Here is a 55,943-nt window from a genome sequence, read left to right as displayed (position 1 = left end):
CATCGCGGCCTTGGCCCGGTGGGAGCTGGCGACCTCGTGATACTTCGCGTCTCCCGAAATGCACGAGAGGATGCGGATGCCCAATTCGTCGAGCAGCGGCTTCACCTGCCAGAGCTCGCCCGCGAGGTTGTATTCGCCGATAATGTTGATGTCGTACGGGGTGGTGTATTCGGGCTCTTCCGTGCCGATCACGTGATCGAGCAAGGCTTCGCCGGCGAGCTTGTTGCCGAGGTTCTTCGGCCCCACGAAGCCCGGCGAGATCACAGGCACAATCGGCTTGCCGAACTTCTCCGTCGCCGCCTTGCACACGGCGCCGATGTCGTCCCCGATCATGGCGGGCACGCAGGTCTGGTACACGAACACGGCCGGCGGGTCGTACTTGTCGAGAATTTCCTTGATGGACTTGAAGAGATGCTTCTCGCCGCCGAAGACCACGTCGGTCTCGTTGATGTCGGTCGTGAAGCTGGTGCGGTAGAGGCGCGAACCGGACGATTTCGCGCCTCTATTGTCCCATGAGTTGCCTTCGCAAGCGATGGGCCCATGCACCAAATGCGCGACATCGGTGATGGGCTGGAGCGCAATTTTGGCGCCGTCGAAGGCGCAGCCGCCGGCTGCGCCTCCAGGCTGGAGCTGCTTGGTGCAGCCCTTTTTGCGTTCCTTATCCGACTTGCCCTGATTCTTGGCACAGCCAGGTTCGTTGAAGACGTCCTGCACCTTGTTCGCCAAAGAGCTCATCGTTTTTCCCTCGCCGTTTCAGTTACGTCCCAAATCGCTCCGCTAACGGATGATATCGAAGCTGAAGTCGGACTTGGCGGGAACATTCGTGTTCCGGTCGATCTCGTCGAAGATCTTGTCGAGAATCGTAATCAGAACATTCATGCCACCCTGGTAGCCCCAGACGGGACGGCGATGGTGGTGGTGACGATCGAACACCGGGAAGCCGATGCGGATCAGGGGCGTGCCCGTGTCGCGCTCGAGATATTTCCCGTAGGTGTTGCCGATCAGGAAATCCACCGGCTCGGTGAAGAGCAGCGACCGCATGTGCCACAGATCCTTGCCGGCATAGACATGGCAGTTGGCACCGTATGGCGAACTGTCGAGCAGCTCCTGCACCTTCTTCGCCCAGCCCTTGCTGCCGTTTGTGGCAAGGATGTGGGTCGGCTCCGCGCCGAGTTCCAAGAGGAAGCCGGCGAGGCCGAGGCACAGGTCCGGATCGCCGTAGATCGCGAACTTCTTACCGTGGATATGCGCGGAGGAATCGCCGATGGCATCCACCAGGCGGCCACGTTCCTTGGCCAGTTCCTCGGGGATCTCCTTGCCCGTCAGGCGGGAGACTTCCATCAGGAACTTATCGGTGCCAGCCACGCCAACCGGATGGTTGAAGGACACGACTTCCTGGCCATGGCCTTTGATGAAGGGCAGCGTCTTCTCCGTGCAGAAGTGCTGCATGGAGATCGTGGCCTTCGCATGAAGGGACTCGGCTGCTTCCTCGAGCGTGGTGCCGCCGTCATACATGCGGAACTCACCGTCGGTCGGAGTATCCCAGACGTCGCTGTTGTCACCGAGAATGGTGTACTCGACACCCATCACGTCGAAGATGCGCTTGATCTCGCGCAGATTGCCGACCGTGTAGCCGTCGAACCCACCGATGAAGTTGATGCTGCCATTGGGCTTGCGCTCGAGCTTCTCCGTGGTGCCGGCTTTGCCGTCCCAGAAATGCTCGAAGATGCCCTTCATGACGTTGTCGTAGCCGGTGATGTGGCTACCGACGAAGGCCGGCGTATGCGCGAACGGCACGTCGAACTCCTCGGGGACGGAGCCCTTCTCCTTCGCGTTCTTGATGAACGCGTTGAGGTCGTCACCGATCACCTCGGCCATGCAGGTCGTGGACACCGAGATCATCTTCGGCTCGTAGAGCGAATAGGTGTTCGCGAGGCCGTCGACCATGTTGTTGAGGCCACCGAAGACTGCCGCGTCCTCCGTCATGGATGACGACACGCAGGAACTCGGCTCCTTGAAGTGACGGGAGAAATGGCTGCGGTAGTAGGCGACGCAACCTTGGCTGCCGTGCACGAAGGGAATGGTTCCTTCGAAGCCAACGGCGGCGAACACGGCGCCGAGCGGCTGGCAGGCCTTGGCCGGATTGACCGTCAGGGCCTCGCGGGCAAAGTTCTTCTCCTGGTACTCAGGGGTCTTCGTCCACTCGCGGATCTTCTCAACTTCCGCCTCGGGATGGGGGTCCTCGAACTTCTCCTTCTTGTTCTTCAGCATCTCCTTGTATTCGGGCTGCCGGAACAGGTCGAAGTGGTCAAGGACGTTTTCAGCGTTCTGGGTCATGACATCTGTCCTTGCGCGGGTGCGCTGTTAGGGTCTCCCGCTCCGGCCGTGCCGAAGCAGGAGAGGCTAATCGGTTCAGTTCTTCCAAGGGGTTTGGGCCAGCTTCCAGACGGGCGCGTTGATGGCCATGTCCATATCGCGGGCGAAGATGGCAAAGCCGTCATAGCCATGATACGGGCCGGAATAGTCCCAAGAGTGCATCTGCCGGAACGGCACACCCATTTTCTGGAAGACGTACTTTTCCTTGATGCCCGACCCGACCAGGTCAGGCTCGATCTTCTCGACGAACTTCTCGAACTCGTAGCCCGTGACGTCGTCGTAGATCAGCGTGCCGTCCTTCACGTAGTGCGTGGTCCGCTGATAATCGTCGTTGTGCCCGAACTCGTAGCCCGTGCCGACGACTTCCATACCGAGGTCTTCGTAGGCACCGATCACGTGCCGCGGGCGCAAGCCGCCGACGAACAGCATGACCTTCTTGCCTTCGAGGCGCGGACGGTACTTGGCGATGACGTCGTCCATCAGCGCCTGATACTTGGCGATGACGCGCTCGGCGCCTTCCTTGATCTTGTCGTCGAAATGGCTGGCGATCTTGCGCAGGCTCTCGGCGATCTTGGAGGGACCGAAGAAGTTATACTCGACCCACGGAATGCCGAACTTCTCTTCCATGTGCCGGGAGATGTAATTCATCGACCGGTAGCAGTGGAGAACGTTCAGCTTGGCCTTGGGCGTGGCTTCCAGTTCGGCGATCGAACCGTCGCCGGACCACTGAGCGATCACCCGCAGGCCCATTTCTTCGAGAAGGATGCGCGAGGACCACGCATCGCCGCCGATATTGTAGTCGCCGATGATCGCAACGTCGTAAGGGGTCGACTCGAACTTGGCCGGCTTGTCGCCCGCCTTGTCGAAGACCCAATCGCGAACTGCGTCGTTGGCGATGTGGTGACCGAGCGACTGGGACACGCCGCGGAAGCCCTCGCAGCGGACGGGGACGATGGTCTTGCCGTCATACTCCTTGGACTTCGACTTCGAGACGGCCTCGATGTCGTCGCCGATCAGACCGATCGGGCATTCGGACTGAACCGTGATGCCCTTGTTGAGCGGGAACAGTTCCTGGATCTCGTCCATGATCTTGGCAAGCTTCTTGTCGCCGCCGAAGACGATGTCCTTTTCCTGGAAGTCGGAAGTGAACTGCATCGTCACGAACGTGTCGATGCCGGTCGTGCCGATATAGTAGTTCCGGCGGGCCGCCCAGGAGTACTGGCCGCAGCCGACCGGACCGTGGCTGATATGGATCATGTCCTTGATCGGACCCCACACCACGCCCTTGGACCCGGCATAGGCGCAACCGCGAATGGTCATGACGCCGGGGATCGACTTGACGTTCGACTTCACGCCGCAATCGGGTTTTCCTTCATCGAACTGGTTGAGGTGCTTGGCGCGCTTCTTCTTCGCTTTCGCGGGGTAAGCCTCCAAGACCTCGTCGACCAGTTCCTTGTTTCTCGCTTTGATGTCTTCAAGCTTCTCAGCTGTCGCCAAGCTCATGGCGCTACCTCATCTCGTCTAGAATGTTGATCGGGGGCACCGGCCCCTCCGCGACGGGAGGGACCGGTACGCTGGTTTTCTGATTAGGCGCTCGCTGCTTCGAGTTCAGCGGCGGTCAGGCCGACCTGGCTCTCGTCGACCGACTTCATGATGCCGTGCTCCATGAGGATGTCCTCGAGCTCGTCCATCGTGATCGGGGTCGGGATGATGCCCTTGCCCGCATTGGCGTCGATCTTCTTCGCGAGGTTGCGATAGTGCTGGGCCTGCTCAGATTCTGGCGCATACTCGATGACGGTCATGCGCCGCAGCTCAGCGTGCTGCACGATGTTGTCGCGCGGCACAAAGTAGATCAGCTCGGTACCAAGCCGCTTGGCCAGGGTCTCGGCCAGCTCCAGCTCCTTGTCGGTCTGACGCTCGTTGCAAACGAGGCCGCCGAGACGGACGCCGCCGGAGTTGGCGTATTTGAGAATGCCCTTCGAAATATTGTTGGCCGCGTACATGGCCATCATCTCACCGGACATCACGATGTAGATCTCCTGGGCCTTGTTCTCGCGAATGGGCATGGCGAAGCCGCCGCACACCACGTCGCCCAGCACGTCGTAGGACACATAGTCGATGTCCTCGTAAGCGCCGTTCTCTTCCAGGAAGTTGATCGAGGTGATGACGCCGCGGCCGGCGCAGCCGACACCCGGCTCCGGGCCACCGGACTCAACACACTTGATGTCCTTGTAACCGATCTTCATCACGTCTTCGATCTCGAGATCCTCGACGCTGCCCTCTTGGGCTGCGAGGCTCAGGATCGTGTCTTGCGCCTTGGCGTGAAGCATCAGGCGCGTCGAGTCGGCCTTGGGGTCGCAACCAACAATCAGAATGCGATGACCCAGCTCGGCCAGAGCGGCGAGGGTGTTCTGGGAAGTCGTGGACTTGCCGATACCACCTTTGCCGTAGAATGCGATTTGCCGCAGTGACATGGTCGATAATCTCCTTCGTAAGCGTTTGCCGTTGGACCGATGCACCTGCACCGGTCGCGGGGTAGCCTGTCGTCTCCATTGACTCTGTCGCGCGGCGCGCAGCTTGCGGACTTTGCTCCGGGCCGCTTTGCCAGCAACCACTCGCCTTGCACCGATCACTGGTGCAACGGGTGTGCCAAACCCGTTCTGGCGCTAATAACCGTTCTAAATCAGGGTTATGCGTGAAGTTCCGCCCCTGATCCGAGGCATGTACCGAACCCGACATCAGGGCCGGATCGCCGGACATCCCCCTCTTGGTCTGTCGGGATTGGAACAACTGAAATTCGCGCTCTGCATCGGTTCGGAGCTGGAAGACCTGCCCTTTCAAGCAAATCGGTCTGAGCCCACGATCTGACGCTGCGGCGGTACGGAATTTGCTTCTTTCTCCCCGCCAACAAAGGTGTGGGAGACAACATGCAAATCGGTGTTGAGACGGCCCGGTCCGTCGAGAACAAGAGGATCTTCGTTGTCGTCGACGACGAGATCGTTCGCGCAGCCCTGCAGTTCATGCTGCATGACGAGAACGAGACGCATGAGCTTGCAACTCTCGACCAAGCCTATGAAAAGGCCTGTGAGTGGAGACCGGACCTGATCCTTCTCGGCCAGGACATTGTCGAGCAACAGGGCGCGGATGTGCTGGGCGACATCAAAGACAAGGTCCCCGGCGCCCAGGTCGTGCTGATCGCGGAAAGCGCCGACAATCCGACGGCCAAGGCCACACTGGACGCCGGCGCCGCCGGCATCATCCCCAAGCCGCTCACGATCGAGGGCGTACGCTTCAAGGTCGACGTCGTGCTGGGGCGGCGCGAATTGCCGATGGTTCCGCTGGACCTGCTGAAGTGAGCGCTGCAGCGGAGGTTCTCGGCGGCGGGGATGGGATCGATTTCGGGCCCCTGCCCGAAACGATCGATGCGCTTCTGCAGGAAGGTGTCGTGGCCTATCGCCACGACAAGCCTGAGGCGGACCGCGTATTCCGGCAGGCGCTGGAGACAGCGCCGGACTCACTGCCCGTCTATTACTGCCTCTACAAGATCCACACCTATCAAGGCAGTCTCGACGAGGCGAAGGCCATCGCGGAATGCGGCACGCGAGAAGCGGCACGCCAAGCCGGCTGGCCCGAAGCCTGGTGCATGTGGACGCCGCAGAACCCAATTCCCGACGGCGCCGGGCGTTTTGCGCTCTACACGCTCAAGGCGCTGGCGTTCATCTATCTCCGGCGCGGCGAGAGCGACGGGGCGTGCGCCATTCTCGAGCATCTGGCGATACTCGATCCCGCCGGCACCGTCGGCTGGCCCGTCATCGCGGACCTGGCCGACGGTCTCTAGAAACCGTCGGACTTAAAAACCTTCGGATTTCTTGCCCCAAGGAACGGAGCCGTCGACCAAGCTCGCGGTGATCCCGGCTTTGGCGACGGCATCCAGCGTCCTATACAGAGTTGCTTCGTGGACGAGCGTTCCGGTCTTCGTCGTGACGGCGACATAGCGCGCGACGCCATCGACGTCGCACAGATAGCCGCCTCCGGGATCCGCCGTACTGCGCAGGTTGCCGTCCCAATCCACGAAGAACCCGAGCGCGCCGGACACGTCCACTCTCCTTCTTGCTCCTGGCGCTAGCCGCGGACAGACATCTTTCTGCGGGGGTCGTCACCGCTGGTCATGTAGACATGACCAAACCCGGTCTTCTCCCAGCTGACCTCTTCGGCCGGCAGTGGCATGCGCATGCTGGTGACGGCTATCGGGTGACCGCCCGTGGCAGACACTTCCGAGAGCTTGACCTCGGTCTTGCCGGGGCCGACCGAGAAGTCGGCCACAACGGTGCCGTCGGCCTTCAGTGCCCGTGCGAAACTTGGCGTGCCCACATTCTCGGCCTCCACGGAGTCCTGTGCAAAGGCGGGAACTACGACGCCGTCGTCGTCACCGCTCGAGTCGGCGCTGAACGCGGGCGACGCAAACGTGAACGTCGCAAGTACGCCGCTGCGGGTGACATCGTGGTCGGGCAGCGGCGGGCGCCCCGTGGAATAGATAACGAGCGATCCTCCATCGAGGGCCGCCTTCAACTCGTCGAGCGACGCCGACGCAAAACCTTCAGCCAGTCTCATGATCTCATCTCCGGACGATTAGGCGCCAAGCGCCATTTCGGGTTGTTGGGTTTCCACCTTCGCGCCGCCTCCCATGAGCGCTTCGGCGAACGCCTCGAGCGTCATGTCGATGCGCTTGATGTTCTTCTCTTCGAGGAAGCGCAGTTCGTTCTTCGTCAACTCGCCCGGGAGCACCGCCCAATGAAAGTCGGAAGATCGCTTCGAAACTTGCCGGGCCCAAAGCCGGTCGAGCTGTTTGCCGAACCGGCATCCGAGGAATAGGAAATGCCTTCCCTTCCGGATGTCGCGCACGGGCTCGGGCACCGGCGTCTGAATGTCGATCTCCGTCAGCACTTCGACAAAGTCCGTATCCGAGACGAGATAGTTCTGTGCCGGCGCGATCGATCCCAGCGGTTCGTAAAGCAGCGTCGCCCAGCGCTTCACTTCGTCCGGCGCCATCGCCGGGGCGCAACTCTCGACGCTGAACTTACTTTCCGGCGGATTTGGCAGGAGCGTAGCGTCCGATTCGAAATAGTGAATCCAATGGCCGTAGTGCTCCGTCTGGCTGATCCCCTGGGCAGTGCCCCAAAGGCTCGGAACGGCTTGCCAGCGCTTTGTTGGGGAGATCGTCGTACCAGGCATGAACCAGCAGCGGCAGCTCGGTAGCGCCGCCAGATAGCGGTGAAAATCCGTCGGCTCCATCTCGCTGGTGAAGGCTTCGGTCATCGCGGCCTTCACCGTGTTGCGGTGCTTGAAGTTTTCGATGAACTGCGCCGCCGCCGTCAGATTGTCGCGAATCTTATGCGGCACGCTGGCCTTCTCGGTGAGCCGCGCGACAAGCGCGCCCGGTGAGGCTGGAACGGTGCAGGCGTCTCCCGCCAGTTCCAGCACGCCAGGTCCGAGATACGGGATCGCGAGGCCTTCGTCGAAGGCCGCGCGGATTTCATCGATCAGTTCAGCCGACATTTCGTCCGCCTTTCTAGTTCGCGGTCATGCTAGTTCGCAGTCATCGTCTTGAGCACTTCGACTTCTTCCGGCGGGAGACGGAAAATGCCCCGCCCGCCCGAGAGCGGCTGGAATTTCGTGCCCGCCTTGTCGCTCAACCGGTTGAACCAGTCCTGCGGCGTGAGGCCCGTTGGGCGCTCACCGATTTCGCTCACGCTGCCGTCGGCAGAGAACCGCACGTGGATCATCGTGACAGCCGGTTTGGCCGGCGCCGCTTCCGCGGCCTCGTCCGTCTCTGTCTTCTCTTCCTTAGCCATGGCTCTAGGCTCCTCTTCTTTTAGAATCCCGAAAACTCGCCAAGCAGCTCCACCGTCACCGGCTCGGTCCCCAGCGTGATCTGGCAGGCCAGTCGCGACTTGGAGCCGACACCGATAATCGTATCGAGCTTGGCGTTCTCTTCAGGGGTCATCCGGGAAATGCCCTTGCGGCCTTCCTGCACGAAGATGTGACAGGAGCCGCATTCGGCCTTTCCATCGCATTTGTGGTTGATCGGCTCACCGGCGCCGAGCAGCACTTCGAGAACAGTTGCGCCTCATTTGCTTCGATAGTCTTCCTGACGGCATGATGGTCAGTGTTGGCATTGCCCAGCCCTTCTCTCACAGGTAAATCGCAGCGCCCGCGCCCACATTGATGGACGCGTCCTTCATCGTCGAAACGAGGAAGCTGATCTGCTCTTCGGTTAAATGGATATGGAACGGCAGAGCTACGGCACGGTCTGCGACTTTCTCCGTCACGAAGAAGTCGCCCTTGCGGTAGCCCTTGTCGAGATAGTAGCGCTGCAGATGCAGCGGACTGCTGTAGATAGCCGCTTCGACGTTCTCGGTGCGCAGGTCCTCGACAATGGCCTCGCAGCTTGAACGTGTGAAGCGCGTGCCGAGGTGGACGAGAAACAGGAACCAGTGCACCTCGTCCACGTCAGGGCCCACATAAGGCGGCTTGATTCCCTCGAAGGTCTGCACGGACTTCGCATACCAATGCTCGATGCGCTTGCGCCGTTCGAGGATCTCCTCGATGCGATTGAGCTGCGCGAGCCCGAGCGCCGCGGCCAAATCGCTCATCCCTGCACCGAGGGCCGGCGTGCCGCCGATCACCACGGAGCTTCGCTCGTCGGGTGCATGGGAGCGGTAGCGCCGCAGTGCGGAAGCAATGTCCGGATCGTCCGTCACGACCATCCCGCCCTCGCCGCAAATGAGCGGACCGGGCTGGGAGAAATCGAACACCGCGCAATCGCCGAAGCTGCCGACCTTCTCGCCCTTGTAGACGGAGCCGATGGCCTCGGTGGAATCCTCGATGAGTACGAGGCCGTACTCCTTCGCGATCTCCCGCAGTTCCGTCCACGCGGCCGGGTGGCCGTTCGTGTTTGCGGCGACAATCGCGTAGGTGCTGGCGTTGACCGCCTTGGAAACCTTGCCCGGCGTGATCGTACCCGACCAATAGTCGATGTCGGCGAAGACTGTGTTGGCGCCCGTGTGCGCGATCGCCGCCGCCGTCTCCCGCCAGGAGAACGGTGAAGCAATCACCTCTTGGCCCGGCCCCACTCCATGGGCGTAGAGCGCCAAGATCATAGCGAGACGTCCGCTAGCGGTGGCGACCGCGTAATTGCGGCCTGTATATTCGGCGAAGGCCGCTTCGAAGGCTTCGACAGCAGGACCCGACGAGAGCTGCGGCGACGACAAGACAGCGTTGAGCGCTTCGAGTTCCGCCGTGGTGATGTCGGGATCGGACAGAGGAATGTCGGTTGGCTTCACGACTGTCCCCACTTCTTCGCAATGACGATCCCGGTCGCGGCGGACGGATCCGCGGTCAGACGCCAGCAATGGTCTGTGCCGTCGACGAGATAGAGGTTGAAGTCCGGATACTCCCGGAAGGGATCTTCCGCATCGACGTCGGACTGATCGCAGCGTGTCATGGACAGATCGGGAAACTGCGCGCGCACGGCATCGACCGCGCCGGGTTCGCCTTTCGCCTGGCCAAGCAAGCCTTCAATCGCCACGATATCGTCGGGAGCGAGGACCATGGTTACTGACTAAGCCGCCTTGCGTTCACCGTGATCGGCAGGGACGTGTCCGGCGCCATGGCGGGCAGTTCGAGCTCCCAGCCATTGGCGAGCGTCACCGTGCCGCCCCACATGTCGGGCTTCTCCATGGCGACGATCGGCTCTTCGAGATCCTTCTTCGCGACGTAGGCTGAGAGTTTGCTTCGTAGTCCTTGCGGATCATGACCTTCACGGGTTGGCGCTCCTATTCTGTTTGGTTGTATCCGTCATGCCTCGACCGGCACGATTTCTTCTTCGAGGCAGCCGACTACGCGGTCGGGTGAAAACTCGACGAGATAGACAGGCGTGTTCGATTCCTCATGCCGGCCGACCTGAACGATTTCACCGTTCTCGCCGGCGCTCACCAGGAGCGCATCGGGCGCCTTGTCCGGATAGCTGCCGTCATTGACGAGGTTTTCCGTCGCCTGAACACGTTGCCCCCAGTCGTATTTGGGGAGGCGCGGTTCGATCATCGGCGCACGCGCTTCGGGGGCGGCGGCATTTTCTGACTGTTCGGTCGCGTCCTGGTCGCTCACGTTACGTCCTCCGATTTCGTCTTGTTCGTGGTTTTGGGCTTCGGCGGCTCGATCGGGTTGTCGACGGACTCGAGCTCCTTCCGCTTCATGCCGACCCGGTAGCCCGTTTCCATGAACTCGACGCCGTAGATGTAGAACTGCTGGAGGAAGGTTCCGATCGAGGTGACGTAGCCCTCCTCGCCCTTCTTCGCGAGAATTTCGCCGATGTCTTTGCCGGGAAACGTGCCGTCGTTGCGGATCGTCCGTCTGGAGCGCACACGCTCGCCGTAGCTGAATGTCGGTGGGTCATTGATCTCGACCACGCTGCTGTCACGGCTGATATTCGTCATGACGTACGCTCCAGCATTTCGTCCTTCGGACTTTCGGCATTCAGTATTTCGGTTGCCTCATCCTCCGTGACGGCACCGTTGTCCGGGCGCGCGAGACGGGCATAGACGAGCTGCCGGACCACGGGATCGCTGTCGTCCAGCATCGCCGCGAGCGCTTCTCCCTCGATATTGCTCGCCACGTGGAAGCGAACGCGCCAATCCGGATCGCGGCGAAGGAGAACGAGTTGACGGGGCGTCAGCCGGCGCGCGGCTTCGAGGCGCACACTCGGTTCCGCATCATTGGCCATCTGCATCAAGAACCGTTCCTCGACACGGCTGACGACGACACGGCGGACGGCCGCCTCGCTGTCGTGCATCATCGAGGTGAGGTGTTTCGGCGAGATACGCCGGGCCACGACCGTGCGAACGTAGTAGTCCGGGTCGTACATCATCGAGGGCAGATCGTCGTCGTTCAGCGTTAGAGCGATCCGAATGCGAACCTCTCGATGAGGATCGGTCCGAAGCTCGAGCAGGTAGCGGTAGGGCAAGCGCCGCACCGCGCTCCAGCGCACGGTCTCCTCGGAATCCTTCAGCAGCGGGGGCAGTCTGAAGACCGTTGCGTGTTTCGCGGCCACGGCCCGAAGTTCGAAATAGGGATGGGCGAGGTAGCCGTCCGCGAGCGACGGGTTCTGATCGAAGAAGCGGTCGATCCGGCGCGCGTAACGGTCTTGGACGCAGGCCTTCCGAGGCTCGCATTTGTCCTCGCTGCGAAGGGCCTCATGAGCGCAAGCGCCGCAGTCGATCTCTTGGCCTTGCCAATCCAGGGTCTCTTGGATGTCAGTCGTCATCGCCCTGCCCCATCCGCTCAAGCACACCCAGCAAGACGTGCGCGCCGAGCTTGTCGCTCGGATCGAGTTCAAGCAGTTTGTCGACGATCTCGCGCCCCGCGTCCGTGTCGCCAAGGCGCATGTGCAGATAGGCGCAGCCCTTGAGCGTGAAGAGATAGAAGCGCGGCAGGATCGCCTCGAAGCTGGAAAAGTCCGCATCGCCGGGACGCACGGCCTGCCAGTCGAGCGGCAGCTCGTTGGCGCGGGCGGCCTTGTTGAGACAGATCTCGGCTATTCCCAGCGCGTCGGCCAAACGGCCCTTGTAGAAGTAGAACCGATAGAGCCCGATCAGCACGGCGACGTGCTCCGGCGCCAGCGATTGCGCCTCGCGCAAGTGCTGCTCCGCCAGGGCGTCGTCTTGGTAGGCGAGGCCGGCCAAGTTCAGGTGCTGCTCGGCTTCCGCGGGCAACCCGCCGCCCAGAACGGCCTCGGCCGCCGTGACGTCGAGAGCGAAATCCGCCAAATCTCCGGTCTGAACCGCCGACATCGCCCTGCCCTGCCCGTCAGCCTGCGACGCTTTCGGCCGCGTCTTCCGTCGAACAACCGCAAGATGCGGCATTGGGATCGAGGAAGACGAAGCCGCTGGACGTCGGCGTCTCGGCGAAGTCGATGGTCACGCCTTCCAGAAGCAGGCGGCTTTCGGCAGGCAGGAAGAAGCGAATATCCCCGACCTCGACGAGCTTGTCGCCTTCGCGCGGCGCGCTTTCGACATCGAACTCGGCAGAAAGGCCGGAACATCCGCCAGGGCTCACGGCGAGACGAAGGGCACTTCCGGGACCTCCGTCAAACATAAGCAGTCGGCGGATAAATTTTTCGGCGGCCCGTGTAACGGTGAAACTCATGCCTTTCCTCCTTAGGCGGGGGGCTGATAGCGCGGGACCGAATTGTCGATGACGCAGGTGTCGTCGACGGGGCACACCGCAACGCATTGCGGCGTGTCGAAATAGCCGATGCACTCGGTACACTTCTTGGGATCGATGATGAACGTGCCGCCCTTTTCGTAGATGGCGACGTTGGGACACTCGGGTTCGCAAGCCGAACAGCCCGTGCATTGCGAAGCGACGATTTTGTAGGACATTGTTCTTGGGTTCCTCTCTCAGCAAATACCGCCTTGGCGTTGGACGATTTGCGGGGCGGCGGGCTCCGTACTAACAACGCCGCCCCGCGCCTCATCGTCCCGTGGTCAGGCGGCGATATAGGCTCCCTGGCGAATGGTGGCGTCGTCACGTTGGGTGTGCTCGATCTCGCCGCTCTTCACCTTCGCGAGATAGTCCTTGAAGTAGGCGATGGCCGACTTCTCGATGAACTCGAGGGCGTATTCGTCGACCGGATCGATGCCCGCCTCCTTGAGATCGTTCTTGGGGCAGCCGCCGATCTTCGACACGAACACCGCCGTGCAGTCTTGGATCGCGCGGATCACCGTTTCGAGCGCGTCTTCCTCGCCATAGCCGCCCTGGCAGTACAGATCGACGCGGCGGTGGCCGACGAATTTGGCGCCCGCGGTCGATACCTCGTAGATCTGGAACTCCTTGGCGTGGCCGAAATGCTCGTTGATGCGGCCGCCGCCCTTTGTGGCGACGGCGATGAGGATATTGATGTCGCTGTGCTCGCCGGCGAGCGACTCAAGCTCGTCCTTCTTCGCCGAGACAGTTGCCTGCCGCTCCTCTTCCACCTTGGCTTGGTAGGCCTGACGCGAGGAGAGGTCGTATTCGACGTCCATCTCCATGATCTTCTCGGTGGTGAACTCGGCGCTGCGGTCTTCACCGAGAAGACCGACGGCATCGGCTCGGCACTGACGGCAGTGCCGCATCATGTTCATCTCACCTTCGCAGGCATCTTGGAGTGCCTTCAGCTCCTGCGCCGAGGGTCCGCGCTGGCCGTTCAGGCCGAAGACGGTGCCATGCTCCGGTGCGGAGATGAGCGGCATGATGTTGTGCAGGAAGGCGCCGCGCGACTTCACGGCCTTGTTCACCTCGACGAGATGCTCGTCGTTGATACCCGGGATCATCACCGAGTTGACCTTGCAGAGAATGCCCCGCTCCGAGAGCATTTCGAGCCCCTTGAGCTGACGCTCGCTCAAGATCCTGGAAGCCTCGACTCCGGTGACGCGCTTGTGGTCCCAGAAGATCCAGGGATAAATCTTCGCGCCGACCTCGGGATCGACCATGTTGATGGTGATCGTGACGTGGTCGACGTTGTACTTCGCGATCTCGTCGACATAGTCGGGCAGCGCCAAACCATTCGTCGACAGGCACAGCTTAATGTCGGGCGCCGTCTCCATGATCATTTCGAACGTCTTGAATGTCTTGGCGGGGTTCGCCAGCGCATCGCCCGGTCCGGCGATGCCGAGCACCGTCATCTGCGGAATGGTGGAGGCGACAGCCAGGACCTTCTTGGTCGCTTGTTCCGGGCTCAGGCGTTCGCTGACCACGCCCGGGCGCGACTCGTTCGCGCAATCGTATTTGCGATTGCAGTAATTGCATTGAATGTTGCAGGCAGGCGCGACCGCCACATGCATGCGCGCATAGTGATGATGCGCCTCTTCGCTGTAACAGGGATGGTTCTTGACCTTCTCCCAGATTTCCGGCGGCAGGTCCGTTTCGCCGCGCCCGTGCCGCAACTGGCCTTTCCGTCGCCGCCGCTGGTGCCGCAGCCTTTGTGCTCGGCAATCTTCTGCATGATGTCGTCCATTTCCGAGACGGCTTCCGCCGTTTCGGTCTCGGGCTGCTCAATCAATCCGTCCATGTTCGGGTCCTCGCTGATCCGGGTGACCTAGGGCCTCGTGCCCCACACGGCGCGCCGCGCACGTCTTAGAAAGACTCTACGCAACTCGCGTGCCAGCGTTCCGGCACCCCCTAGACCCTTGATCAGGATCAAGTTTTTCATGGGTGCGTGCTGTCGCGATGCCGACATCGGCGATTGGCGCTGAAGCTGTGGCTGTGCGAAAAGCGACATTGTCGTGGGCGTCACAAGGCTTGGGGCGAGGACTGTTCGTTGTGACCGGCAGCGTCAGGCGAGAAGCGCCTGTACCTTGCCGAGCGCCGTCACGAAGGCATCGACTTCCGCCTTCGTGTTGTAGAGGCCGAACGAGGCACGGCAGGTGGCCGAGACGCCGAAGCGTTCGAGGAGCGGCATGGCGCAATGCGTCCCCGCCCGCACGGCCGACCCCGGACTGTTGATGAGGGTCGCGTAGTCGTGCGGGTGGCCCTCCTTCATCTCGAACGAGATGATGGCGCCCTTGTCGTCGGCATTGCCGATGATGCGCAAGGAATTGATCTCGCGGAGGCGCTCCTGCGCGTAGGCCATGAGCTCTGCTTCGTGTGCCCGGATGCGGGGCTTGCCGATGGAGTCGATATAGTCGAGCGCCGCGTGCAGGCCGATGGCCTGCACGATCGGCGGCGTGCCGGCCTCGAACTTGTGCGGCGGCTCGCCATAGGTGACCGTATCCTGGAACACTTCGCGGATCATCTCGCCGCCGCCGTTGAAGGGCGCCATCGCCGCGAGGTGCTCGTATTTGCCGTAGAGCGCACCGATGCCCGTGGGCCCATAAAGCTTGTGCCCGGTGATCACATAGAAATCGCAGTCGATATCCTGAACATCCACATCGAGATGGACTGAGCCTTGCGCACCGTCGACAAGCACCGGAATGCCGCGGGCATGCGCGATGCGGGTCACTTCCTTGACGGGAACCACCGACCCGAGGACGTTAGACATCTGTGTGATGGCGACCATCTTCGTGCGGTCGGTGAGGAGATTCTCAAACTCGTCGATGAGAAAATTGCCCTCATCATCGACCGGCGCCCATTTGATAACGGCGCCATAGTGCTCCCGCAGGAAGTGCCACGGAACGATGTTGGCATGATGCTCCATGATCGAGAGCACGATCTCGTCGCCCGGCATGATGCAGTCGCGGCCGAAGGTCGATGCGACGAGATTGATCGCTTCGGTGGCGCTGCGCGTGAAGACGATCTCCTCATTGCGAGGCGCGTTGAGAAACTTCGCCACCCGGCCGCGAGCGGCCTCGTAGGCTTCCGTCGCGACATTGGAGAGGTGATGCAGGCCGCGATGCACGTTGGCATATTCGGTGGTGTAGGCCGTGTTCAACCGGTCGAGAACCGCCGTCGGCTTCTGCGCGGAAGCCGCATTGTCGAAATAGATCAGCGGCTTTCCTTCGACCTCGAGGTCGAGAATCGGAAAGTCCTTTCGCACGCGCGCCACGTCATAGGCGCCATTCTGCACGGCCTCATGCATCTCACTCGTCTCCGGCTTGCAGCCACTCGGCCACGGCGTCCATCAGAAGCGTCTTCAGGCCCTCATGGGCGATGTTCTCGAGCGTCTCTCCGGCAAAGGCCTGGATCAGCAGGGACTCCGCGTCGTCCGCGGCGATCCCGCGGGCCATGAGATAGAAGCGCAGGTCCTCGTCGAGCGCGCCCGCCGTCGTGCCGTGACCGCACTGCACGTCGTCGGCGAAGATCTCGAGCTCCGGTTTCGAATCGAACTCGGCCGTCTCCGACAGAAGCAGTGCCTGGGCCATCATCTTGGCATCCGTCTTCTGCGCGTCCGGTGCGACGGAAATCTTGCCCTGGAAGATGCCGCGGCTCTCGTCGGCCAGAACGGACTTGAAGACCTCGCGGGCCACGCAGCCCGGTGCGATGTGATTGGCCACGAGCGTCGTATCGGCGTGCTGGTTTCCGCGCAGCAGGCTCGCGCCGCGGATGTCGGTCGAGGAGCCCTCGCCTTTCATCTCGAGGAAGAGCTGATTGCGTACGACGGCGCCACCGGTTGTCAGGGCGAAATGATTGAAGGTCGCGTGCGCGCCGAGTGAAGCCATGAGGCTTGCGAGGTGCAGCGAGGACCGCTCCTCCTGCAGACACTTCACGTGGTCAACGCGCGCCGCGTCGCCAATGACAAGCTCAAGCCCGATATTCGGCTGGTATTCGGCGTCGCCCAGGGCCTGGTGGCTCTCGATGAGTGTGAGCGCCGCGCCCTTCTCCACTACCACCAACGAGCGAACAAAGGCGGAGGCCGGCACCGATCCGGTCGCCACGAAAGCGAGATGGATGGGGCGTTCGACCGGGGTTCCCTCTTCGACGTGAATGACCACGCCATCGCCCATGAAGGCGGTGTTGAGTTCGACGGCGGCATCCTCGACAGGCGCGACGGTGCCGAGAGACTCGGCAACCAGCGGATCACCGTCGGCCAGCGCCTTCGCCATGGTGGAGATGCTCAGTCCCGCCTCGAGCCCATCGAGATCGGACAGTTCCGGGACCACCGTTCCATCCACAATGACGATGCGCCGGGCGCCGATGCCGGCGAAGATGGTCTCTACGTTCCAGGCGGCGGTCTTTGCTTCCGCCGATGGCGGCGCCGCGAGCGGCCTTGCCTCGCGCAGCAGCGCCTTGAGGTCGGTGTAACGCCAGGCCTCGACCCGGCGATGAGGCAACCCTTCGCTGCCGAAGCGCGCAAAGGCGTCTTCACGCTTTGCTCTGACGCCGGCGTCGCCCGGCAGTTTCGAGCCGACCGAGGCGAAGGCCTCGGCGAGGCCCAACTCGGCCACCGTCCTGTTCGCGGTCACGTTCTCGCCCATCGGACTACGCGGCCTCCTGCTGGTACTGGGCATAGCCCGAGGCCTCGAGTTCGAGGGCAAGCTCCTTACCGCCTGTCCGCACGATCTTGCCGGCCGACAGCACATGCACGATGTCGGGCACGATGTATTCGAGAAGGCGCTGATAGTGCGTGATGACCACGAAGCCTCTCTCCGGAGCGCGCAAGCGGTTCACGCCTTCGGACACGATCTTGAGGGCGTCGATATCGAGCCCCGAGTCGGTCTCGTCGAGGAGGCAGAGCTTCGGCTCGAGCAAAGCCATCTGCATGGTCTCGGCCCGCTTCTTCTCGCCGCCGGAGAAGCCCACATTCACGGGACGCTTGAGCATCTCCATGTTGATACCGAGTTGAGCGGCGACCTCCTTCACCTTGCGGATGACATCGGGAGAAGACAGTTCCGGTTCGCCGCGCGCCTTGCGCTGCGCGTTGAGCGCCGCCCGCAGGAATGTCATCGTCGCCACGCCGGGAATCTCCATCGGGTACTGGAACGCGAGGAACACGCCTGCGCACGCGCGCTCCGAGGGTTCCATGTCGAGCATGCTCTCCCCGTTGAGGAGAACGTCGCCTTCCGTGACCTCGTAACCGTCCCGGCCCGACAGGACATAGGAGAGCGTCGACTTGCCGGCGCCGTTGGGGCCCATGATCGCGTGCACCTCGCCCGGATTCACCACGAGATCGAGACCGTTCAGAATCTTCTTGCCGTCGATCTCCGCGTGGAGATTCTTGACTTCCAAAAGGGGTGTCATCGTGCGCGTCCTTTTCTCAGCGAATGTTTCATCTCAGCATCCATCGCGGCGCGGGAAGCCCCTAGCCGACGCTCCCTTCAAGACTGATTGAAATCAGCTTCTGCGCCTCGACCGCGAACTCCATCGGCAGTTGCTGGAGCACGTCGCGAACGAAGCCGTTGACGATCAGGGCAACGGCTTCCTCTTCGGAGAGGCCGCGTTGCAGGCAGTAGAACAGCTGGTCGTCGGAAATTTTCGAGGTCGTCGCTTCGTGCTCGAACATCGCGGACGAATTCTTCGCCTCGATATAGGGGACCGTGTGCGCCCCGCATTCGTTCCCGATGAGGAGCGAGTCGCAGCAGGTGAAGTTCCGCGCGCCCGTGGCCTTGCGGTGCGCCGAGACAAGCCCGCGATAGGTGTTCTGGGACCGGCCCGCCGAAATACCTTTCGAGATGATGCGGCTCGACGTGTTCTTGCCGAGATGGATCATCTTGGTGCCGCTATCGACCTGCTGGCGCCCGTTCGAGATGGCGATCGAGTAGAACTCGCCGCGGCTGTTCTCTCCACGCAGAACGCAGGATGGGTACTTCCAGGTGATGGCGGAACCGGTCTCGACCTGGGTCCAGGAAATCTTCGCGTTCTTGCCGCGACAGTCGCCGCGCTTGGTCACGAAGTTGTAGATGCCGCCCTTGCCGTCCGCGTCGCCCGGATACCAGTTTTGTACCGTCGAGTATTTGATTTCGGCATCGTCGAGCGCGACCAGTTCGACGACCGCCGCATGAAGCTGATTCTCGTCACGCATGGGCGCGGTGCAGCCTTCGAGGTAGCTCACATACGAGCCCTTGTCGGCGATGATCAAGGTCCGCTCGAACTGGCCGGTCTGGGCCTCGTTGATGCGGAAATAGGTGGACAGCTCCATGGGGCATCGAACGCCCTCGGGCACGTAAACGAACGAGCCGTCGGAGAACACCGCCGAGTTCAACGTCGCATAGAAATTGTCGGAGGTCGGCACGACCGTCCCGAGATATTTCCGCACCAGATCGGGGTGTTCGCGCAGCGCTTCGGAGATGGGGCAGAAAATTACGCCTGCTTTCGCCAGCTCTTCCTTGAACGTGGTGGCGACCGACACGCTGTCGAACACGGCATCGACGGCGACCTTGGTGCGCGGCTGGCCCGAGGCGCCCTCTGTCTCGTCGTCCTCGTCGATCACGACCCCGGCCAACATCTTCTGCTCTTTCAGCGGGATGCCCAGCTTCTCGTAGGTCGCAAGGATCTCCGGATCGACCTCATCGAGCGACTCCAGGGCCGGCTTCTTCTTCGGCTCTGAATAGTAGTAGAGGTCCTGAAAATCGATCGGCGGATAGTCCACGCGCGCCCAGGCCGGCTCCTGCATCGTCTTCCAGCGCTTGTATGCCTCAAGTCGCCATTCGAGCATCCATTCCGGTTCGTTCTTCTTCGCGGAGATGTAACGGATGACGTCTTCGGACAGGCCCTTCGGGGCCTTCTCGGATTCGATGTCGGTGACAAAACCGTACTTGTACTGATCGACGTCTATCTGACGAACTCGTTCTACGGTCTCTTGTACTGCCGCCATGATGGCCTCCGGTTAGGTCTGCTCGTATCGTTCCCGTGCGATGCGGCGCACCTCGGGATCGGGATCGTCGATGAGTTTCGATAGCGCTTTCGGCGTGCCGCGCTCAGCCACCGCGAAGCGCACACGCAAATCCTCGTCGTCCACCAGCGGGGTCAACTGCGCCGGCTCCAGCCTCTCGGCGACTGTTACGCGCACGAGCGAGTCCGCATCGCGCATCATGCCGGGCAGAAATTCCGGCTTGATGCGCCGGGCGACTTCGCGGCGTACCTGGGGGTCCTTGTCATTTATCGCGATGGGAAGAACGTCCGGGGTCACGCGCCGGGCGGCGACGACCCGGATCCAATAGTCCGGGTCGTGAAACATCGAGACGAGCGCCTCGCCTTCGACGCGCTGGGTCACGACCATCCGCACTTTGCGGTCCGGATCCTGTCGCAACTCAAGAACACGGTTGGCCGGCAACCGATGGGCGACCATTGCACGGACATCCGGTTCCGGGTCGTGCAGTAGCCGCGGCAGCAGAAAGATGCTGGCGTATTTGGCCGCGAGGACACGCGCTTCGAAATAGGGGTGGTCGAGGTAGTTGTCGGCCTCTTTCGGGTTCTGGGCAAAGAAGCGATCGATGCGGCGGGCGCGTCTGTCACGTACGCAGATGCGGCCCAAATCGCAGCGCTCTTCCGCACGGATCAGTTCGTGCGGGCAATCGCGGCAGGAGACGGGGTGGCCTTCCCAGTCGACCGGATCTGTTTCCGCCGTATTGCTGCTTGCCGAGACACGTCTGTGAGGTCCTAGGCCGGTATGCAGGTGTCTTCGACCGGGCACACCACAGCGCATTGCGGGGTGTCGTACTGACCTTCGCACTCGGTGCACAGATCAGGATTGATCACGTACATGTCGTTCTTCAGCGAGATCGCGGCGTTCGGGCATTCGAATTCGCAGGCGCTGCACACGGTGCATTGCGAGGCGACAATCTTGTAGGCCATGGCTCGTGGCTCCTTCCTTCCCTTCCAGCCCGGTCTAGCGACGCCAACCGTCGAAGCACCGGCTGCAGGACGAGTCCGGCTCGGAACGAGGGGATGGTCGCGGGCATGCAGGGACAGCACGACATCCAGCGACCATGGCTCGCACGCGAACCGGACATGAAGCGTCTTTCAAGCGCCATGCCAGTCGATAATAGGTTGAATTAGAACAGTTTTATTGTGGCGCTGAACGCGCGCTGCCTGTCAGACCCCAGACAATGTCGGAACCCCGACAGGCTCGGTCAGAAGCGTTTGATCTCGATGCCGTGCTTCTTCAGCGCGTAGCCGACCTGCCTTGGCGTGAGGCCAAGAAGGCGCGCGGCCTTGGCCTGGACCCAGCCGGAACGCTCCATCGCATCGACGTAGCGCTCGCGCTCGGACATCGGCTCGTCCGATCCAGACGGGCTCCGGCGGCAGCGAGGTGCCGGACGCAGAGTCTTCCGCGTAAGCCAGTTCACGGGCCGGTGCGGCGTAGACGGAGGCCGGCTGCACGGCCGCCGCGCGACCGGTAGCGGGATCTCCGGCCTGGCGCGGCCCGGATCGTCCTCCGAGGTCGCCCACAGCGTGGCGGACAGGCACTCGTTGTGACGGCAGGCGAAGTCGTCCGCCGAGATCCGTTCACCCTGTGTCAGGGTGGCCGTCCTGCGCACGCAGTTCTCGAGCTCGCGCACATTGCCCGGGAAGTAGCACGCCGTCAGAACGTCGAGAGCACCGGATCCGAAGGACAGGTCACGCTCGTTCTCCTTGTTGAACCGGGACAGGAATTCCTCCGCCAGAAGCGGGATGTCGGTCTTGCGCTGGCGCAGCGGCGGCAGCATCAAGGGAACCACGCTGATGCGGTAGTAGAGGTCGGCGCGGAATTCCTTGCGCACGACCGCCTCCTCGAGATTCTTGTTGGTGGCCGCGATGACCCGTACATTGACCTTCAGCGTCTGGTTGCCGCCGACGCGCTCGAACTCCTGCTCCTGCAAAACGCGGAGCAGCTTGGCCTGAAACGCCGGGGAGATCTCGCCGATTTCGTCGAGGAAGAGCGTGCCCTTGTCGGCGAGTTCGAAGCGGCCCTTGCGCGCGTTGATGGCGCCGGTAAAGGCCCCCTTCTCATGACCGAACAGCTCCGATTCCAAAACGGACTCGGGGAGCGCGGCACAGTTCATCTTGACGAAGGGCCCTTTGGCCCGTGGCGACGACTCGTGGATCGCTTTGGCGATGAGTTCCTTGCCGGTTCCCGATTCACCGCGCAGCAGAACAGTCGAATGGGACTTCGCGACGATCGCGACCTTGTCGAGCAGCGATCGGATCACCGCGCTGTCGCCCACGATGCCTTCGATTGGCACTTTCTTCGTCGATTTGCTCTTTGCCGGCTTGAGCTCCAGGAGTTCCTTCTGCAACCGATGGCTTTCGGCGATGAGACGCTCGCGGTCCCGGAAGATCACGCGCTGCAGCTGCACGGTCTGGCCGATGAGATTGGCGACCATCGTCAGGAATCGGACATCGGAATCCAGGTGATGGACTGCCGTGCTGTCCCAGGGACGATCGATCGTCAGCGTCCCGACCACACGCGTATCGACACGGATGGGAACGCCGATGAAGGAGACCTTCGTCCCATCGCCGGCCCCAAGCAGTTCAATATCGCGCCGAATGAAGAGCGGATTGGAGGCGATATTCTCGACCACGAGCGGGATCGACGTGGTGACGATCTGCCCGATCGCCCGCTCCGGTAGCCGGGCGCGATAGCGCTCATCCGACCCTTCGTTCCAGCCGGCGCCGACCGTGATGTTGGGAATATCGTCGTCAGACAGGAGCGAGATCACGCCGTGGCGCATCTGCATGAACGACGATAGGAGGCTGACGACATTGGAAAGTGTCGTCTCAAGCCGGGTTGGCTTGTTGAGGATTTTCGAGATTTCGTAAATTCCGATGAGTGCGATGTCACTCATCGAAGCCGTTTGAGGCTCAATGTTGACCGCGTGGCTCGTCATGGTGATTTCTCACTTCCGACGGAGGACTTGCACTCACCATCTCGGGGTCCCGTGCCGTCATCCCCGTCACTAGATGTTTGGAATTGATCTCATCTTGTGTCAGCAACGGCGGCTTGTCGTGCCTAACCTTCTGGCCGGTGGTGCTGAAGAATTGATCGCTTTGCTTAGCAACCCGGATCACCGTGGCCGCGACCACGCGCATCCGCTCGATTTGCACCCCAAGTCCTGACGTAGGTCATGAAATTGGGCGTAGTGAGCAGTCCGGAACGCCTATTGTTTGCGCAGGATATTTCGCAGATGCAGCAATTCGCCGCATGCAATGCGGTACCTGCACCTCATTCATGAGGCGGCGGCCCGAGACTCACGGCGATGTCCGCAGGACGTGCCGTATACGGCCAAGAGCTGACCAGCACGTCTGCTCCGGACTGCACATAATTTCCGGCGTTCTCAGGCGTGATACCGCCGGCGGCCGCAAGCACCGGCTTTGGTGTGATCGACGAGATGGCTTGCGCGAGCTCGGCCACCTCCTGGGGACTGAACTTCTCGGTCTGGATGACGTCGAAACCGGCCTTGGCCGCATCGATCCCCTCCGCGACGGACAGAACCTCGATGATGCATTTCTTCTCGGGCGCGACGGACTTCAGCCGTTGCGCGAGAGACGCGAGGTCGCTGTTCGGCAGGAACGCGCGATGTTCGGGAAAGACAAGCAGCGTCTCGGACAGACCCAGCCGGTGCATCACGGCCCCGCCGGCGCGGACGGCCGCGGCCGCCATGGCTTTCGTGCCCGGCACGTTCTTGCGCGTGCAGGCGACGACGGCGTCGGCGCGAACGGCTTGAGCCGCATCGGTCAAGGCACGCGCGGCCGTGGCGACACCGGACCAAATCTCAAGGAAAGTCTGGCTGACCTTCCAGCCCCTGTGCAGGGCGGACGCAGGCCCCTCCCCTTCGAGGAGCGTGGCGCCGGACGCCAAGCGGTCGCCCGAACGCGCATGCGTCGTCACAGAAACGCCCGCGAGAGACAGCAAAGCCGCCGCATCTTCGAGCCCGGCAACCGTCATCGCTTGCCGCGCGGCAAAACGGATCGAGCCGTTGCCGCCGCCAATGCCGAGGCTTTCCGTCGTGAGATCTCCGTAAGGCGCATCGTCCGAGAGCAACGCCCAATGGTCCTCGGGTGCCAGGATTGGAGGCGGCGGAAAATCGGTCATGAGCAATATTTATCAGCGCCCATGATGCTGCGCATCGTGCGGGTTTCCGGGATCGTTCCGCATCCAGTTGGCGAGCTTCGCCAGGGCGCCGTACAACTCTTCACGCAAGGCGGGTTCCGCGACGGTTGCCTCGAGCGCCTGGCGCATACATAAGAGCCAGGCGTCGCGCTCCACCTCCCCAATGCGAAAACGGATATGGCGGCTGCGAAGCCGCGGGTGCCCCCGTTCCGCCGAGTAGAGCTTCGGCCCGCCCATCCATTCGCCGAAATAGCGCCGCAGGACCTCCTTGGTCTCCGAAAGATCCGGCGCATGCATCGCGCGAATGCCCCGCGCTTCGGGAAGCGTATCCATGCGCCCGTAAAAGGTCTCGACGAGCCGGTGCACGCCGTCCGCTCCGCCGATCCGTGCAAACAGTGTGTCGGGAGCCGGCTTGGGCGCCTCTTGCTCGAACTGGGCCGAGCTTGCCTGGCATTGATGCGTCGATTGCCCAGCTCCATCTGTTGACTGTCCAGCTCGATGTGACGATTGCCCCGCTCTATGACGTCTTTGGTGCCTCACTCGATATCGTCCCTTTTGGTTCACTCGCTCATATCCGGGATGAGAAGAACTTCGTCGGGCATCCCGCCGGTTCCCTCAAGCCGCTCGATCCCACCGACCTTCGCCAGTCCGCCGTCTTCTTCGACAAGTACGACGGCGGTCTTGGGCATGTCCTTCAGCGCCTTCAGCAACTGCTCGACGGTCATGGCCTATCCCTCCCCGGCGCTTGCCAGGGAGGCGCCATCGCAACGCAAGATGCGTGTGTCCTCATCCAACATTGTGACTTCCGCCTGCAGCAAGGTGCCGTCCACGTCATACTCATAGCGGTGCGTCAGTTCGATCTCGCCATAGACGAGTTTCTGGCATTCCAGCAACCGCCCCGACGCATCGAACCGCGCGCGTATGAACGTGTTCCGGTTCGACAACGCCTCCGGCTCGATCGGCGTGACAAGACGCAAGGGCAAGCGGACACCGCTATACGTGGCGAAGTAGTGCCAGTCGCCGTCTTGAGACGCTTCCAACGATATCCGTCCCCGTACTCCGTTCGCGCCCGTGGCCCGGGTCCGTGTCGGAAACCCGACACGCGTCCGCCCGGCGCCGCGGCATGCGCGCCGAATTCCAAGACCTTGCAGACAACAGCATATGCGCGCGCGCGCATTGACCGCTGTCAATCCGCATCGATGCAAGTTCCCTGCCTAGGGAACACGCCAGGGGTGGTTTGAGAAAAATTGGAACCGCGTCCCCGCTAGGCCGGCGTGCGGCACGATCAGTCGATCACGCGGAAGCGGACGCCCTCGGAGCTCACATATTGTTTGGGACCTGCGCGCATGAAGCTGACGCAGCTCGTACCTTTGGCAGGCCCGCTCGGGAAGGTCGAGCAGATCTTGTTTCCTTTGGCACGCCAAGTGCCATCCACAGACCCGATCAAGGCCTTGGCGGAAACAACACCGCCGGGTCGATAACGCATGGTGACGCTCATCCCGAACTGCCGGGTCACGATGGTCCTGTTGAGCATCTCGTCGAGAACTTCCCGCGCCGTGAGCGTCTTCGCGTGGACCGGCATGGGGGCGAGTGCAACGCATAGGATGGTCAGGCAATAGGCACGCAACATGGTTTGCTCTGCACGATCAGAGTGGAACAGGGGGCTTGCAAGATACGGAACCGGGAGCCGTCCGGATCACCGCAGCGGCCGGGTTCGGAAGGCGGCGATACATCTGTCCAGGCTAGCGCGTTCTGGACGTGACGCGTGCGAAGCACCCACTGGCGACCAGCCCGAGCAGCGCAAAGCCCGTGACGACCCAGAAAACATGCTGATGTCCGGCCGCGCCCGGCGACTGATCGAGCAGGTAGCCCATGAGCGGTCCCATGAAGACATCGGGCGTGTAGCCAATCACGGACACGAGGCCGACAGCCGCGCCCGTATAGGCGCGCGGAATTTTTCCCTCGCGCATGATCGCGAAATAGAGCCCGCGCAAGGCGAAGATGCCGAGGCTGCTGCAAACGACCGTGAGAAGGAAGATCCAGACCATCCCGGACCCGATCAGCCCGCTTGCCAAAATGAGGCTACCGAATGCCAGCAGCATGAAAGAAGTCACCGTCATGGTGGAGGCGCCGATCCGGTCTGCCAGAAGCCCTGCCCCGACGGCAGCGAACGGGCGTATCCACAGCGAAAATACGCCCGCGCGCGCGGCGTCCACCTCGTCGAGCCCAACGACTTGGTTCGCGTAAAGCGAAAAGTCGTCGATCGCTTTGAAGCCGACATAGGCGCACAGGATGATCGCGGCCTGCAGCCAGACCGTCGGCATGGCCGCCACGCGCGCCACGCCCTTCAGAGACAGAGGCTGTTCCGCAGCGGTCTCCGATGGGTCCCTATGGGGAAGCGACAGGATGACCAGAACTGCGGCCGCGAACGTCGTGCCCGACAGAACCAGGATGATCCGGTGCAAGGCTTCGGTCTTTTCCGCAAGGGTCGCCGCCTCACTGTCGGCGGGCAGCAGTCCTGCGAAGAGCAGCACCATGACGGAGCCCACCGATGCCGCCAGTAGCCCGCGGCCACCGTCGAGAAAGCCAAAGGCGCGGCCCTGCTCGTCCTCGCCGCCCCATTGGCGCGTCGCGCGGATCAACGGCGCCCAGAACAACGCGACGGTCGTGACTCCCCAATAGGCGTAGAGCATCACCAGCGTGGAGAATGACGGCACCGCCATCATCACGAGACCGCCCGCGGCTGTGGACACCAAGGCGATGGCCAACAGAACGCGCGCGGGGAACTTGTCCGCGAGCGGGCCGCCAAAGAAATACGCAGCCATGGCGACGACGCCGTAGACGGAATAGGCCGTACCCAGTTCGAGGTTGGTCAGGTCGAAAACTTCGAGGAGCGTCGGCCGGAAGACACGCGCGAACACAAAGGGCAGGAGAAAGACGGATTCGCCGGCGATGACCAGCGCCGCGATCGACAAGGCCCGCCGCGCGCTGCTCATCTCCATTGCCGGCGGTCCTGCATCACGTGTCGATCACTCCGATTGGCCAACGTGCCGTGTTCGTCTTGGCTCCGCGCCACAAGCATACTCGCTTTGGACTTTAGCGAGAGGGCTTCGCGCTCGCCGACGCGAGACGCAGCTTCCAGTCTTCGAGAATCGTCCCGTCGAGATTCAAGTGGCTGGCGATATAGTAGAGCCGCTGCGTCGCAGGCATATGCGGCGCCGCCTCGAAACGCTGGCGCAGCCAGTAGGGCGGAATGGACTGGTAGTAGAGCGTTGCGCGAACGCTCACGTTGTCGGGGTCCGTTCCCTCGGGCAGTGAAATCTCGTAGCTCACACGGTCCCGCCCCTTGCCGTCGGTATAGTCCGGATCGCGTATGGCGTCCTGGCCGGGATGCGTGGCTTCCATGTAGTATTTGAGTTCGCCGTAGCGATCGGGGAACGGCCCGCGCAACTGCCATCCCAGCGGCAAGAGCCGGTTGTCCTTCACGTGCTCGTGGCGGCGAATGAAGCTGGTCGTGAAGTCGCCCTTCGTGTCCTGAATCAGTTCCTCGTAGACCTGCACCTGGTCTTGCCGCGTAATCACTTCGTGATGCGGCTGATACTGTTCCTTCCCTTCCGCATCGCGCTCAAAGAACTCCGTCGGCAGGACGTTGCCGTCGCCGTCGACAAGCGCACCCACGGTGTTGGTCTTGCCGGAACTCCACAGCGTACGCTCCCCGTCCGCGGCCTCTTCGACGACCAGCAGTTCCAGGAACGCGCGCCGAAAACCGACCCCGCTCGGGAATCTGTGACCGGCCTTGTTGGTGACATCCACATCGACGGTGAGACGATTGCCGTCACCGAACGCGGCTTGAATGTCGAGATCGACCGTGTTGTCGCGCGCCTGCTGGACGTAGCCTTCCAGAGCGTGCGAAAGCCCCTTGGCGCCCGTCATGAAATCGTCCTTGCGCACGCCGAGCGTGTCGTTGAACTGTTCGAACATCATCAACAGCGTCGCATTCAGTCCACGAAACTTGTGACGGCTGATGCCTTCCTCGCGATAGCGGACGTTGATGCCGTCGGCCTCGACCAGATGATCTGCCTCCGGATGGGTATGGTCCTGAACGGCGGCGATGCGGCCTTGCAGGCGGTCCACATGGATCTTGCCGTCGGCGCTCGTGAAGCCTTCCGGCATGTGACAGCCCTGACAGCTTTGCGCATGCCCCGGCGTCTTGTTGAAGGCCGGATACTCGTCTTGATAGGCGCTATTGAGCCATTCGAGATAGGTCGCTGTTCGATCGTGTGTTTGAACGGCCGGAACAGGGAACTGTTCGGCAGGTCGTCGAGCATGGTGCGCTGATCGGACGGAACCGGCTGATCCACATTGGGTAGATTGACGACGTGGCACGACCCGCACAGGCGCGAACTCTTGATGAAGGGATCGTGCTTCGGCGTCAGGCCAAGCGCATTCTTCATAGGCTCCGCGGCGATATCATCGTCTTCAAAAGGACCATAGATTTCGCCAAGTTCGCCCCTCGCAGGCGGCCTGTCGTGACCTCCGTCAGATAGGCCCGCAACTTGCCGATATCGGCCGAAGCGAACTTCTCCGACCGGGCGCTATGGCACAGCGCGCAGCTCACGCCGTCGCGGCCGAGCGCACCGTACTTGTAATAGGGGTCGCCGCGATCCTCGTCCGTGAGAAACAGATAATCCCGCTTGAACAAGGGATCCAAGTTCAACGTCTCGGCGTCGCGGCTCAACTGCCGCTGGCCCATGGGCGCATGACAGCTGAAGCATAGATTCTCCAGATGCCGCACATAGGTGGTCTTCTGGTCCGGGTCCGACGTGAACTGCGTGCCGAGAAGGGCGATCTCCGTGTCGAGTTGCGCATGAAAGATCGGATCGCGCCCGGCGAGTCCCATGGGCGACCATCGCCATTCGCCGTAGTGGGAGAGATTGTAGCCGTCGCCGTATTTGGGGCTCAGCGCGATGAACAGGTTGGGACCCGACAGGCCCTGGCTGTTGAGACCGCCGTGACAACTCATGCACTGATCGGAGGTGACGAAGCCCGGCGTGCCCTCCCCCGGCGCGACCACGCGATCTCCCGTCTCTCCGGGCAGGAGTTGCAGCGGTGCATCTTTCGGAAAGCGCCCTGGCGAGAACAGGGCGATGAAGTCGGGATTGGGCGCTCCGAGACGCGGAGGCGCTTTGCCGAACTCGGCAAGTCCCTGCCCCGCCATCCTGTGAGAGCCCCTTTGGGTGTTCTTCGGCTCATGGACATGATTTGCCCTCATCGCTCCCTCGCGCCATGAATCGTCGACGCGATAGCGGATCGGTTCGCCCGGAAAGCCCTTGATGTTGCGCGTGGTCGAGAATGTCGACTGGTGCTTGGCCGATGCGTGACAGCGAACGCAGTATTGGCCAAAGCCCGCATCGGGGTAGTTCAAGTGCACCAAGGGCTCATTGTCGGCCTGGTCCCCCGATCGGCTGAACTCGGCCCAGTACCAGCCGTCCTTGCGCCCGCAGCGTCCCGCACCATGACGGTCCAGTTGGAGAGCTTCGCCGCGACCTCGTCTTCGCTCAGCCCTTCGTAACGGGCGGCGGGTGGCGGAAACATCTCTTTGACGATGATCGCGCCATCCGGCATCGGCGCTTCCCGGTCGCCGGTGATCCAGGCCATGGCTCGGGCGAGTAGTAGACCCGGACTGCGGGATGGGTGCCGTAGTACACGCCGTCGATGAAAGGTCCCGTGTCGCGGACGAGATTCCCCGCTGTCTCTTTGTCAACGCACCAGCCGAGATCCACATAGCGCCGGTCGTCCAGGAAGGCTCTCAGCCGGGACTCGTAGTCGTCCGGCGCAAGACTGGTCGGCAGGGGCAGACCCGAAGGCTCCGCATGGGCGCAATAGCCGGGGATTTCTCCAGGCTGCGCGTCCGCCGCCTGCGCCGTGCCGCCTGCAACCGTCACAAGACCGGCCAGAAGCAGCGCGCGCACGCCGAGCAGCATGGGGTTCCGCGAATCCCGGTCCCCTGCTGAGCCCCCGCTAAGCATAAAATGTGTGGCACCCGTTCTTCGGCTCATACGAGTCCTATCCCTCGCATCGCACGACAGGATTCTGCCATGCGTGCCAGGACCGTCAGCTCACCTCGCCCAGCCCGATCATCCGGTACGAGCGACCACAGTCAAGCATTGACGCCCCTGTTTTCATTCCCAACCATATTGTAGCCTGCCGACGGGACGCATCATCTGGCGTGAGGCGCATGGCAACCGCAAAGAAGAAGGCTACTCCGACTGCCCGCAAGCGCGCGGCAAAGCCGAGACGCCGCGCTACGCCGGCGGCTGCCGCAACGGCGCCGGCACCTGCCGCGCCGGCGCGACGCTGGTATGAGCACCCGCTCCTCAGCCCTGTCGTGTGGACCGTCATCGGCGGAGCGCTCACCCTGATTTGGGCGTTCGGCGAGGGGCTTTACAAGGAATACAGGGACGAGGTCATGTGGGCCCCGGAACCGTTCCTGGGCGACCGCGTGGGCATTTTGCTGGCGCGCCTGGAGAACGATCCGGGCAACGAATATGCTTTTCGCGTCCGCAGCGCTTTGGAACACCAGTTCCCGATCAACGCGGATGGCAGCGCCAGCGTCGAAGTCAATCTCTATCCGAAAAGGCTGGAACTGCCCGAGCATGGCCGCCTGTCGGAGAACATCGTCCAGGCCAATGCCGAGGGTCGAGAATGGCTCAAGGAACAGAAGGCTGATCTCCTGATCTGGGGGCGGGCCCTGCCGACGGCAAAGATGCTCGAACTGCGCATCCTTACCCGCGAACCGCAGGTCCAATCCGGAACCGCGCAACCCGAGCTGTACCCGATCAAGATCCCGAGCGAATTTTCCGAGCAGATCGGCACCGCCCTGGCCGGCATGGTCGCGGGCGCCGGAGCGAGCGCCTGGAGTCAGCGTGGCGGCTATCTATCGCCGGCCCGCGCGCAAGACCTTTATGGCCGCATGGCGCGGCTCAAGACGCTGCAGAGCGAGCTTCCGGATTCGCTCGACGAGGAGACGCGCACCGAACTCAACAACAACATCAAAATGGCCCGCGCGCAGATCGGCGGCGCGCTACTGGCTGACGGAAACAGTTCCCTGGCCATGCAGGTCCTGAGCGACCTCTTCCCGAACCAGGATTCAGAGAAGGACAACAGTCTTCTCACGACGCAGCCCTTCCTCGCCGCCGAGATTATCGCCGATGTCGTCTCACAATTCTCGGCGGTCGTTGACCAGATGAGTCCCGACGACGCAGTCACGATCATGTCCCTGGTCGACCAGACATCGCAGACCTTCGACGAGGGCTACGCAGACGGCACGTTCGGAAAGGTCGAGTACGCTTATCTCACCGGACTACTGGCGAAACTGGCTGGAGACATCGAGACATTCGTCGGCCAGAATGACGAGGCCGAGAAGAGCTACGCCCGCGCCGCCGAGAAGTTCGAGACCGTTCTCGGTGAGCTGCCGCCGACCCATGATGCGCTGTCGCGTGCGCGCGTCCAAAGTTACTTGGGGGAAGCGGAGCTGTCTCTTGCGCGGCTGTCCCCGCGCAAAGAGGCCGAACGGCTGTTGGACGCCAGCATCGCGAATTTCTCCGAAGCCCTCGACGCGGTATCGCCCGAGGCGGCGCCGCGCGACGCCGTGCGGTTCGGGACCCTGATGGCCACCGCGGAACTCGCGCGTGCCGAATGGACGTAGATGCAGCCGCACTGAAGCGCAGCATCAAGCACATGCAGGCCGTTCTTCCCGTACTCGAAACGCACGAGCGCGACGACGAAGCGGACGGTACTTCCATTCAACTAGCGGGGCTCTTGTTCTCGGATGCCGTTTTCGCCTCCGGCGTCTCAGGGGCGGAGAAGAGCCTCGCGCTGGTATCCGATCTGAGCGCGTCGCGCCAGGACAGACCTGCGCCCGCAGAGGCCTGCGCGTCGATGACCGCCGAGGACCGGGCGGGCTGCATGCGTTTTCAAGAAGGCCTGGCTCTACAGGAACAGGCCGCGCTGCAGCGCGGCGCCTGCATGGGTCACTTGGCGGCCGGCTATCGTTTCGACCCCAAGGGCGACCGGCTGTCGCCGACTGCCATGGAGCACTTGAAACAGAGCTTCGAGGCCTGCGAGGCCGCGGCCGCCGCCATGCTTGAACTCGGGAACGTGGCGGGCTTTGCCGAGGCCAAGCTGTACCTTGCCAACGGCAAGCGCGTTGCCGGCGAGCGCAACAAGAACGCGAGCCAACTCAGGGAAGCCATTGCCGCTGCCGAGGCGGCGCAGGACAAGCTTGCTGCGATCGACCTCCCCGACCTGGCGGCGCAAACCTCGCTGGCGAAGGCGGGCGCCTTAAGCGAGCTGGGCGCTATCGAAGGGAAGCCGGACCTTCTGCGCGAGGCCAAGCAGTTGCAGCTCTCCACCCTTCCCGTCTATACCGGCAAGGAGTTCGCCGTGCAGCGGACCTATGCGGAGGTGCAGCTTGCCCAGACGCTGACGGATCTCGCGGCGCTCGAGCAAACGGACGAAGAACTCGACGAGGCGGCCGATCTGCTCGCCAATGCGCAAAAGCGCTATGCCGACGGTGGCGCCACGCTGGCCGCTGCCGATGCTGCCCGCGAACTCAAGAAGACCGAAGAGGTCCGTGCCAAGCTGGCCACGAACTAGCGCGCCGAACGACGACCAACGTCCAGACACCAGCGTCACGCGGCTCCAGCCACTTCATATAGGGGATCCACCCTATCGCGCCCGCTCCAGCCTCGCTCTAGCCTGTTCTCAACCGGGCCTGTGATCCGTTTACGGACAGCGCTCTAAGCCCGTCCAGGAATGGACCACGAGACCGAAGCATGGAAACGTTCCCCACAATGGCCGACTCACAGCTGATCCGACCCTTCGAGAAGCCCCTCGCGCAGCGCGTAGCTCAAGAGTTCCGCGATGGAATGCACGTCGAGCTTGCGCATAAGGTTGGTGCGATGATTGTCGACGGTTTTGAGACTCACGCCCAGGCGGCTCGCAATCTCCTTGTTCGAAAGGCCCGTCGCGACGAGGCTGAGAATCTGTCGCTCGCGCGCCGTCAAGCTGCTCGCCGGCGTCCCCTCTTCCAGAAGAGCCACGATCTCGGGCGCGATCACCTTCGCGCCGCTCAGGATCACGGGGACGCTGTCCCGAAGCTCGTCGGGATCGCCACGCTTGGCGAAGAGGCCGTCAACGCCTGCGGTAACCAACTCACTGAGAAGACCGAGCGACGTCAGCCCCGTAAAGACGATGATGCGCGTGTCGGGGCTCCAGCGCCGCGCTTCTTCGTAGATTTCGAGGCCTTGCGCGTACGGCATGGCCATGTCCAAGGTCAGGAGACCGGGCTTGTGCTGGCGCACCAGGCTGATGGCCTCAAGGCCGTCCTGCGCCTCGGCGACAATCGAAATGCCGTCCACGGACTGAAGGATTTGCTTGATGCCGTCGCGCAGCAATTTGTGGTCGTCCGCAACGATCGCGGTCGCGCTGACTTTCGGTAAACCGTCATGAGCCATTCCGACATCCCCCCAGCGCACCGGCAAGTCGCAAGCACGCGCGCCCGCGACTATACCGTCATTGGCCCTGGCGGGCCTGCCTCATTTTGCTAGCAGCGCTTTTGGGGGCGGCTCAAGCGTGGGCCGCCGTCGAGGCGCCGTTGCAGCTCCAGCGCACGGACTTTCATGCCGATTTGGCGCCGCATGTGCGCTACCTCGTCGACGGCGATCACGCGCTCAGCCCCGATCAAGCCCTCGCACGCGTCCCGACGGACAAGTTCAAGCCCATCGAGACATCCATCGTAGATTTCGGGTTCACCAAGGCCCGGTTCTGGCTGTGGGCCGAGGCGGAGAACGCCTCCGAGGCGGCCGGCACGTGGAAGCTCGTACTGAGCAATCCCCTCTCCGATGCGCTGTCGGTGTACATCGTTCCCAGAATCGGCGACGGGTTCGGCGAGCCGGTCGAGATCCTGTCGCATACTCTCGACGAGCCGTTCGCGGCGCGCGAGCTTGCCTATCGCAACTACGTCGCCACCTTCCGGCTTGCCGCGTACGAGCGCGCCGGGCTGCTGATCGCCTATGCCTCCAAGGCCGCGACACAACAGATCCTCTATGTCGAGAGCCCGGACTACTTCTTCGCGCAGGTCGACCAGGAGGACATGCACAACTTCCTGGTCTTGGGCCTGTTGCTGGGCATGACCCTTGTCAGCGTCATCTATCTCACGGCGCTACGGTCGCGGGCCGCGCTGTACTACGGCCTATATATATGTGCGGCGGCCCTCTACCTGTTCCAAACAGACGGCTACGGCTTCCAATTCCTGTGGCCGGCCTCGCCCGGGTGGAACACCATGGCGGTGATTCCGATCGGCGCCGTCTGGGCGGCCAGCGGCCTGCAGTTCGCCCGCTCGTTCGTGGATGCGCCGAAGAACCACCCCACGCTGAACAAGCTCTTCATTGGCGGATTGATCGTTTCCTGCCTGATGTTTGCAACGTCCTTCTGGCTGTTCGAAACGCCGTGGTTCAAATTCGTTGCGCTCGCACTCGCCGTCTATTGCACGTCTCTCTATGTGGCAGCCGGCATCGCCGCAGTCCGGTGCGGCCAAGCGGGCGGGCGCTTCTTTCTGGTCGGCGCTATCATCGTCGTTGCGCCGATCCTGATCGGCCTCGTCAGCTATGCGTTGCCCGGCCGGTTTTCGCAGGACTTGATCGGACACGGCGCGCGCTATGCGCTCGGCCTGGAAGGGATCGCCTTCGCCCTCGCCATCTTCGTGAACCTTCTCGGCATACGGCGCGAACGCGACGAGGCCATGCGCCGCGAGATTGTCGAGACCAAGGAGAAGCTAGCGGCGGTCGAGGCTCTGCAAGAGGCCAAGCAGAAACATGCGCGCGCGGTGCAGTTGGCTGAGCGGCGGCGCGATCAGCTCGCGACCACGGCACACGATATTCAGCAGCCCCTCGCCTCCTTGCGCATGGCCTTGCGGCAGATGGAGGACCTTGCCGGCCACGACCGCGAGAAGATCGCCGGCAGCCTGTCCTATCTCGACCAGTTGATCGACCGGAACTTGCAACAGACTCGGCCCTCGGCAACGGGCGAAGACCATGACGAAATGCACGATCCTCACGCGAGCTTTGCCGCGAGCGCGCAAGACAAGCCGGCGGTCGAGGATTTTCCGGTCTCCGTCGTCCTCGCCAATGTAGCTCGTATGTTCGAGGCCGAGGCGCATGAAAAGGGCTTGGGCTTCCGCGCCGTTCCCAGCAGCCTCCACGTGACCGCCGATCCGATCGGTCTGATGCGGATCGTCAGCAACCTCGTTTCAAATGCAGTGAAGTACACCGACCAGGGACGCATCCTGCTCGGCTGCCGGGCGGAGCGCGACCGCGTCCGTATCGAGGTGCGCGACACAGGCCCCGGCATGACACAGGAAGAAGTGAGCCGTTTCCTCAAGCCGTACGAGAAAGGCGAGACCGGCGGCACGGGGCTCGGCCTTGCCGTCGTCTCACGGCTCGCGAACGAACAAGGCTTTACCTTCGACGTGACCTCGACCCCGGGGCGCGGCTCGGTCTTCGCCGTGTCCGTGCCGCGCAGCAGGACCGCCAACGCCTCCACCTGAGGAGCAAGATCAGCAGGCCTTGGCGGCCAAGACGGGTTTGGGCCCTTCGGATGGCCGGCTCGAGACGGCCATCCAGGCGTCGTATTGGGATAGAACACGCGCCCGTTCAGATGCTGGAGGAGGTGGGAGGCTTCCAGCCGGTCCATCACCGGGCCTTTGACCTCCGACAGATGGAAGCCGACACCCATGTCGGTCAGGCGCTCGTTGATGGCTTCGAGGCTCTCCAGCGCCGAGTAATCGACCGCGTTCACCGCCGAGAACATCAGAACGACATTGCGGATGCCGCAACCCTCGGTCACGCGGGCCAGGATCAAGTTCTCCAGAAAGCGGGCGTTGGCGAAGTACAGGCTCTCGTCGACCCGGAGCATCAGGAGGGCCGGGTCGGTCTCGACAGTGTGGCGGTTGATGTTGCGGAAATGATGGGTGCCCGGCACGAGGCCGATCTCGGCGACGTGCGGACGCGATGTCTTGTACAGATGCATGAGGACGGAGATGGCAACGCCGGCGGCGACGCCGATCTCCACGCCGAGCAACAGCGTCAGCAGGATAGTTGCCGCGACGGCGGAGAAGTCGGACTTCGAATAGCCCCAGGTCTTCTTGAGGATCGACAGATCGATAAGGCTCAGCACGGCGACGATGATGGTCGCGGCCAGGGTCGCCTCGGGAGGAAGTAGATCAGCGGCGTCAGTGCCACGGCAGCGATGGCCAAGCCGACGGCGGTGTAGGCGCCGGCCGCCGGGGTCTCGGCGCCCGCGCGAAGTTGACGACTGAGCGCGAGAAACCGCCCGTCACCGGATAACCGCCGGTGAAGGCCGCGCCGAGATTGGCGGCGCCAAGGCCGATCAGTTCCTGATCGGGATCGATGTGCTGACGCTTCTTCGCGGCGAATGTCTGAGCCACCGAGATGGACTCCACGAAGCCGATGATCGAGACGAGGATCGCGGGCACCGCGAGATCTGCAAGCAGGTCGGGCGACAAGCCCGGCATGGTCAGCGGCGGCAGGCTCTGGGGCACCTCGCCGACGATCGACAGGCCGCGACCGCTCAGGCTGAAATACCAGGCCACCAGCGTCGTCACTACGACAGCCGCGATGGGTCCCGCCTTGGTGATCAGGTCGGCGAGCTTCGGACCGAGACCGATTGATCGCAGGAACGGCTTCAACCCCTTGCGCACCCAGAACAGAAAGCCGATGGCCCCTGCCCCGATGGCGAGCGTGATGACGTTGGTCTCACCGAGATGCGCCACGAGCGACCTGATCATCTCCGGCAGCGTATGGCCGCCCGCGTCGACACCGAGGATGTGCTTCAGCTGGCTGCAGGCGATCAGGATGCCCGATGCGGTGATGAACCCGGCAATGACCGGGTGGCTGAGGAAGTTGGCGAGGAACCCGAGCCGCAGCACGCCGAGCATCAGCAGGAAGCCGCCGGACAGCAGCGCGAGGGTCAACGCGGCGACCACATAGCCGGCCGTGCCTTGTTCGGCCACCTGGCCGACGGCCGACGCCGTCAGCAGGGACACCACCGCGACCGGACCGACGGCCAGGGCGCGGGAGGTGCCGAAGATCGCATAGAGAATGATTGGCACGATGGAGGCATAGATACCGGCTTCCGGCGGCAGCCCCGCAAGCAGCGCATACGCAAGCGACTGCGGGATCAGCATGATCGTCACGATCACCGCCGCGACCAGGTCGTTCGAGAACGTGGTGGCGTTGTATGTACGCCCCCAATCGAGTACGGGAATGAACTTGCGCAGCCGAGCGATCATTTGTGGAGGATCACTTCGCAGCTACCGAGAGCCGCTCGGGCTTTGCCATCCACTCCTTGCCCTTGAGCATGGCCCACCAATAGATCGGCGGCAGCATCTTCTCTTTGAGGATCCACGCGGCGCGGGAGGGTTTCGTGCCGTCGATGAAGAATTTCGGGAAGCTCGGCTTTAGCGCGCCGCCATATCCGAACTCGGCCAGCACGATCTTGCCGCGCTCGACCGTCAGCGGGCAGGAACCGTAGCCGTCGTATTGCGCCACCGCGGATCTGCCGGCGATATCGGCGACGATGTTCTCGGCAACCGTCGGAGCTTGTTTGCGGGCAGCGGCGGCCGTCTTGGCGTTCGGCGCATTCATGACATCGCCCAGACTCCAGATGTTGTCGTAGGTCTTGTGCCGCAGCGTGGTCTGATCGACGTCGACCCAGCCGGCTGCGTCGGCCAGCGGCGACACGCGGATAAAGTCCGGGGCCGTCTGCGGCGGACAGACATGGATCATGTCGAAGTCCGTCGTCACGATCTCCGGCTCGGTATCCGGCTTGGAGACCTTGAACGTGGCGGTCTTGGCCGAGCCGTCGATGGCGATCAGATTGTGGAAGAAGTTGAGGTTCGCGCCGTACTTCTCGACGTATTTCATCAAGGCGGGCACGTAGTCCTTGACGCCGAACAGCACGCCGCCGGCGTTGTTGAACTGGATGTCGATGTCCTTGAGGACACCGCGGCGGTACCAGGCGTCAGCCGAGAGATACATCGCCTTTTGCGGCGCGCCGGCACATTTGATCGGCATGGGCGGCTGGGTGAAGATCGCCCGGCCCTTGTTCAAGCGCTGGACCAGCTCCCACGTATACGGCGCAAGGTCGTAACGGTAGTTCGAGGTCACGCCGTTACGGCCGAGCGTCTCCTCGAGCCCTTCCACGGCGCCCCAATCGAGCTTAAGCCCGGGGCAGACGACGAGACGGTCGTATTTGACCACGCGGCAACCATCCAAAATAACGGCGTCGTTCTGCGGCTCGAACGCGGCAACCGCGGCCTTGATCCAGTGGACGCCGCTCGGAATGAGCGAGCCCATGGTCTTGGCCGTGTCCTGCGCCTGGAACACACCGCCGCCGACCATGGTCCAGCCGGGTTGATAGTAATGGATCTCCGCGGGATCGATGATCGCGATGTCGAGCTCGGGACTACGCGCGTAAGACTGGAGGCGACGGCGATGCCGCCGGCCCCGCCGCCGACAATGACGATGTCGAATTTGGCATCGCCCGTGTCGGTCGGCGTCTTGCCGCCATTGGCGATGCGCCGGGCAACGCCGTTCATGTCGTAGCCGGCCGCCTTGGCCGACGCCAGGATGTCCGACATGGGCAGCGCCTTGGACTGGCTCAGCGACCATAACGTCACCGAGCGCGTGCCCGTGCGGCAATAGGCGAAGACGGGCCCCGGAAGCTCGCGCAGCGCGGTGCCGAAAGCGACGGCATCCTCGTCCTGCACGAGCCCGGACTTGACCGGCAGATAACGCGCCTCGAGTCCGACGGCGTCGGCAGCCTCGTGGATCTCCTCGAAGGTCGGCTGATCCGCGCCCTCGCCGTCGGGCCGGTTGCAGACGATCGAGCGGAAGCCTTGCGCCTTCACCTCGGCGATGTCGGCCGGCGAAATCTGGCCGCTGACCGACAGCGCGTCCGAAATGCGTTTCAGTTCCATCAGCGCGTCTCCGCTTAGCTTAGAGGCCGTTGACCGGGACTTTCAGCATCGGCCGGCCGTCTTTGTCCTTCGGCACCTCGCCGCCACGTATGTTGACCTGCAGCGAGGGGATGATCAGCCGCGGCATGCCGAGCGTCGCGTCGCGCTCGGTGCGGAATTTGATGAAGTCTTCCTTCGTCTTTCCGTTACCGACATGGATGTTGTTTTTCTTCTCCTCGGCGACCGTGGTCTCCCAGGCGTATTCGCGTCCGCCCGGCGCATAGTCGTGGCACATGAACAGCCGCATCTCGTCCGGCAGGCTCAACACCTTCATGATCGAGTCGTACAGCGTGCCGGCATCGCCGCCGGGAAAGTCGGCGCGCGCGGAACCGCCATCGGGCATGAACAGTGTGTCGCCGACAAAGGCGGCATCGCCGATCACGTGGACCATGCAGGCCGGCGTGTGGCCCGGCGTGTACATGGCGAAGGCTTTCAGATTGCCGATGGTGTAGGTGTCGCCATCCTCGAAGAGAGCGTCGAACTGGCTGCCGTCGCGCTGGAACTCGGTGCCCTCGTTGAAGAACTTCCCGAAGGTCTCCTGCACGACCAGTATCTTCGAGCCGATGCCGAGCTTGCCGCCGAGCTCCTGCTGAATGTACGGCGCCGCCGACAGATGGTCTGCGTGGGCATGGGTCTCGATGATCCATTCGAGCTTGAGACCGCGCTCCTTGATGCGGGCGATGATCTCGTCGGCACTGTCATGGGTGATGCGGCCCGCCGCGTAGTCGAGGTCCATCACACTGTCCACGACGGCACAGGAGTCCGACGTCGGGTCTTTGACGATGTAGCTGATGGTGTTGGTCGGCTCGTCGAAGAAGGATTCGACTTCCGGGTGGACGGTCATGTCGATCGGATAGTTCGTCACGAGAATAGTCCTTTCCAAATTGGGTGCCTGGACCTGGCCGGCTGGCGGGGCCCCGCGCGCTCAGTGCGCCGCCGGGACGCCCGGCCACAGCGGGCCATTCAAGTCTTCAGGCACACGTCTTCAGGCCAAAGATGCTGTAGATGGGGCAGACGCGAACGAGGGCCACGATCAGCATCACCACGCCGACAATGGCCGCGCCATATTTCCAGACCGGAGTGTCGGCGAGCGGCAAACCGCTGAAAAACGCGAACCACAGCAAAACGAGGCCGAGTACTGCGCGGAAAATCCGGTCGATTGTGCCGACATTTGCGGTCATGGCGGAGCCTTTCAGGGTTGAGTTCCCCATGAAATTACTGGGTCCTGTCGAGCCTGTCGGTGATGTAGTCACATAGGCCTGGAACGGCTCGTAAGGGCCTCAAGCGGAGGCGGCCAAGCGCTCCAAGGCCGGTGTGTCGCTCAACGAGACATGGCCTCGCGAAAGGCGGATCCAGCCGCGCTTCTGGAACTCGCTCAGCTGGCGCGAAACCACCTCGCGCGCCGTGCCGAGCTCGGTCGCAAGCTGCTGGTGCGTCACCTCGAGCTCGCCGGAGCCTCCCGCAAGCCCGATGAGCCGGTCCGCGAGCCGCACGTCGATCTTCCCGAAGGCGACCTCGTCGATGACACGAAACAGGTCCGTGATACGGCGCGCATAGGCTGCAAAAACGAAAGCGCGGAACTGCGGGGAGCTGGCGGCCAGCTCGTCGAATACCGCCCGAGGGATCGCCACGGCAGTCACGGCGGTCTCCGCAACGCCTTCGGCCGAATAAGCCTCATGGGCGAGCAGGCAGGCCGTGGTCAAGACGCAGCTTTGCCCCGCCTCGACCCGATAGAGCACGATTTCGCGCCCGCTTTCGGAGGTCTGCGAGACCTTTACCGTTCCTTCGATCAGGAGCAGCAAATTGTCGGGCTCAAGACCCGGACCGAAGATCTTGGTTCCGCCCGGAACGGACACGACCTGACTGCGACTCACCAGGGTGTCCTTGATCGGCTCCGGGAGGCGGCTCAATCCCTCGAAACGCTCGATCCAGTTGGCGTCTTTCATCGAGAATGCTTTCTTTCCAATCGCTTGCCGAGCGCGGCGCCGTGCCCGCAGCAGGCACAGCCGTGGTTTTAGTAGACATTCGCCCCCGACGCGAGCGGTAGCGCTCGTCGCGCCTCGCCGACAGCCGCAGCCGGAAGGGCACGCACCGAGGCGCTATTGCTTGAGGCGCTCTATGATGGCCTGCAGCGCTTCGATGGCCTCGGCCCGCTCGCGCTTCTTCAGGTCGAGCAGCAGCTTGAAGCCGTCCTGCTCCTCCCGGATGACGGATCCTTCGCGCTCCAGATCCTCATAGAGGCCAAGCACCTTGTAGCAGCGGACGGGTTCGGCGAATCCCTTGACCTTGATGGGCTCGCGTTCCTCAACGTCCACCTCGTCTTTCACAAGTGCGTAGGTCTCGTGACCGATCAGAATGCTGTCGGTGTCCGCATGGAACTCGAGGCGCGCCGTGGCATTCACGCAGCTGCCGATGATGGTGTAGTCCATGCGCTCGTCGCCACCGAAATTACCCACGGTAACGTAGCCGGTGTTGATGCCCATGCGCAGGTGAAACGGCTCCGTGGCGCCGAGTTCCAGCCATTCCGTATGGAGCTCACTCAAGCGCCTGAGCATTGCCAACGCCATGCGTACACAGGCGCAAGCGTCCTCCTTGACTCCCTTGGACTGGGGATCGCCGAAGAACACCATGATGGCGTCGCCGATATATTTGTCGATGGTTGCGCCGTATTCGAGCGCGATGTTGGTCATCTCCGTGAGGTAGCGATTGAGCAGGTTGGTGAGGTCCTCGGACTCCAGCCTGTCGGTCGTCTCGGTGAAGTTCATGATGTCGGAAAAGAAGATCGTCAGCTTCTTGCGGCTGGAAGCGATTTCGACGTTCTGCGCGCCCGTGAAGATCGAGTGGTAGATCTGAGGCGACAAATATTTCGACAGCTTGGTCGCCAGCGCATCTAGCTCCTTGTTGTGCTTGGCGATGACCGTGTTGGCCTCTTTCTGCTCCTTGCTCAGCGCGTTGAGCTGTTCCTCATTACGGTCGCTGAGGCGCATCAGCCGGCGCGTCGTGCGCAACAGCTTCTGATAGTCCTTGAGCAGGCCTTCGTAGAGCGTGCGGTCGCCAATGTCGGCGAAGCGGCCGTCGTCGAGGAGCTTCTGTGCCTCGACGATGACCTTCCCTTCGGCGGCGAAGAGATCGTCCGACGGCATCAGCCCGCCATCTTCTCAAGATGGAATACGGCGCTCTCAAGCTCCTCGCCGAATTCCTCGCCCAGCTCTTGCATCGTGTCGTCGTCGTTGTCGTAGAACCAGTAGACGTCCACGTCGGCGCCGTTCTTGGCGGCGTCCTCGAGCTTGTCCATCAGCATCATCACGGCCTTGGCGCTCGAGCTGTTCAAGTAAATGAGTTCGAAGTCGAAACGGCAACGCCCCTCACCCAGCGAACCGAGATACTCGTCGAGCGCGTTGAAGACCGGCCGGTAAAACTCGGTCGCGTCCTCGGGATAGGATTCGCCCGACAGCTTCAGGTGATTGTTCGGATAGTCGAAGACCACGGCCGGCGTACGGGAGGTCTGCTCAATGTTCAGCGGATCGCGCATCAATTCGGACCTCAAATCGTCGCCCTCAAGGCAAAGAAGACGTGGTCGCCATCGACATCGGCGAAGTCATACTCGATCGGCTTCGAGGCGCGACGCGCGATTTCCGTGAGGCCGAGCCCGGCCCCCTTGCTGCCTTGTTCGGGGTCCGCTCTAAGCTGTTCTTTATAGAGAATCTTCAAGTCGTCCTTGCTCATGTTCCTCACTTTTTCAAGCCGTTCCGCAAGCCGCCCGGCGTCGTCTTTGCGCACGAGATTACCGGCGCAGACCACGTAGTCATTACCCTCGCGTCCGATGGTGAGGATGCCGTAGCGCATCTCCATGAGCGCGCCCTGCTCGTCCGCGGGTGGCATTTCCTGACGCGCCTTTTCGGCGGAATAGCGGATAATGTTTTGCATCTGCTCGACGAAGACGGCGAACACACTGCGCAGGGTCTTGGTGTCGGCGTCATCGATGGTCAGCTTCTGCTTGAGCGCCTCCCCCACCCCGGACAGCACCGGCTCCGTCACATAGCCGCTATAGGCGAAGATCACGCCTTGGCGATGCAGCATCGACCGCAAGTCCATCAATTGGCCGGCTAGCATTGAGGCCTCCTAGGCACGGGGGATAAAACCCAAAACCGTCAGATCGTCGCGCCGCCTCTGATCGCCCTGAAATTTTTCGAAGGCGTCGCGCAGCGTTTCTTCCTGCTCATTCATCGGCGCATCGCGCAGCTTGTACAAGAGGTCTTTAAAGCGTTGCTTGCCGAAGGCACGGCCGCGCGGCCCCCCTATCTGTTCGATCAGCCCATCGGTCGTGAGGTAGAACGCGTCGCCTGAATCGTAGCCAAACGTGGTGTTCTTAAATCTCGTCTCTGGACGATAGCGCCGGTAGCCGAGGCCCTCGCGATCGCCTTTGATCTCGATAACGCCTTCGCTATTCGACCGCCACAGCGAGAAGCGCGCACCGGCAAACGTTATTTGCCGTTTGCTCAGGTCGATGAAACAGACTCCGGCTTCCAGTCCGTCGTCGGTTTCGCCGTGCTGCTCGTCCTGGCCAAGCAAGCTTTGCACGCCCTGATGCAGGCCGGACAGCACGGCGCTTGGGCCGCCGGGCGCATCGCGCAGCATGCGGTCGAGCAGACCCCAGGCGATCAGGGTCATGAAGGCGCCAGGGACGCCGTGGCCCGTGCAATCGCCGACCATGATCGCATGGCCGTCTTCAACGGGCTGAAACCAGAAGAAGTCGCCGCCGACGATGTCCCGCGGCTCCCAAATAAGGAAGTGGTCCGCCGCAATGGCTTCAATCTCGCGCCGCGCGGGAAGCACCGCGGACTGGATACGGCTGGCATAGTGCAGGCTCTGCAGGATGAGCTGGTTCGCCGCCGCAGCGCGCCGCTCGCTCTCCTTGATCTCGGTGAGATCGCTGTAGACGGCGACCGTGCCGCCGGTTTCGGTGCGGCGCTCACTGATCTGCAGCCAGCGGCCGTCCGACCGGCGCTGAAGAATGGGCTCGCCGGGATATCTGTGCTCGTCGAGGCGCTGGCGGAGCCAGCCTTCTTCGCGCCCCTTGGCATCCTCGATCAGGCCGTGGGCGACGGCCTTGCGCAGGATCGTCTCGAAGGAGGCTCCGGGCTCGGGCGGCCCGTCGCCGGCGTCGAACAGCTCGCCATACTTCTGATTGCCGAGAACCAGACGATCCTCGGAATCGTAGAGAGAGAATCCTTCCGAGATAGTCTCGATGGCGTCGGTCAGCCTTTGCTCGCGTTCGTGAAGTGCGGCTTGCTCGGCGGTCTTGCGCTCGGTCACCTCGGACCAGGTGCCGATCACCTCGAGCGGGGTACCGTTCCGGTCCTTGATGAGGGTCTGCTCGTCGCTGACCCAGCAATAGTTGCCGTCGGCTTTGCGGAACCGATATTCCGAGACGCGGCGCCCCTGATCGAACAATTCCGATTGACCGGCTTCGACCGCCGGAAGGTCCTCGGGAAGCACGTTCGAGCGCCAGAAGTCGGCCTGCTTCAGATAGTCGTCAGGCTCGTATCCCAGCACGCGCTTGATGTTGCCGCTGACGAATGTGGGCGCGAAGCTCCCCGTCGCGCTGAAGCTGTAGACCACCGCCGGAGCGCTGTGGAGCATCAGGTCGAAACGTGCACGCGCCGCGTTCTCGGCCTCTTCGGCCGTCTTGCGCGCGGAGATGTTGCTCCAGGAGCCGACGATCTCTACGGGCTCACCGTGCTCGTCACGCAAGAGATATTGCTCGTCGCTGACCCAGATATATTTGCCGTTGCGCTTGCGGAACCGGTACTCGGTCGCGTGGCGGCCCTTGTCGAAGATCGACGCCTCTTCGGCTTCGACGCCTGCGAGGTCGTCCGGGTGGACGTGGGAGCGCCAAAAGTCCGCATGCTCCATGTATTTCTCCGGGCAGTAGCCGAGGAGCCGCTTGATATTCTCACTGACGAAGGTGGGCGCGTAATCGCCGCGCGCGCCTTGAAGCTGTAGATGACGGCCGGCGCCGCTTCGAGAAGCGTCGACAGCCGGGCTTGCGTCGCGTCTTCCCGCGCCTCGGCGCTCTTGCGCGCACTGATGTCGCTCCAGGAGCCGACTACTTCGCTCGGCGCTCCTTGTGCGTCGTAGATCAGGTGCTGCTCGTCGTTCACCCAGCGATAGGCGCCGTCCTTGTGACGGAAGCGGTATTCGACGGTCAGATCCCCCGTCTCGAAGAGAGTCTCCAGATCGGCGTCGAGGCGCTCGAGGTCGTCGGGATGAACGCGCTCGCGCCAGAAGCCGGGATTGCCGAGATAGTCTCCCGGCGCGTAGCCGAACAGACCTTCGATATTGTCGCTGACGAAGGTGGGAGCGAAGTCGTCGCGCGCCTTGAAGGAGTAAAGCACCGCGGGCGAGGCGGAGAGCAGGCGCGCAGTTCGCGCCGAGGCATCCCCGCTCGCGCCGTCTCCTGATTCACGCAAAGCCTTCTCGATCGCCGCGGTCACCTCAGCGGGGTCCGTGCCAGGAATCAGCAAGGATTCCAGCGCGGCGGCAGCGCGAGCGGCACTCTTTTTCGGCGTCATGGCTAGGCTCTATCAGATCGCGGCAGGGTTGTCGCCGCTCTCGCCCGGGTTGCAGATTGTGCCGTCGGCCACAGGCTTTAGGCTATCCGATACTTTGCCTTGAACCGGCAGATCTCATCCCACACGTCCGGCGCTACCGACTGCGCGGTCACGCGGGCGAATATGCGGCTGAGAATGTCCCGCTCCTGGTCGTCCACGGTCCCATCCTCAAGCGCGAGTCTCTCGAGCATGGCCAGTTCCTGAGCGTCGATCGTGCCGTCGTTGGCGAACACGTACAGGAACGAGTACTGCATGATGGCGTTCGCATTCGAACTCACCGCGTCTCCTCCTTTTTTATTGGCCAGCCATCTTTACGTGGCTAGCAAGCAGCGAAATCCAAGATAGCACAGTGGCTTGGCGGGCGTCCAAGTCCAGCCGAGTCGCCGAGACATAGAAATGCACCGGTGCGGCCGGGAACGCAGCGAAAGGCTCTCTACTCTAGAGTTCCCTGATAACCGGGAAATATGTAGGGAACTTAGCTGGAAACAGGTCGTCGGGCGGCGCTGGATGCTAGTGAGTACCAGGACTGAGGGTGGTATTCACTATTAGCAGAACAGGGAAATACTGGCTGCGAACAGGGAACGTCACCCCCAGCAACAGGGACCGTCCTCACCTCTCAATGAATTTCCGCACTGAACTTCAATGCTGTTGATTCTACGCCTGCTCTCAGATGTCCGCTGGTGACCCGAGGCGGTTACGCGATCACGCCACGGCAGTGATTCAAGCGGCCTTACCAGGAAGGAGTGCTCCGACAGCCCCGGAGTGCTGCTCATTTTTCAGCATAGAGCGTCACACCGTCCCAATCTTCGGGCGGTGGCTTGTCGATCCATTCGAGACACAGCTCACGAAGTCGGAGCGAGGGGCCATCATGCGGATCGGCGGTCAACACTGACTCGAGAAGGTCCACTGCCTCCGCGAAGCGGCGTTTGGTGGAGAGGCGCAAGGCAGCCTCATACGCCTTGGACCGCTCGCGGACTGCCTCCGAGACCTGCGCCGTTTCACCAAGCGGTTCGTAGATGTCGACGGCTACAGCCTTGCCCTTCATTCTCACACGGTCGATCCGTCGCCAGGCGAACGTGGAGCCGGACGCGGAGACGACGGACTCTGTGGCGAGCGCTTTCGTTCCATAGCGGACATTGAGTGCTTCAAGACGGCTTGCCGTATTGACCGTGTCGCCGAGTGCTGTGTAGCTGAGCCGCTCCGGCGCCCCCACATTGCCGACGACGGCTTCTCCCGTGCAGAGACCAAAATGCGTGGTTAGGGCCGGACGATCGCTATCCTGCCATCGAGAATTCTGATCCCGAAGCAAGCGCTCGCATTTCAGGACTGCGGAAACCGCATGGGCCGCGTGATCTTCAAGCGGATCCGGCGCTCCCCAAAAAGCGACGATGCCGTCGCCTACGATCTTATCGACGGTGCCGCGCTCGCTCTGTAGCGCTGAGATCATGAGTTGGAAATAGGCCGACATGTGGTGTGTCAGATCTTCGGGGCCCATGCTCTCCGCAATGCTCGTGAAGTCCCTAATGTCCGTGAAGAGCACGGTGAGGCTGGTTCTCTTTCCTCCGATCATTGCGACCTCGCCTCTACGAACCAGGTCGCGGACAAGAGCGACCGAGACATAGCGCGAGAACGATCGAATACCGGTCAGCATCTGAGACTGCGCTTCCGCCAGCTGATCGATTTCGCGAACGCCGGACTTGATCTGAGGGGCGTCCGCCAGGTTCAAGTCGCGGATCTTTACGCTCTGTTCCGCAAGAGCCTCCAGGGGGCGGCTAAAATAGCGGGCGGCGACACCGGCCAACAGCAGTGCCAACACCACAGCAGCCGCCGAAACCGCGAGAACCCAGTGCCGTTGACGCTGGGCCTCGCCCAAGAAATCACGCTCGGGGACCGCTACGCCTATCCACAGCAGCTGATCCTGCAACCGGAACTGCCGGAATCCTCCCCACCACGCATCGCCATCACTTTCAAAACTGAACACCTCCTGCGGACGGCGTCCGCTGCTACGCCAGGTCGAGACTGCATCCCGGATAACATCCAGATCCAGTTCCTCTGCCGTCAGAAGGGTGGCAGCTCGGTCCGAGTCGGCTTGGCCAGACGCTTTCCGCAGGACGTCGCGAATTTCAGCTGAATCGGTCCAGCGCGCATCTGCCGGAAGACCAATCAAGGAGCCATCGCTGTGGAGTACGAAAGCTGTTCCGTTCGGACTGGGATGGAGCCCGGACGTGAATTCGGACAGATCCCTGAGTAGGAGATCGAACGCGACCAGTCTCGTTTGTCCCGAGGCTTGATCACGCCACTTCTGGGAAACCGTCAGACCGGCGTCTTTTGTGATGAAGAAGTAGTAGGGCGAAGTCCAATGGGTGCTCTCGAGATCCGCTCCAATATAGAAAGGCCGACGTCGAGGGTCGTAGTCCAGTGCCTCATCCGGCAGCGGCTCTTCCGAGTAGAGCTGTAGATCGCCGGTCCAGGTCACCACATAGCCGGCTGCCGGGCCTTTGTCCGCCCATACAAGCCGATTGTACCATTCGTAATCGTCGCCACCCCGCAGATCGCGGAACAAGAGGTACTCAAGGCCATCATCCCGAACGAGCATCATCGACGTGATCTGGCGGTGCCGGTCCAGGAGCGGCATGTACAATGAGTTCAGGCGCTGGAGGTCGGCGCGACCGTTGTAGTCGAGGAGACCGGACTCCCACCAGGTTCTCGATACATTCAGGAATTCTTCGATGGAGCCAAAAAAGTGGCTCATCTCAGACTGTACCTGGTCGGCGGACTGGTCGATATAGCGCTGCGACAGGTCGCGGATGGTTCGCCGCGCACCAAGGTCCACGACGATTAGAATCGAAGCCGCGATCAGAAAGACCAGCGCCAGCAGCATCAGCAGTAGCGCGCTACGTGTGGTGATCGATCTGGTGGCGGTCATGTCATTAGTTCTATGGCTGGCGCAGCCGACGAAACCATACGGCCCTGTCGACATCTAAGCAGTTGCCAGCAGAGAGCCTGCTCCATCCGGGTTTCATTTGCCGGGCAAGACGCGCTTCCAAGCCGCCGGCTCGTCTACGAGGCCGGTCGTCTCAAGATGGCGGAAGACGTCGACGAATTCCGGTGCGTACTCGTTGAGGGTTGCCAACGCGGACGAAGCCTCTTCCTCCCGTCCAGCAAGGGTGAGAATTGCCGCGCGCCACATCTGCAGGTCAGCATCGCTCTTCGTCTTCGCGACCGGCATGTCGATCACGTCGGCAAGAGCCTGTGAAGCCTGCCCGTCGAGTGCCCGCTCGAAGGCCGAGACCATCCGGTTATACCGCGCACTCCTTTCGACGAGAGTGCCAAGGCGATCGACGGGCGTCTCATGGTCGTCGACCCGCAGATCCACCACGCTGTCACGCCAGGGTCGTCCGCTGCGCGTCGCCCTGACCACTTTGATAGCCGCCGAGCGCTGTCCGCGAAAATCGCCACCGGCCTTCTCGGCCGCGTGCAGCGCCGCCATCAGCCGCGTTGCGAGTGTGCCGGAGCCGCTCTCGAACGCCTCGACCATGGCGTCCCATACTCCGTCGGTCCGCATCATGTTCGCCACGGCGATGCAGGTGTCACCAAATGCGTGGCCAGCTTCGGCGATGCAGGCGCTCCCGGTGTAGGCCGCCATTCGGCCTTCGCCGTCGATCATCGCGACCTGTCGCCGTTCCGGGTGGGCATCGATGCTGCTAATGGCGGTGAGCGCCTCACTGGAGGTGAGCCCCGCCCGGAGCGCATCGAGACCTAAGTCGCCGTAAGCCGGTTCGCCCATCGACTGGGTCGCGATGACCCCGAAGCCGGGCATGGTCCATGGCACGCTGTGGCCGACGGCAAAGGCCTGAGATTGGGTTGCGACGCCCATCTCTCCCGTTTTTGGGTCACGAGCGAGTATCGAATAGGTCATCGAATCCTGCCCTTCCGGCAGTCAGATCTTAGGCCCGGCACCGACACGAACTGGACACCGCCCTTCGGCGTCGCGACAAAGCAGGTGTTGGCGGTTGGTCAGCTGACACTAGCAAAAACCGAGTGGAGACAAATGCACAGCGCCTACACTATAGCGTTTGTGGCGCTGTCATTGCCCCTCATCGGCGCATTTGTGCACCAAAAGCCATGAAGTCCGGGCGCTTCTGAATAGACGGCACCGCAGCATGGCTTGGCACTAGCGAGCGATCCTTGCGACGCTGCCTCAAGAGCGATGCTCTCAATGATTGCGGGCTCGTCAGAACGGCTGAAACGCCTGCATCGACACGTCACCCGTAACCAGAGGGACGATCCCGATAATCAGAAGCGGTATGAGTACGGATGCGCCGACGATGGTCTGCACCTTGGCCGTAGAGAGAATCCCACGGTGCTGAATGCCAAACGAGATCAGCATCAAGAGCGCGCCGATAGAGAAAGTCGAGTTGAGCCGTAGACTGAGATCCTCTTTGAAGAAGGATAGGTCTACGAGTTGGATTTCCCAGGTCCTGATAGCTGCTTCCGGCGGGAAGAGAGCCGTAAGAATGTAGCCCGCCGCAATGCCGCAACCGATGGCAAGCACGGGTGTCCAGGCGAGCCAGTTGCACCACACAGACAATGGCGCGATGAGCCGGCTGTAGCGAACCCAGGCTGCCGCGCCGTAGACGGATGCACCACCCGATTTGTTCGGGAACAGCCCGGCAATTTCAGCGTAGGTGAAAGCCTGAACAAAGCCGAAGAGGACAGAAAGAGTCCAAACGAGGACAGAAGGAGTGCCAACCGTGGCGGCGATGCCGCCAATCGAGAACAATACGAGCGCAGGAACGCCGCTCGCGACCCAGAACGCGTCCTTCCAGCTGATGACGCGATGAAGATTGGACCCGCCGACACCCTCTTTTGCTGCGGCTGCGATTGAAGCCATTGAACTGCCCTCCAACTTGAGCTTCAGTTCTCGTCGCTCCAAAAAAGAAGCGCTGCCGGGAAGCTGTATGCCCCTGACAGCGCTAAAGTCCCAATTAGGGTGGTTACGCAAAATACAGTGCGGGCTGATCCTGCAGACGGCAATTGGCGCAAGTGGAGTTACCGGAACCCGGACGGGGGAGACCTCCCCCGGTCGGGGTAGCGGGAGCGTCAGGGAGGTACATTTGAGCACCGATCTCTTTGAGATTGTCGCCAACTACACATACGACTGGGAAAGTTGGTTTCTGCCCGACGGCCAAGTCCGCTGGGTCAATCCGGCCGTCGAGCGCATGACCGGGTTCTCCGTCGACGCGTGCCTGACGATGCCGGACTATCCCTTGGAGATCGTGCACCCCGAGGACCGCGATGCCGTGCGGGCCCTCCTCAAGTCCGCCCTCGAAGGGACGAGCGGCAATGACGTCGAGTTTCGCATCCAGCGCCGGGACGGTCAGGTGGGGTGGGCGGCCGTGTCCTGGCAGCCCATGATCGGGCCCGATGGGGAACGGCTCGGAGTGCGGACCAGCATTCGCGATATATCGTGGCGCAAGAGCGCGGAGGACGCGCTCCGCCTCGCGAAAGTCGATGCCGAGAAGGCGGACCGGGCGAAGAGCCGCTTTCTCGCCGCCGCGAGCCACGACCTGCGCCAGCCCCTTCAGGCGGTCAGCATGTATGTCTCGGCCTTGGCCCGCCGGGAAGCGGACGAGACGAGCCAGGAAATCCTAGCGGACATCCGCACCTGTCTCGACGCTGGGAACGAATTGCTCGAAGACCTCGTCGATATTTCGCGTCTGGACGCCGGCGTGGTCGTTCCCGAATTTTCGGACGTCGCCATCGCCGACCTTTTCGAGATGCTCGAGAAAAGCTTTCAGCGCGAGGCGCAAGACCGGAGGTTGGACCTCCGCTTCGTTCCGAGAAGCATTTTCGTGCGGGCGGACCATGCAATTCTAGCCCGTATCCTGCAGAATCTGCTGGCCAACGCGTTGCGGTACACCGAGCGGGGCCGGGTTCTGGTCGGGTGCAAGGTGCGCGGTGACGCTGCCATTGTGGAGGTATGGGACAGCGGCATCGGCATTGCGCCGGAATATCAGGACAAGATCTTCGAGGAGTTCTATCAGCTCGACAATCCGGCGCGGGACCGGCGGCGCGGGGCGGGCCTCGGCCTTGCCATCGTACGCCGCAAGGCCGCTCTCATGGGCGCGCCGATTGCGTTGCGGTCGGAACCCGGAAAGGGCTCCGTGTTTTCCATCACACTCCCCATCGCGCAAGGGAATGAGGCCTTCGAGGTGATACGCGAAGACGGGCAGCTGGATTTGACCGGATGCACCATCGCCGTCATCGATGACGAGCCCCATCAATTGAACGCCTTGGAGACGCTGCTTCGCGCATGCGGAGGACAGGTCATTGCATCCAATACGATCGACGGCCTCGTCAATCGGGTCGCGGCTTCGCAAGTCCCGCCAGAGCTGGCGATCGCCGATTACCGTTTGCAGGCCGGCGCCAGAGGTTCGGACGCGATCGCGGCGGTGCGCTTCAAGGTCAACCGCACCATTCCGGGTATTCTTGTGACCGGCGATACCGATCCCGAACGTATCGCCGAGGCCGAGGCCAGCGGCTGCCGGCTGATCCATAAGCCGGTGGATGGCGCAAGCTTGGTGCGGACGATCAATCAATTGCTCGGCAAAGTATCCTCCGCCGCGTGAGGCAAGCTCACGAGGGCCGGGTCGGAATGCGGCGCGGCCAGCCGAGATCCGCGGCAATCAGAGCCGCTTGCGTCCGGTTGTGAGCCGAGAGCTTGCGCAAGATCACCTTCACATGCGCTTTCACGGTGCTCTCGAGCAGGCCGAGGCTGCGGGCGATTTCCTTGTTCGACAGGCCCTCGATCATCAACGCAAGAGTGCTGCGCTGGCGGGGCGTGAGCTGACGGAGCGGGTTGTCTTCCGGGAGGTTCTCCAAATCTCCGGCCGTGCCGCTGCCACCCTCGGAGAGAATCTGATCGATCGCGTGACGCGGTACGTAAATCTCACCCGCGAGCACCAAATCGACCGCGTTGCGCAACACGCTTTCGCTCGACGATTTTGGGATATAGCCGCGCACGCCGAGCCCCATGCATTCCGCGATTTCCTCGGGCGCGGTATGGGCGGACAGAATGACGACGGGAACGGCGGGGCGCCGTTCGACGAAGCGCCGTACGCCTGCGGTCCCGTTCATGCCCGGCATCGCCAGGTCGAGAAAGACCAAGTCGAACTCTTCGTCGGTGTTGAGGACGTCCCAAGCCTCATTCGCATCCCCGGCATCGAATAGCTCGGCGACCGGAAACAACTGCCCTACGAGCAGTTTGAAGCCGGAGCGAAACAGCCTGTGATCATCGGCGATGAGAAGGTGCATGGGTCTCTCGTTCCCGGTGCGCAACAAAGCTTGACCATTGGGCGTCGTAACACTGCTTTTCAAGGTTCCCTCGTACGTCGGAGACACACCAACCCTCTTCTTGGGGCAGCGCCTCCCTCTTTAGGGGGAGGTGTCCCTCCCTTGCGCCGTCGACAGTGCCTGAGTATCGCATGAAGCTGATCGTTCAGTAAAAAAAATTTCCCCTGCGGAAAAGCAGGACTGAGGCGAAATGCCGCCTAGGGGCAATGGGAGGAATGAAATGAGAAGCCTAACTGAGCGTATAGAAGCGATGTACGCAATGGATCGGATGGGAGCATGGACCTTCGTGGCCGTGCTCTGGTGCACCGTTCTGTTCGTGCTCTACATGGTTTGGCAGGCCGTGCCGGATCCGGCAATTCGTCTGGTCCTAAGCTGCGCTGCTGGAGCCGTCCTCGTGTTCAACACGGCCTCCATTGGGGCGATGATTCGCCACTACAAGGAGGACAAGGACTTCATCTACGGCCTCGACATCAAACATCTCGACGCGGCACGCGAAGCCCGCGCCGAGCAATCGCGCACGGCCGCGCAACGGGCTTAAGGGGGATACGACAATGAGCAGAAAAGCGTATCGGCCGCCCGAGCAAGGCAAGGCCGGACAAATCTTCGACTCCATCTTTCTACTGGTGCTGGTCTACGCGGTGCTGTTTGCGCCGCTCGTTTTGGGCCTGACCGGCGGAGGCACCGTCACCAAGACCGTCGAGGAACCGACCTGGGAAGCGCTGGGTCAAAACCCAACGATGGCGACGCAGTGGGAGAAGCTCGGATTCACGCCGGAGACGGCCACCGAGATGATCACCACGCGTTTCGACTACACGATCAACCCCTGGGCGCTCCTGATCACCGCAGTGGTGATCCTCGGATACTTCGTGTTCCTGGTCCGCTTCTCGGACAAGGAATATCGCGAAGTCATAGCCGAGCGTTTCGGCGACAAGAAATAGGAGGGGTCGATGGATTTGTGGAACATCCTTGAATACGCCGCCTGGGGCATCTCCGGATTGCTCCTTTTGTGGATGCTTTTCGACGCACTCCAAGTCAATCGAGACTTCAGCGAGGAGCTGTTGACGTCCTCTCGCGAGGGTGAGCTCGAGGGCGAAAGCGAAAAGCACGAACTGACCTAGTGTCTGGAATCAAGGGGGACGGCGTCATGTCATCTACTGATACGGCCGGTCAGGACCGGCAGCGAATTTCACTCTTACGCGTTCTTGGGCCTGCCCACGTTTGGGCCCTGGGCGTGGTATTGTGCTTGTGGGCGAGTTCATGGGTTGGAACTTCTCGGTGGGCAAGGGCGGCGCCATGGGCTCCCTCATCGCCTGCTGGGTCATCGGCTTGCTCTACACCTGCGTCGCGATGATCGACTCGGAGGTGACCTCCACGGTCGCGGCCGCGGGCGGGCAATACGCCCAAGCCAAGCACATCATGGGGCCGCTCATGGCCTTCAATGTCGGACTGTACCTCGTCATGGCCTACACCATGCTCGAGGCTGCCGACGCACTTGTCGTGGGCGACCTGCTCACCGCGGTTGCCGGTGAAATGGGCCATGATGCTCTGGATCCGCGACCGTTCGTGGTTCTGACGATCGCGGCGCTCGCGTGGTTGAATTACCGCGGTGTGCTGATGACGTTGACGGTCAACTTCGTCATCACCGCGGCCGCCTTTATCTCCATCGTCGTTCTGTTCCTTGGCGTTCAGCCCTGGAACCCTGGAGAGATGCTGCAACATCGTGAGCTGCTGACCGATTTGCCGTATGGCTGGATCGGCGTGATCGCAGCCTTCCAGTTCGGTATCTGGTACTACCTCGGGATCGAAGGTACGTGCCAAGCCGCCGAAGAGGTGCGGTCACCGGCACGCTCGCTTCCTTATGGAACGATGAGCGGTATCATCACGCTTCTCATCGCGGCGACCATGACGTGGTACGTGGCCACGGGCCTTCTCCCCTGGGAGTTTCTCGGCCAAGCTGCGACCCCGCTTTACGATGCTGCCCGTGTAACCGGCGTGCCTGCGCTTCAGGTGTTCCTCTTCATTGGTACGCTCTTCGCGGCCATCGCTTCGGCCAATGGCTGCATCAACGATGCCTCTCGCTCCTGGTTCTCCATGGGGCGCGATCGTTACATGCCGCTTTGGTTCGGCGCGGTGCATCCGCGTTACCGTACGCCGTACCGGGCGATCCTGTTCTTGATCCCGATTGCGGTGAGCTTTGCCTTCACGGGGCTCCTCGACCAGGTCATCACCTTCTCGATCCTGTCGGGGCTGCTCGGCTATACGTTCATGCCGATCAATATGTGGATGTTCCGGAAGAAGTGGCCGCTCGGCACCATCCGCCGGGGCTACGTGCATCCGTTCCATCCACTGCCAGCGATCGTGCTCCTGTTGCTGTGCATCACCACGTACTTCGCCACGTTCCTCGGCTACGGGACACAGCTCCTGGCCATGATGTGCTTCTACATCGTCGCGTCGCTGTGGTTCGTCTTCCATCGGTACAAGTATGTCCGGAGGGGCGATCAGTTCACCATGCCGTGGTCGCGGCGCGCGGATACTAGGAGGCACTCATGATCAAGAACATCCTATGCGCTGCCGACGGATCGGCCATCTCGGCCAAAGCAATCGATTTTGCGATTGATTTGGCCAAGGAACTCGGGGTCCCGCTCACGATCCTTGCGGTCGAGCTGGTCTCCAAAGAGGACATGGCTAACTCGCCCTTCTGGGACTCTCAAGTGCTGGCAGCCAGCGATGCCATCACGCGGGCCGAGTTCGAGCGCGCCGCCAAGAAGGCCAAAGAGGCGGGATTGGACGGCGTGTCATGTGCGACGGCAAGCAGCCGCAACGTCCCGGAAGCGATCGCGGCCTATGCCGAACAGCATGGCTTTGATCTCATCGTCATGGGATCTCACGGTCATACGGGCCTGTCCCGCATGATCTTGGGCTCGACGGCCTATGCCGTGACAGCGCGGGCCCATTGTCCCGTGACGATCGTACGGTAGGCGTCCATGACGGTCCT

Annotated in this window: 55 protein-coding genes and 8 pseudogenes (2 of these 63 running past the window's edge); 12 read left to right on the top strand and 51 right to left on the bottom strand. The window is 62.2% G+C overall.

Translation table 11 applies throughout. From position 1 onward, the window contains the following. The 4 genes from nifE to nifH all read right to left on the bottom strand — a co-directional run. Window positions 1-735, bottom strand: the 5' end (the start) of a protein-coding gene (gene nifE, locus AUC70_RS08105; RefSeq protein ID WP_069444370.1) for a nitrogenase iron-molybdenum cofactor biosynthesis protein NifE. 930 nt of this gene lie to the left of the window's left edge; only the first 735 of its 1,665 coding nucleotides appear in the window; the start codon lies at window positions 733-735; the stop codon falls past the left edge of the window. A gap of 42 nt (window positions 736-777) precedes the next feature. Next, window positions 778-2,337 carry a nitrogenase molybdenum-iron protein subunit beta gene (gene nifK / locus AUC70_RS08100; RefSeq protein WP_069444369.1) on the bottom strand — a complete coding sequence of 520 codons (1,560 nt, stop codon included), beginning with the start codon at window positions 2,335-2,337 and terminating at the stop codon, window positions 778-780. Between the two features lie 75 nt (window positions 2,338-2,412). Continuing rightward, on the bottom strand, window positions 2,413-3,879 hold the full coding sequence (nifD, locus tag AUC70_RS08095) for a nitrogenase molybdenum-iron protein alpha chain (protein ID WP_069444368.1): 1,467 nt from the start codon (window positions 3,877-3,879) through the stop codon (window positions 2,413-2,415). 83 nt (window positions 3,880-3,962) lie between these two features. Then, window positions 3,963-4,850, bottom strand: a complete 888-nt coding sequence (gene nifH / locus AUC70_RS08090) for a nitrogenase iron protein (RefSeq protein WP_069444367.1) — start codon at window positions 4,848-4,850, stop codon at window positions 3,963-3,965. 453 nt (window positions 4,851-5,303) lie between these two features. On the opposite strand from nifH, the gene AUC70_RS08085 reads away from it, so the two are divergent. Both AUC70_RS08085 and AUC70_RS08080 read left to right on the top strand, forming a co-directional pair. Further along, complete coding sequence (locus AUC70_RS08085) at window positions 5,304-5,732, top strand: response regulator (protein WP_069444366.1); 429 nt, start codon at window positions 5,304-5,306, stop codon at window positions 5,730-5,732. Then, window positions 5,729-6,214, top strand: coding sequence for a tetratricopeptide repeat protein (locus AUC70_RS08080; protein WP_069444365.1), 486 nt, complete (start codon window positions 5,729-5,731; stop codon window positions 6,212-6,214). The genes AUC70_RS08085 and AUC70_RS08080 overlap by 4 nt, the downstream gene beginning before the upstream one ends. Before the next feature lie 12 nt (window positions 6,215-6,226). Here the strand turns inward: AUC70_RS08080 and AUC70_RS08075 are convergent, their stop codons facing one another. From AUC70_RS08075 to AUC70_RS07925, 31 genes and pseudogenes are all read right to left on the bottom strand, one after another. After that, window positions 6,227-6,472: a hypothetical protein gene (locus tag AUC70_RS08075; protein WP_069444630.1), complete on the bottom strand. Its 246-nt coding sequence runs from the start codon at window positions 6,470-6,472 to the stop codon at window positions 6,227-6,229. 26 nt (window positions 6,473-6,498) lie between these two features. Next, entirely contained in the window at window positions 6,499-6,987 is a 489-nt protein-coding gene (locus AUC70_RS08070; protein WP_069444364.1) for a hypothetical protein, read from the bottom strand. An 18-nt stretch (window positions 6,988-7,005) separates the two neighbouring features. Further along, window positions 7,006-7,932 (bottom strand): annotated as a pseudogene (locus AUC70_RS08065) (SIR2 family protein). Between the two features lie 29 nt (window positions 7,933-7,961). Then, the gene (locus tag AUC70_RS08060; RefSeq protein ID WP_425283587.1) at window positions 7,962-8,228 is read right to left on the bottom strand and encodes a hypothetical protein; all 267 of its coding nucleotides are present in this window, start codon (window positions 8,226-8,228) and stop codon (window positions 7,962-7,964) included. Between the two features lie 20 nt (window positions 8,229-8,248). Continuing rightward, window positions 8,249-8,552: pseudogene (locus AUC70_RS08055) on the bottom strand (2Fe-2S iron-sulfur cluster-binding protein). 15 nt (window positions 8,553-8,567) lie between these two features. Further along, window positions 8,568-9,719: a DegT/DnrJ/EryC1/StrS family aminotransferase gene (locus AUC70_RS08050; RefSeq protein ID WP_083241401.1), complete on the bottom strand. Its 1,152-nt coding sequence runs from the start codon at window positions 9,717-9,719 to the stop codon at window positions 8,568-8,570. After that, window positions 9,716-9,988 (bottom strand): hypothetical protein, encoded by a 273-nt coding sequence (locus AUC70_RS08045; RefSeq protein WP_069444362.1) that lies wholly within the window; start codon window positions 9,986-9,988, stop codon window positions 9,716-9,718. The genes AUC70_RS08050 and AUC70_RS08045 overlap by 4 nt, the downstream gene beginning before the upstream one ends. 2 nt (window positions 9,989-9,990) lie before the next feature. Continuing rightward, window positions 9,991-10,199 (bottom strand): annotated as a pseudogene (nifT, locus tag AUC70_RS08040) (putative nitrogen fixation protein NifT). Window positions 10,200-10,233: 34 nt separating this feature from the next. Beyond that, window positions 10,234-10,479 carry a nitrogen fixation protein NifZ gene (locus AUC70_RS08035; RefSeq protein ID WP_069444628.1) on the bottom strand — a complete coding sequence of 82 codons (246 nt, stop codon included), beginning with the start codon at window positions 10,477-10,479 and terminating at the stop codon, window positions 10,234-10,236. Between the two features lie 59 nt (window positions 10,480-10,538). Further along, window positions 10,539-10,871: a nitrogen fixation protein NifZ gene (locus AUC70_RS08030; RefSeq protein ID WP_069444361.1), complete on the bottom strand. Its 333-nt coding sequence runs from the start codon at window positions 10,869-10,871 to the stop codon at window positions 10,539-10,541. Continuing rightward, a complete protein-coding gene (locus tag AUC70_RS08025) occupies window positions 10,868-11,698 on the bottom strand; it encodes a 4Fe4S-binding leucine-rich repeat protein (protein WP_069444360.1) in 831 nt (276 codons plus the stop codon). The genes AUC70_RS08030 and AUC70_RS08025 overlap by 4 nt, the downstream gene beginning before the upstream one ends. Beyond that, window positions 11,688-12,224, bottom strand: coding sequence for a hypothetical protein (locus AUC70_RS08020; RefSeq protein WP_069444359.1), 537 nt, complete (start codon window positions 12,222-12,224; stop codon window positions 11,688-11,690). Before AUC70_RS08020 ends, AUC70_RS08025 begins: the two co-directional genes overlap by 11 nt. Window positions 12,225-12,240: 16 nt before the next feature. After that, window positions 12,241-12,579, bottom strand: a complete 339-nt coding sequence (locus AUC70_RS08015) for a HesB/IscA family protein (protein ID WP_069444358.1) — start codon at window positions 12,577-12,579, stop codon at window positions 12,241-12,243. Window positions 12,580-12,590: 11 nt separating this feature from the next. Further along, complete coding sequence (locus AUC70_RS08010; RefSeq protein WP_069444357.1) at window positions 12,591-12,815, bottom strand: 4Fe-4S binding protein; 225 nt, start codon at window positions 12,813-12,815, stop codon at window positions 12,591-12,593. 105 nt (window positions 12,816-12,920) lie between these two features. Next, a pseudogene (gene nifB / locus AUC70_RS08005) lies at window positions 12,921-14,428 on the bottom strand (nitrogenase cofactor biosynthesis protein NifB). A 318-nt stretch (window positions 14,429-14,746) separates the two neighbouring features. Beyond that, entirely contained in the window at window positions 14,747-15,988 is a 1,242-nt protein-coding gene (locus tag AUC70_RS08000; protein WP_069444356.1) for a cysteine desulfurase, read from the bottom strand. A gap of 1 nt (window position 15,989) precedes the next feature. Then, entirely contained in the window at window positions 15,990-17,312 is a 1,323-nt protein-coding gene (sufD, locus tag AUC70_RS07995; protein ID WP_342022005.1) for a Fe-S cluster assembly protein SufD, read from the bottom strand. Between the two features lie 16 nt (window positions 17,313-17,328). Further along, window positions 17,329-18,087 (bottom strand): Fe-S cluster assembly ATPase SufC, encoded by a 759-nt coding sequence (gene sufC / locus AUC70_RS07990; protein WP_069444354.1) that lies wholly within the window; start codon window positions 18,085-18,087, stop codon window positions 17,329-17,331. Window positions 18,088-18,148: 61 nt separating this feature from the next. Further along, complete coding sequence (gene sufB, locus AUC70_RS07985) at window positions 18,149-19,660, bottom strand: Fe-S cluster assembly protein SufB (protein WP_069444353.1); 1,512 nt, start codon at window positions 19,658-19,660, stop codon at window positions 18,149-18,151. 12 nt (window positions 19,661-19,672) lie between these two features. After that, the gene (locus tag AUC70_RS07980; protein WP_069444627.1) at window positions 19,673-20,461 is read right to left on the bottom strand and encodes a 4Fe4S-binding leucine-rich repeat protein; all 789 of its coding nucleotides are present in this window, start codon (window positions 20,459-20,461) and stop codon (window positions 19,673-19,675) included. Then, on the bottom strand, window positions 20,446-20,640 hold the full coding sequence (locus tag AUC70_RS07975) for a 4Fe-4S binding protein (RefSeq protein WP_069444352.1): 195 nt from the start codon (window positions 20,638-20,640) through the stop codon (window positions 20,446-20,448). The genes AUC70_RS07980 and AUC70_RS07975 overlap by 16 nt, the downstream gene beginning before the upstream one ends. A 278-nt stretch (window positions 20,641-20,918) precedes the next feature. Continuing rightward, window positions 20,919-22,613, bottom strand: coding sequence for a nif-specific transcriptional activator NifA (gene nifA, locus AUC70_RS07970; RefSeq protein ID WP_342022004.1), 1,695 nt, complete (start codon window positions 22,611-22,613; stop codon window positions 20,919-20,921). Between the two features lie 377 nt (window positions 22,614-22,990). Further along, window positions 22,991-23,860 (bottom strand): ModD protein, encoded by an 870-nt coding sequence (gene modD, locus AUC70_RS07960; protein ID WP_069444349.1) that lies wholly within the window; start codon window positions 23,858-23,860, stop codon window positions 22,991-22,993. A gap of 12 nt (window positions 23,861-23,872) precedes the next feature. Next, a complete protein-coding gene (locus AUC70_RS07955) occupies window positions 23,873-24,274 on the bottom strand; it encodes a group II truncated hemoglobin (RefSeq protein ID WP_069444626.1) in 402 nt (133 codons plus the stop codon). A 164-nt stretch (window positions 24,275-24,438) separates the two neighbouring features. Next, entirely contained in the window at window positions 24,439-24,603 is a 165-nt protein-coding gene (locus tag AUC70_RS17380) for a hypothetical protein (protein ID WP_193427315.1), read from the bottom strand. A 3-nt stretch (window positions 24,604-24,606) separates the two neighbouring features. Beyond that, window positions 24,607-24,918, bottom strand: a complete 312-nt coding sequence (locus tag AUC70_RS07950; protein WP_069444348.1) for a DUF6156 family protein — start codon at window positions 24,916-24,918, stop codon at window positions 24,607-24,609. Window positions 24,919-25,163: 245 nt separating this feature from the next. Then, entirely contained in the window at window positions 25,164-25,508 is a 345-nt protein-coding gene (locus AUC70_RS07945) for a hypothetical protein (RefSeq protein WP_141702025.1), read from the bottom strand. 112 nt (window positions 25,509-25,620) lie between these two features. After that, on the bottom strand, window positions 25,621-26,880 hold the full coding sequence (locus AUC70_RS07940) for an MFS transporter (RefSeq protein WP_069444346.1): 1,260 nt from the start codon (window positions 26,878-26,880) through the stop codon (window positions 25,621-25,623). Between the two features lie 94 nt (window positions 26,881-26,974). Next, on the bottom strand, window positions 26,975-28,051 hold the full coding sequence (locus AUC70_RS07935; protein ID WP_069444345.1) for a hypothetical protein: 1,077 nt from the start codon (window positions 28,049-28,051) through the stop codon (window positions 26,975-26,977). A gap of 277 nt (window positions 28,052-28,328) precedes the next feature. Beyond that, on the bottom strand, window positions 28,329-29,309 hold the full coding sequence (locus AUC70_RS07930; protein ID WP_141702024.1) for a hypothetical protein: 981 nt from the start codon (window positions 29,307-29,309) through the stop codon (window positions 28,329-28,331). A 127-nt stretch (window positions 29,310-29,436) separates the two neighbouring features. Continuing rightward, the gene (locus AUC70_RS07925; RefSeq protein ID WP_069444343.1) at window positions 29,437-29,862 is read right to left on the bottom strand and encodes a hypothetical protein; all 426 of its coding nucleotides are present in this window, start codon (window positions 29,860-29,862) and stop codon (window positions 29,437-29,439) included. A gap of 254 nt (window positions 29,863-30,116) precedes the next feature. Between AUC70_RS07925 and AUC70_RS07920 the strand changes: the two genes are divergently transcribed. Together AUC70_RS07920 and AUC70_RS07915 are read left to right on the top strand one after the other, a co-directional pair. Continuing rightward, complete coding sequence (locus AUC70_RS07920) at window positions 30,117-31,586, top strand: hypothetical protein (RefSeq protein WP_141702023.1); 1,470 nt, start codon at window positions 30,117-30,119, stop codon at window positions 31,584-31,586. Next, window positions 31,577-32,536 carry a hypothetical protein gene (locus AUC70_RS07915; protein ID WP_069444341.1) on the top strand — a complete coding sequence of 320 codons (960 nt, stop codon included), beginning with the start codon at window positions 31,577-31,579 and terminating at the stop codon, window positions 32,534-32,536. The genes AUC70_RS07920 and AUC70_RS07915 overlap by 10 nt, the downstream gene beginning before the upstream one ends. Window positions 32,537-32,742: 206 nt before the next feature. Here AUC70_RS07915 and AUC70_RS07910 read toward each other — a convergent pair whose 3' ends face one another. After that, entirely contained in the window at window positions 32,743-33,396 is a 654-nt protein-coding gene (locus tag AUC70_RS07910; RefSeq protein WP_069444340.1) for a response regulator, read from the bottom strand. Between the two features lie 140 nt (window positions 33,397-33,536). Here AUC70_RS07910 and AUC70_RS07905 point away from each other — a divergent pair, with 140 nt between their 5' ends. Beyond that, window positions 33,537-35,486 carry a sensor histidine kinase gene (locus AUC70_RS07905; RefSeq protein WP_141702022.1) on the top strand — a complete coding sequence of 650 codons (1,950 nt, stop codon included), beginning with the start codon at window positions 33,537-33,539 and terminating at the stop codon, window positions 35,484-35,486. A gap of 9 nt (window positions 35,487-35,495) precedes the next feature. On the opposite strand, the pseudogene AUC70_RS07900 reads toward AUC70_RS07905, so the two are convergent. The 14 genes and pseudogenes from AUC70_RS07900 to AUC70_RS07835 form a co-directional block, all read right to left on the bottom strand. Continuing rightward, a pseudogene (locus AUC70_RS07900) lies at window positions 35,496-37,250 on the bottom strand (SulP family inorganic anion transporter). Window positions 37,251-37,260: 10 nt separating this feature from the next. Further along, window positions 37,261-38,939: pseudogene (locus AUC70_RS07895) on the bottom strand (bifunctional protein tyrosine phosphatase family protein/NAD(P)/FAD-dependent oxidoreductase). Window positions 38,940-38,958: 19 nt separating this feature from the next. After that, entirely contained in the window at window positions 38,959-39,822 is an 864-nt protein-coding gene (locus tag AUC70_RS07890) for an MBL fold metallo-hydrolase (protein WP_069444625.1), read from the bottom strand. Between the two features lie 127 nt (window positions 39,823-39,949). Beyond that, window positions 39,950-40,159: a YgaP family membrane protein gene (locus AUC70_RS07885; RefSeq protein WP_069444338.1), complete on the bottom strand. Its 210-nt coding sequence runs from the start codon at window positions 40,157-40,159 to the stop codon at window positions 39,950-39,952. Window positions 40,160-40,258: 99 nt separating this feature from the next. Continuing rightward, a complete protein-coding gene (locus AUC70_RS07880) occupies window positions 40,259-40,924 on the bottom strand; it encodes a Crp/Fnr family transcriptional regulator (RefSeq protein ID WP_069444337.1) in 666 nt (221 codons plus the stop codon). A 153-nt stretch (window positions 40,925-41,077) separates the two neighbouring features. Beyond that, the gene (locus AUC70_RS07875) at window positions 41,078-42,121 is read right to left on the bottom strand and encodes an adenylate/guanylate cyclase domain-containing protein (RefSeq protein ID WP_069444336.1); all 1,044 of its coding nucleotides are present in this window, start codon (window positions 42,119-42,121) and stop codon (window positions 41,078-41,080) included. Next, window positions 42,121-42,510, bottom strand: a complete 390-nt coding sequence (locus tag AUC70_RS07870; RefSeq protein WP_069444335.1) for a DUF1987 domain-containing protein — start codon at window positions 42,508-42,510, stop codon at window positions 42,121-42,123. Before AUC70_RS07870 ends, AUC70_RS07875 begins: the two co-directional genes overlap by 1 nt. A gap of 11 nt (window positions 42,511-42,521) precedes the next feature. Further along, a complete protein-coding gene (locus tag AUC70_RS07865) occupies window positions 42,522-43,091 on the bottom strand; it encodes a SiaB family protein kinase (RefSeq protein ID WP_069444334.1) in 570 nt (189 codons plus the stop codon). 9 nt (window positions 43,092-43,100) lie between these two features. Further along, window positions 43,101-44,894, bottom strand: coding sequence for a PAS domain-containing protein (locus tag AUC70_RS07860; RefSeq protein ID WP_069444333.1), 1,794 nt, complete (start codon window positions 44,892-44,894; stop codon window positions 43,101-43,103). Between the two features lie 161 nt (window positions 44,895-45,055). Beyond that, window positions 45,056-45,553: pseudogene (locus AUC70_RS17940) on the bottom strand (PAS domain-containing protein); the annotation flags it as partial. A 77-nt stretch (window positions 45,554-45,630) separates the two neighbouring features. Beyond that, window positions 45,631-45,870 carry a hypothetical protein gene (locus AUC70_RS07850; protein ID WP_141702021.1) on the bottom strand — a complete coding sequence of 80 codons (240 nt, stop codon included), beginning with the start codon at window positions 45,868-45,870 and terminating at the stop codon, window positions 45,631-45,633. A 491-nt stretch (window positions 45,871-46,361) separates the two neighbouring features. After that, window positions 46,362-48,518: an adenylate/guanylate cyclase domain-containing protein gene (locus AUC70_RS07845; RefSeq protein WP_069444330.1), complete on the bottom strand. Its 2,157-nt coding sequence runs from the start codon at window positions 48,516-48,518 to the stop codon at window positions 46,362-46,364. A 93-nt stretch (window positions 48,519-48,611) separates the two neighbouring features. After that, a complete protein-coding gene (locus AUC70_RS07840) occupies window positions 48,612-49,511 on the bottom strand; it encodes a DUF1028 domain-containing protein (protein WP_083241395.1) in 900 nt (299 codons plus the stop codon). A gap of 315 nt (window positions 49,512-49,826) precedes the next feature. Then, window positions 49,827-50,486 (bottom strand): amino acid permease, encoded by a 660-nt coding sequence (locus tag AUC70_RS07835; RefSeq protein WP_083241394.1) that lies wholly within the window; start codon window positions 50,484-50,486, stop codon window positions 49,827-49,829. Window positions 50,487-50,709: 223 nt separating this feature from the next. Here AUC70_RS07835 and AUC70_RS07830 point away from each other — a divergent pair, with 223 nt between their 5' ends. Continuing rightward, on the top strand, window positions 50,710-52,224 hold the full coding sequence (locus AUC70_RS07830; RefSeq protein WP_069444328.1) for a hybrid sensor histidine kinase/response regulator: 1,515 nt from the start codon (window positions 50,710-50,712) through the stop codon (window positions 52,222-52,224). Between the two features lie 7 nt (window positions 52,225-52,231). Here AUC70_RS07830 and AUC70_RS07825 read toward each other — a convergent pair whose 3' ends face one another. Then, window positions 52,232-52,909, bottom strand: a complete 678-nt coding sequence (locus AUC70_RS07825; RefSeq protein WP_069444327.1) for a response regulator transcription factor — start codon at window positions 52,907-52,909, stop codon at window positions 52,232-52,234. A 259-nt stretch (window positions 52,910-53,168) separates the two neighbouring features. Between AUC70_RS07825 and AUC70_RS07820 the strand changes: the two genes are divergently transcribed. From AUC70_RS07820 to AUC70_RS07800, 6 genes and pseudogenes are all read left to right on the top strand, one after another. Beyond that, window positions 53,169-53,486, top strand: a complete 318-nt coding sequence (locus AUC70_RS07820) for a hypothetical protein (protein ID WP_069444326.1) — start codon at window positions 53,169-53,171, stop codon at window positions 53,484-53,486. Between the two features lie 13 nt (window positions 53,487-53,499). Beyond that, on the top strand, window positions 53,500-53,886 hold the full coding sequence (locus AUC70_RS07815; RefSeq protein ID WP_069444325.1) for a hypothetical protein: 387 nt from the start codon (window positions 53,500-53,502) through the stop codon (window positions 53,884-53,886). Between the two features lie 9 nt (window positions 53,887-53,895). Continuing rightward, on the top strand, window positions 53,896-54,066 hold the full coding sequence (locus AUC70_RS17315) for a hypothetical protein (RefSeq protein ID WP_162273589.1): 171 nt from the start codon (window positions 53,896-53,898) through the stop codon (window positions 54,064-54,066). A 26-nt stretch (window positions 54,067-54,092) separates the two neighbouring features. Further along, window positions 54,093-55,498 (top strand): annotated as a pseudogene (locus tag AUC70_RS07810) (APC family permease). Then, window positions 55,495-55,926 carry a universal stress protein gene (locus tag AUC70_RS07805; RefSeq protein ID WP_069444324.1) on the top strand — a complete coding sequence of 144 codons (432 nt, stop codon included), beginning with the start codon at window positions 55,495-55,497 and terminating at the stop codon, window positions 55,924-55,926. Before AUC70_RS07810 ends, AUC70_RS07805 begins: the two are co-directional and overlap by 4 nt. A 6-nt stretch (window positions 55,927-55,932) precedes the next feature. Continuing rightward, a protein-coding gene (locus AUC70_RS07800) for a hypothetical protein (RefSeq protein WP_069444323.1) crosses the window boundary here: on the top strand, window positions 55,933-55,943 show its start. 679 nt of this gene lie beyond the right edge of the window; 11 of the gene's 690 nt are visible here — the first part of the coding sequence; its start codon is at window positions 55,933-55,935; the stop codon falls past the right edge of the window.

The sequence above is a fragment of the Methyloceanibacter stevinii genome (assembly GCF_001723355.1).
Taxonomy (GTDB): domain Bacteria; phylum Pseudomonadota; class Alphaproteobacteria; order Rhizobiales; family Methyloligellaceae; genus Methyloceanibacter; species Methyloceanibacter stevinii.
The sequence above is the reverse complement of the archived record's forward strand: the minus strand, read 5'-3'. Positions and strand labels throughout refer to the sequence as shown.

What these genes read in the sequence shown, in the direction of transcription:
- AUC70_RS07825 (WP_069444327.1), bottom strand. Translation starts at nt 52,909, where the DNA reads ATGCACCTTCTCATCGCCGATGATCACAGGCTGTTTCGCTCCGGCTTC.
- AUC70_RS17380 (WP_193427315.1), bottom strand. Translation starts at nt 24,603, where the DNA reads ATGACCGTCGAGCAGTTGCTGAAGGCGCTGAAGGACATGCCCAAGACC.
- AUC70_RS07920 (WP_141702023.1), top strand. Translation starts at nt 30,117, where the DNA reads ATGGCAACCGCAAAGAAGAAGGCTACTCCGACTGCCCGCAAGCGCGCG.
- nifD (WP_069444368.1), bottom strand. Translation starts at nt 3,879, where the DNA reads ATGAGCTTGGCGACAGCTGAGAAGCTTGAAGACATCAAAGCGAGAAAC.
- nifA (WP_342022004.1), bottom strand. Translation starts at nt 22,613, where the DNA reads ATGAGTGACATCGCACTCATCGGAATTTACGAAATCTCGAAAATCCTC.
- AUC70_RS07945 (WP_141702025.1), bottom strand. Translation starts at nt 25,508, where the DNA reads ATGTTGCGTGCCTATTGCCTGACCATCCTATGCGTTGCACTCGCCCCC.
- modD (WP_069444349.1), bottom strand. Translation starts at nt 23,860, where the DNA reads ATGACCGATTTTCCGCCGCCTCCAATCCTGGCACCCGAGGACCATTGG.
- AUC70_RS08020 (WP_069444359.1), bottom strand. Translation starts at nt 12,224, where the DNA reads ATGTCGGCGGTTCAGACCGGAGATTTGGCGGATTTCGCTCTCGACGTC.
- AUC70_RS07820 (WP_069444326.1), top strand. Translation starts at nt 53,169, where the DNA reads ATGAGAAGCCTAACTGAGCGTATAGAAGCGATGTACGCAATGGATCGG.
- AUC70_RS08070 (WP_069444364.1), bottom strand. Translation starts at nt 6,987, where the DNA reads ATGAGACTGGCTGAAGGTTTTGCGTCGGCGTCGCTCGACGAGTTGAAG.
- AUC70_RS08030 (WP_069444361.1), bottom strand. Translation starts at nt 10,871, where the DNA reads ATGACGAATATCAGCCGTGACAGCAGCGTGGTCGAGATCAATGACCCA.
- AUC70_RS07880 (WP_069444337.1), bottom strand. Translation starts at nt 40,924, where the DNA reads ATGAAAGACGCCAACTGGATCGAGCGTTTCGAGGGATTGAGCCGCCTC.
- AUC70_RS08010 (WP_069444357.1), bottom strand. Translation starts at nt 12,815, where the DNA reads ATGTCCTACAAAATCGTCGCTTCGCAATGCACGGGCTGTTCGGCTTGC.
- AUC70_RS08000 (WP_069444356.1), bottom strand. Translation starts at nt 15,988, where the DNA reads ATGCATGAGGCCGTGCAGAATGGCGCCTATGACGTGGCGCGCGTGCGA.
- AUC70_RS08045 (WP_069444362.1), bottom strand. Translation starts at nt 9,988, where the DNA reads ATGGTCCTCGCTCCCGACGATATCGTGGCGATTGAAGGCTTGCTTGGC.
- AUC70_RS08015 (WP_069444358.1), bottom strand. Translation starts at nt 12,579, where the DNA reads ATGAGTTTCACCGTTACACGGGCCGCCGAAAAATTTATCCGCCGACTG.
- AUC70_RS07815 (WP_069444325.1), top strand. Translation starts at nt 53,500, where the DNA reads ATGAGCAGAAAAGCGTATCGGCCGCCCGAGCAAGGCAAGGCCGGACAA.
- AUC70_RS08035 (WP_069444628.1), bottom strand. Translation starts at nt 10,479, where the DNA reads ATGATCGAACCGCGCCTCCCCAAATACGACTGGGGGCAACGTGTTCAG.
- AUC70_RS07840 (WP_083241395.1), bottom strand. Translation starts at nt 49,511, where the DNA reads ATGACCTATTCGATACTCGCTCGTGACCCAAAAACGGGAGAGATGGGC.
- AUC70_RS07805 (WP_069444324.1), top strand. Translation starts at nt 55,495, where the DNA reads ATGATCAAGAACATCCTATGCGCTGCCGACGGATCGGCCATCTCGGCC.
- AUC70_RS07865 (WP_069444334.1), bottom strand. Translation starts at nt 43,091, where the DNA reads ATGCTAGCCGGCCAATTGATGGACTTGCGGTCGATGCTGCATCGCCAA.
- AUC70_RS08085 (WP_069444366.1), top strand. Translation starts at nt 5,304, where the DNA reads ATGCAAATCGGTGTTGAGACGGCCCGGTCCGTCGAGAACAAGAGGATC.
- AUC70_RS08060 (WP_425283587.1), bottom strand. Translation starts at nt 8,228, where the DNA reads ATGGCTAAGGAAGAGAAGACAGAGACGGACGAGGCCGCGGAAGCGGCG.
- nifK (WP_069444369.1), bottom strand. Translation starts at nt 2,337, where the DNA reads ATGACCCAGAACGCTGAAAACGTCCTTGACCACTTCGACCTGTTCCGG.
- nifH (WP_069444367.1), bottom strand. Translation starts at nt 4,850, where the DNA reads ATGTCACTGCGGCAAATCGCATTCTACGGCAAAGGTGGTATCGGCAAG.
- AUC70_RS08025 (WP_069444360.1), bottom strand. Translation starts at nt 11,698, where the DNA reads ATGACGACTGACATCCAAGAGACCCTGGATTGGCAAGGCCAAGAGATC.
- sufB (WP_069444353.1), bottom strand. Translation starts at nt 19,660, where the DNA reads ATGGCGGCAGTACAAGAGACCGTAGAACGAGTTCGTCAGATAGACGTC.
- AUC70_RS07885 (WP_069444338.1), bottom strand. Translation starts at nt 40,159, where the DNA reads ATGACCGCAAATGTCGGCACAATCGACCGGATTTTCCGCGCAGTACTC.
- AUC70_RS07935 (WP_069444345.1), bottom strand. Translation starts at nt 28,051, where the DNA reads ATGCCGGAAGGCTTCACGAGCGCCGACGGCAAGATCCATGTGGACCGC.
- AUC70_RS17315 (WP_162273589.1), top strand. Translation starts at nt 53,896, where the DNA reads ATGGATTTGTGGAACATCCTTGAATACGCCGCCTGGGGCATCTCCGGA.
- AUC70_RS07835 (WP_083241394.1), bottom strand. Translation starts at nt 50,486, where the DNA reads ATGGCTTCAATCGCAGCCGCAGCAAAAGAGGGTGTCGGCGGGTCCAAT.
- AUC70_RS07870 (WP_069444335.1), bottom strand. Translation starts at nt 42,510, where the DNA reads ATGCGCGATCCGCTGAACATTGAGCAGACCTCCCGTACGCCGGCCGTG.
- AUC70_RS07915 (WP_069444341.1), top strand. Translation starts at nt 31,577, where the DNA reads ATGGACGTAGATGCAGCCGCACTGAAGCGCAGCATCAAGCACATGCAG.
- sufC (WP_069444354.1), bottom strand. Translation starts at nt 18,087, where the DNA reads ATGACACCCCTTTTGGAAGTCAAGAATCTCCACGCGGAGATCGACGGC.
- AUC70_RS07910 (WP_069444340.1), bottom strand. Translation starts at nt 33,396, where the DNA reads ATGGCTCATGACGGTTTACCGAAAGTCAGCGCGACCGCGATCGTTGCG.
- AUC70_RS07845 (WP_069444330.1), bottom strand. Translation starts at nt 48,518, where the DNA reads ATGACCGCCACCAGATCGATCACCACACGTAGCGCGCTACTGCTGATG.
- AUC70_RS07890 (WP_069444625.1), bottom strand. Translation starts at nt 39,822, where the DNA reads ATGACCGTCCACCCGGAAGTCGAATCCTTCTTCGACGAGCCGACCAAC.
- AUC70_RS07925 (WP_069444343.1), bottom strand. Translation starts at nt 29,862, where the DNA reads ATGCTGCTCGGCGTGCGCGCGCTGCTTCTGGCCGGTCTTGTGACGGTT.
- AUC70_RS07875 (WP_069444336.1), bottom strand. Translation starts at nt 42,121, where the DNA reads ATGCCGTCGGACGATCTCTTCGCCGCCGAAGGGAAGGTCATCGTCGAG.
- AUC70_RS07975 (WP_069444352.1), bottom strand. Translation starts at nt 20,640, where the DNA reads ATGGCCTACAAGATTGTCGCCTCGCAATGCACCGTGTGCAGCGCCTGC.
- AUC70_RS07940 (WP_069444346.1), bottom strand. Translation starts at nt 26,880, where the DNA reads ATGGAGATGAGCAGCGCGCGGCGGGCCTTGTCGATCGCGGCGCTGGTC.
- AUC70_RS07860 (WP_069444333.1), bottom strand. Translation starts at nt 44,894, where the DNA reads ATGGAGCATGCGGACTTTTGGCGCTCCCACGTCCACCCGGACGACCTC.